The sequence below is a fragment of the Trinickia mobilis genome, assembly GCF_017315705.1.
GTDB classification, from domain to species: domain Bacteria; phylum Pseudomonadota; class Gammaproteobacteria; order Burkholderiales; family Burkholderiaceae; genus Trinickia_A; species Trinickia_A mobilis.
In genome coordinates this window covers 967-44,968 of record NZ_JAFLRF010000043.1, presented here as the reverse complement: position 1 = coordinate 44,968, position 44,002 = coordinate 967, and the positions used below count along the sequence as shown (strand labels likewise).

Genomic DNA, 44,002 nt, shown 5'->3' with positions numbered 1-44,002 from the left:
CCGGTTCGTGCGTCCCGGCGCCGCCGGCGCCCGGCACGGGGGGCACGACCGGCGCGAGGGGCACGACCGGCGCGGGGGGCACGACCGGCGCGCGGGGCACGAGCGTATCGAGCGGCAGGCGCCACGCGTCGGCGTCGGCGGCGAGCCGCCGCAGCAGCGCGACGTACTGGCCGAACATGGCGCGCAGCGTCTCGGGCTCGAACAGCGCTTCGACCGCATCCCAGTTGAAGCGCAACTCCCCTTCCGATTCGTAGACCTGGTGATCGAGCCAGACTTGCGGCGTCTGCGAGATGCCGCTGCGGGGCTTGAGCCATGACGCGTGGGCGAGAAACCGCTCCGTCTCGAAGCCGAGCGCGCTCGTGAAGACGACCGGCATCTCCGTCGACGCCAGGCCGCGCCGCCGGGCCAGTTCGCGCATGACCCAGAGCGCCGACACGTCGCGGTGCGCAAGATCCTGCCAGAGCCGCTGCTGCAGGCGTTGCACGCTGTCGAGCCAGCCTTCGCCCGGTTGCCATGCGACGAGCAGGAGCGAGGTGAAGTCGCCGAGCACGCGCTCGATCTGCGGATGCACGGGCTGGCGGTCGAACAGCGTGAGGTTCAGGCAGAGATTGCGGCGGGTGCTGAAGGCCGAGAGCACGGCGGCATAGGCCGACAGGAGCAGCGCCGACGGTGTCACGTGCGCGGCGGCCGCACGCTCCTTCAGCACGCGCCAAGCCGGCGCCGGCAGGCGGTCGGAGAGCCTGACGAAATGCGGCACGCCCGCTTCGGCGGGCTGGCGAGCGAGCGGCAGCTGCGGCGCGGGGGGCAGGGTGTCCAGGCGGCGGCGCCAGTAGGCGCGCGAGGCCGCGCTCGCTTCGGACGGCGCGGCTTCGCGCGCCTTGGCGGCGTGCTCGGCGTAGTCGCGAAAACCGATCTCGAGCGGCGGCCACGCCGTGCCCGGTTCGAGGTAGCCCTGCTCGAGTTCGGCCAGCAGGATCTGCATGCTGAGGCCGTCGAGCAACAGGTTGTCGAGACACAAGTAAAGGCGTGTGAGCCGGCCGCCGGCGCTTGCCGCCTGCACGTCGAACACCGGCCAGCGCGACGGGTCGAGCACTTGATGCGCGAGGCGCTCGCGCAGCGCATGCGCCCCGGTGCCGTCGAGCTCGGCGAAGCAGTGCAGCGGCAGGACGAAAGCGGGCACCTCGGGCAGGACCTGCTGCAGCCCGTTGCGGACCACGGCGCGCAACATGTCGTGGCGCGCGATCAGCCGGTTGAATGCGGCCTCGAAGCGCGGCACGTCGAGGTCTTCCACCTCGAATTCGACGAAGAAATGCGAGCCGACGCCGCCGAGCGGGAAACCCGGCCGGCGCCCGACCAGATAGGCTTGCTGGACATCCGTGAGCGCGAAGGGCCGGTGCCGGGCCGCCGCGTCGTGCCGCAATGCCGGCGCCGCGGCGCCGGCCGGCCGCGCGCGCAAGGTTGCGGCAAAGGCGGCGAGCGTCGGATAGTCGTACAGGTCGCCGAGCTGCGCGCCATAGCCGGCTCGATTCAGTTCGCCGATCAACCGCGTCGCGAGGAGGCTGTCGCCGCCCAGCTCGAAGAAATGGCTGCGCCGATGCATGGCGGGCGTCTCGAGCAGCTTGCGCCACAGCGCTGCGAGCGTTGCTTCGGCGGCGCCCTCCGGAGTCTCGCGCGCGGCATCGGGCGCGGCCGATTCAGCCGACGCCGCCGCTCGCGCCGCGAGCGCTTTGTGGTCGACTTTGCCGTTGGCGGTGAGCGGCATCGCGTCTAGAAAATAGACACGCTGCGGCAGCATGTAGGACGGCAGCTGCGCGGCGAGCGCGGCCTTGAGCTTGCCCGGATCGGGCCGCCAGGCGCTCGGGGCGGCGCGCAGCACGAACCGCTGCTGCGCGCCGACGATATCGGCGCGCTCGCAGTGGAGGCCCCGGGTCCGGAATGCCGCGAGCCAGCCGGAGGCGTCGCGCAGTCGCCCGGCGCCGCCGCCGCTGTCGTGCGTCAGCAAGTCGGCGGTCACGAGCGCGAGCGCCTGCGGCTGGCGCAGTTCCAGCACGTGCACGAGTGCCGACGGCGCAGCAAGTGCAGCGAGGCTGTCCAGGGCGCGTTCGCCAAGGCGATGCAGCGCATTGTCGGCCCAGACCACGTCGGCGCTGTGCCGCAGCGGGTCGGCGGCGCAGGCATCCCAGCGCCGGACGCTGGCGTGCGGATAAGCGGCGAGCCGTTCGCGGGCGCGCAGCACCCGCTCCTGCGATTCGTCGAGCGCCGTATACGCGAGCGCTTCGGGGCCAAGACGCGCGAGCAGCGCCGCGCCGCCGAGGCCCGTGCGCGCGCCGATCTCGACGACGCGCACGGGGCGGCGCAGCACGCGCGCGAGCGCCGCGACAGCCGCGGCGAACGCGGCAACGGCGGCGCTCGCGCCGTCGCTATGGCGCAACAGGTGCTCTGGGGAAAGACGCGGATGATCAAGCAGCGTTTCAGCCGGGCGCTCGCCACGCAGGATCCCGGCGAGCGCCGCGTGATGTCCGGGCAAGGCCTCGGCGATGGGGGCGAGTGCGTCGCCGGCGGGCGGCGACCATGGAGCGTCGTGGCGCGGGCCGTTCCGATAGCGGCCGTCGCCCGCGTCCTGCAACCGGCCGCTTGCCGCGAGAAGCGCGAGCCAGCGCGCCAATAGCCCGCGCCGGGCGGGCGCGGCGCCGTAACGGGTCAGGACGTCGTCGACGCCGAGCGGCGAGTTGAAGTCGAGTCCCTGCAGCAACAGATGCTCGTAGAGGAAGTCAGCGACGAGGCGTGTTTCGTGTTCGCCGCGCTCGCCGTGCGCGGCGGCGGCGACTCGTGCCTCGCGTTCGTCGTACTCGCGCTTCGCGGGGCCGTTTCCCGCAGCGAAAAGCGCGCCGTAATCGGGCGGCGCCGCAGGATCGGCAAAGAGGGGGGCGGACAGCGCCGGCCCCGCGCCGACGACGAACGCCGCGAGCGATTTCTCGCGCTCGCCGTAGGCAAGCGCGATGCCGCTCTTGATGCCGTCGAGGCGGGCGAGCGCGGCGTCGATCTCGCCGAGCTCGATCCGGTAGCCGCCGATCTTGACCTGCTTGTCGCGCCGGCCGAGAAATTCGAGCGTGCCGCCGGGCCAGTAGCACCCGAGATCGCCGGTGCGATACCAGCGCTCGCCCGCGGCTGCGACAAACTGCTGCGCTGTGCGTGCCGCGTCGTTGAAATAGCCGAGCGCGACGCCGGCGCCGCCGATCCACAATTCGCCCGGCACCCAGTCCGGGCAGTCGCGGCCCTGCTCGTCGACGACACGGTAGCGCTGGTTGGCGAGCGGATGCCCGTACGGGATGGAGCGCCACTCGCGCGGCACCTCGGCGACGTCGCAGACGTTGGACCAGATCGACGCCTCGGTCGCGCCGCCCATGGCGATGAACGCGCCGTCGGGCCGGAACGCGCGATAGCGCGCGGGCAGGTCGAGGCCTATCCAGTCGCCCGAGAGCATCGCCGCGCGCAGCGCCGACGGCGCGCCGAGCGCAAAGCCTTCGGCGTAGGTGAGCAGCATGTCGAAGAGAGCCGGCACGCTGTTCCAGAGCGTGATGCCGTGGCGCTCGATCAGCCGGCACCAGGCCGACGGGTCGCGCCTGCGGCTCTCGTCGAGCAGCACGAGCGCGCCGCCTGCGCTGAGCAAGCCGAAGATGTCGTAGACGGACAAGTCGAAGTGAAGCGCCGAGATGGCGAGCACGCGGTCGGCCGGCCCGACGCCGTAGCGGCGGTTGAGGTCGGCGCAGGTGTTCAGGGCGCCGCGGTGCGAGATCACGACGCCCTTCGGCGTGCCGGTGGAACCGGACGTGTAGATCACGTAGGCGGGCGCGTGAGCGTCGACGGCCGGGGAAGCCGTAAGCGGTTCGGCCCGCACCGCCTCCTGCCAATCGAGATGGCGGGCGCGATCGGCCGCTTGGTCCGCTTGGTCCGCTGCGTCGGCGTCGCTCTCGCGCGCTCCGCGCCCGGCGCGATCCTTGGCGCAGACGAGCACCAGTGCGACGCCGGCGTCGTCGTAGATTTGGCGGCGCCGTGCGAGCGGCTGGTCGAGCGGCACGGGCACGTACACCGCGCCGGCGCAGAGCGCGCCCAGCACCGCGACGATCTGTCCAAGGCCTTTGGACATGCTCACGGCCACCCGTGCGCCGGGGCGTACGCCGCGCGCGGTCAGCGCGCCGGCGCAGCGCCGCGCGAGCGCGGCCAGCTCGGCGTAGCTCAGTTGCGCGTCGTCATGAACGAGTGCGGCCGCTTGCGGCGTGCGCTCAGCCTGGCGGAAAAAGCCGTCGTGCAGCAATCCATCCGGCAGCGGACAAGCCGTGGCGTTGACGCGCGCGCGCACCTCGCGCTGCGCGTTCGGCTGCAGGTCCGGCAGCGGTTCGCGCCAGGCCGCCGCATCGCCGGCAAGCCGCCTCACGAGACCGGCGTAGGCGTCGAAAAGGGCGTCGACGAGCCCCGCAGGAAAGAGCGTGTCGTTGCTGTCCCATTGAAGCCATACCGACGAAGCGTGCTCGAACGCGAGATGGTCGATCCAGACCTGCGGCGTTTGCGAGATGCCCCATCCCGGTTCGCCGAGCGCGTCCGCCGTAGCCTCGCCGTAGAGCGGCCGCCCGAGGTTGCTCGTGAACACGATCGGCGCGCCATGCGGATGCCGCCCTTCCTTGCGCAGCTCGCGCAGCACCTCGACGCCGGACCAGTCGCGATGCTCGTACGCCTCGGCGAAGGCGTCCTGGTTCGCCCGCGCGAGCGAGGCGAACGTGTCGCCCTCGCAGGCGAGGTCGAGCAGCAGGATGCTGGTGAAGTCGGCGATCATCCGCTCGACGGCCGCATCGAGCGGCCGCCGGTCGAACAGCGTGAGATTCAGCAGGAGCCGCGCCTGGCTGCTCCAGCGCGCCAGCACGGCGCCGAAGGCGGTCGCGAGCGCCATCGCCGGCGTGACGCCGCACTCGCCGGCGTGGCCGTGGAACGCGCGCCACGTGTCGGCGTCGAGCTCGGCGCGGCGGCGGCTCACGCGAACCTCCGCGATGCGTTCGGGTTCCTGCGCGAGCGGCAGTTCGGGGGCGGGGGGCAGCGTCGCAAGCCGCCGGCGCCAGTAGCGCTTCGCGCTATCGCGTGCGTCGGCGGTTTGTGCTTCCGACTGGGCGAGGTAGCTGCAGAAGTCGTAATGTCCGGGCGACGGCGGCAGCGGCTTGCCGGCGACCAGCGCGGCAAGCTCTTCGAAGATCAGAGTGAAGCTCGCGGCGTCGAGCACGAGCAGATCGAGGTTGACGTGCAGGCGCTGCCTCCCCTCGGGCAGCAGCGACAATTGGAAGTCGAAAGTCTCGCCGCGCTCGACCGCCAGGACGCGATGCCCAAGCGTCTCGCGCAGTCCGGCCAGGCGTCGCTCGCGTTCGCCTTCGGGCAGTTCGCGCAGGTCGTGGACCGTCAGGCCCGGCCAGGCCGGCTGCTCGCGCCACTGCTGAAGCCCGTCGGCGCAAAATGCCACCTGAAGCATCGGATGGCGCGCGATCAGCGCCGCGACGGCGCCTTCGAGCACCTCGGGCGCAAGCCCCGCGCCGTCGAACTCCTGGTACAGGTGGCAACCGACGCCGCCAAGCGGCTGCTGCGGCGAGCGGCCGACGAAATAGGCGTGCTGCACGGGCGTCGGCACGAACGGGGCGCCGTCGCGCATGGTTGGCCAAGCCGTGTTGGCCGGCGCCCGCGACGGCCGCCCGGCGTGCGGACCCGGCGCGGTGGCCGGGCCGGCTTCGTCGACCCCGGCGCGCGCGACGAGAGCGCTCCAGCCGGCCAGCGTCGGCTCGCGGTACAGCTCGCGCAAGGTCAGCCGGTGCCCGCGCGAACGCAGGCGGTTGAGCCACGCCATCAGGTGCATCGAATCGAGGCCGAGCTGCAGCAGGCTCGCGCGCGGATCGAGATCGCGCGGCGCGATCCCCAGCTCGGCCGCGAGTTCGCGGTGCAGGGCGTCGTCGAAGGGCGCGCCGTCGCCGGCGTCTGCAACCGCTGTGTTATCAGTACTGCGAATGGCATCGGACATGGGCTTTCCGTTTCGAGTCAATGAGGGATCGGCTGTCAGCCGGGCGTGTCTTGGGCCAGGACGGGCCCGGCCCCGTGCGCAGCAAGCCGCCATTCGCGCGAGCGCGTCTGGCGCCGCCAAAGGCGTGCGTAGAGACCGTTCGCCGCGAGCAGGCTGTCGTGCCGCCCCGCTTCGACCAGCCGGCCGGCGTCGAGCACCACGATCTGATCCGCATGCGCGATGCTTTGCAGGCGATGCGCGATCACCACCACGGTGCGGTCGCGCACGAGCGCGCTGAGCGCTTCCTGGATGTCGGCTTCGGCCGAGGGATCCACGCTCGCCGTCGCTTCGTCGAGCAGGAGGATCGGGGCGTTTTTCAAGAGCGCGCGGGCGATCGACAAGCGCTGGCGCTCGCCGCCGGACAGCGCGCCGCCGCCCGCGCCAAGCGGCGTCTCGTAACCTTGCGGCAAGCGTTCGATGAAGTCGTGTGCGCAGGCTCGCCGTGCCGCCTCGATCACCTCGTCGCGCGTGGCCTCGGGGCGGCCGATGCGCAGGTTGTCGAGCACGGTGCCGGAGAACAGCACGACATCCTGGAACACGGTGGCGACGCGGGCCTGCAATGCGTCCGTGCCGATCTCGCGCACATCCGCGCCGCCGATCCGGATCGCGCCGCGCTGAACATCCCAAAGCCGCGCGATCAGATGGACGAGCGTGCTTTTGCCCGCGCCGCTCGGTCCGACGACCGCCGTGATCGCGCGGGCAGGCAGCGTGCAGGACACGCCGTGCAATACCGGCGGCTCGTTCTCGCCGTAGGCGAAGTGGACGTCGTCGAGCACGATGTCGTGGTCCGCGGGCTGCCGCGGCGCGACCGGCTCCGCAAGCGCCGCTTCGTCGAGCAGGGCCTGAATGCGGTTCATCGCGCGCCGTCCGAAGCGCAGGAGCAGCGTGGCGAAGCCGATCTCCTGGAGTTGGCGGTAGACGGGGAGCGACAGCGCGGCGAAGAGCGCCAAGGTGTCGGCGCGCAGGCTGCCGCCGGCGACCCGATAGGTGCCGGCGAGCACCATTAGCACGAAGCCGGTCTCGATCACGAAGCCGAACGCGCCGATCCACGGCGCCGGCTTCAGTTCGAGCCGCACCATGGCGTCGCGCTGCGCGTCGAGCGCGCGGGCGAGGCGCGACAGGGCGGCGCCGAAGCGGCCGTAGCCGCGGATCACGGCAATGCCGTGGACATAGTCGTGCAGTTCCGCTTGCGCGTCGCCCGCTGCGCGCAGCATCGCCTCGCCTTCGCGGTTTGCGAGCTGCTGGCCCCAGGCCATCGCCAGCCCGGCAAGCGGCAGCACGGCGAGCACGGTCAGCGCGAGGCGGGCGTCGAGCCAGCCGAGGAACAGCAGCAGGAAGCCGAGCATCGCGAGGCCCGATGCGCATACCCCGAGAAAATGTGACCAGAGGTGCTCGACGAGCTCGAGGTCGCTCGTGAGCCGAGCCGCGAGCTCGCCGCTGCGCGTTCGCGTGAACCACCCCATCGGCAGACGCTGCAGGTGCTCGGCGATGCGGATGCGGGCCTCGGCCATCATCGCGTAGGCCCCGCTGAAGACGAGCGGCATCGCGCAGCAGCCGGCGGCGATCCGGCCGATCAGGCAGACGACGAGGGCGGCCGCGATCGCCGCGATGAACGGCGCGCGCGCGGTGCCTTCAAAGACGCGCTCGAGCAACACGTAGAGGAGCGGGTAGGGTGCGGCGCTCAACCCGCCCTCGATGACGGCGAAGCCGAGGCCGCGCGTGAGCCGCGAGTCGCGGATGCCGGACAGACGCTGGCCGGCCCAAAGCCATTCGCGGATCATGCCTGCCCTCCCGCCGGCGAGAACGCCCGGGCAGGGCCGCCGCCGAGCCGCCATTCCCGTACGCGCGTGTGATCGCGCCAAAGAAGCAGGTAGGCGGGACAAGACGCGAGCAGCGCGTCATGACGGCCGTCGCCGACGACATGGCCGGCGTCGAGCACGACGATGCGATCCGCGTCGACGACCGTATGCAGGCGGTGCGCGATCATCAACACGGTGCGGCCGCGGCACAGTTCCATCAAGGCCTCCTGGATCAGCGCCTCGTTTTCGCTGTCGGCGTAGGCCGTGGCTTCGTCGAGCACGAGGATGGGCGCGTCCTTGACGAGCGCGCGGGCGATCGACAGCCGTTGGCGCTCGCCGCCCGACAGGCGTGCCCCGCGCTCGCCGAGCACGGTGTCGTAGCCGTGCGGGAGCCGTTCGATGAAAGCGTGGGCGCGGGCCGCCCGAGCGGCGGCCACGACCTCGTCGCGGCTCGCGCCGGGGCGTCCCAGGCGGAGGTTATCGAGCACGGTGCCGTGAAACAGATGCACGTCCTGGAAGACCGTCGCCACGCGTTCGAGCAAGGCGTCGAGCGGCCACTGCCGCACGTCGCGTCCGCCCACTGTGACGCGGCCGGCATCGGCGTCGATCAGGCGTGAAACGAGCCGCGCCACGGTGCTCTTGCCTGCGCCGCTCGCGCCCACCACGGCGGTCAGCTCGCCGGCCCGGGCGGTGAAGCTCACGTCGCGCAGCGCTGCTCGTCCGCCATAGGCATGCGCGACCTGTTCGAACGCGATATCGAGCGGCGCGCGCGGCACGGCGGCGCCGGCGGCGTCGACGAGCGCCGGGGCGCCGAGCACGGCGTTGATGCGCGCGAGCGCTTCGGCACGGCGGCGCTGCTCGCCGAACGCGTAGGTCAGGCGCAGGAACGGCAGCGGCACGGCGGGCGCGACGAGCAGAAACAGCAGATAGGTCGGCAAGTCGAGCGCGCCGCGCAGGTGGAGCCACGCACCGAACGGCGCCACCAAGACGAGGCTGGCCGAAATCAGCGCGGTGAACATCACCCAGCCGGGCGCTTGCGAGCGCACGAGCCCGGCGACCCATGCGGCGGCGGCGCGAATGCTCTCGGCCAATTGGCCGAAGCGGCGCGCTGACAAGCCGAAGCTCTTCACGACATGGACGCCGCGCACGTACTCGCTGACGTGATCGGCAATGCGGTGCTGGATCTCGCTCCATTCGCGCAGGCGCGTCGCGCCGCCGCGCATCGCGAGCCGCTGTGCAACGAGCGCGAGCGGCAGCGGCAGCAGCGCGGCGAGCGCGAGGCGCCAGTCCGCCGCGAAGAGCAGCGCGAACGCGGCGAGCGGCATGGCCGCCGCCGATACGGCGTCGGGCAGCATGTGCGCAAAGAAGCCTTCGAGCGAGGCCACGTCGTCGCCGAGCGTGCGGCGCAGCGAACCCGTGCCGCGCGTGGCGAAGAACGACAGCGGGACTTCGCCCAGCTTGCGCGCGAGCGTAAGGCGCAGGCGGTGCAGCAAGCGGAAGGCGCCCAGATGGGCGGTGACGTGGCTGAAGACCATGGTCACGATGCGCAGCGCCACCGCGGCCAGCGCGAGCACGGCGAACCCTAGCGCGTTCCCCGTGTCGGGCACGGGGGCGAGCAGGGCGGCCACGATTCGATACGCGCACCAGAGCGGCGCCAGGCTCAGCGCCGCCGACAGCACGGCCAGCCCGATGGCGGCGCCCAACGGGGCCGGCGCGAGCCGCAACAGTGCCGCAAACGTGAGCGGCGGCTCGGGATGCGCGGGGAAGCGGCTGGGGGAGAGGGTGTTGGCGCTATCGCTCATGCGTGCCTCACAGGATGTCGAGCCGGACGTTGACGCCGACCGTGCGCCCGGCGTTGATCTGCGCGAACGCTTCGCCCGAGGCGCTCGTGAAGGCGTAGGTGCGATAGAGGCGGTTGGTCACGTTCAGCGCATAGACCGTCAATTCCACTTGCGAATTGGGTTGCCAGCCGAGCCTCAGGTCCGCCGTCGCATAAAACGGCTGGCGCAGCGTGTTGGCGACGTCGAGCGCTTGGGGGCCGGCGATGCGGATGTCGATGCCGGGCCGCAAGGCGCCATAGGCGGTGCCGATACGCCCGTGCAGATGCGCGCCGGCGCTGTAGCGCGGGATGTAGGGCAGGCGCTTGCCGGCATAGCTGAGCGCGGGGGCGGCGTCGAAGCGGCTGAATTGCGCCGACACGGCGGTGGCGTCGACGCCCGCCGACCAGCCGGGCAGAAGACGCCAGTCGAGCGCGACTTCGGCGCCGTTCGCGTACGCGCTGCCGGCGTTCGCGATGGACTGCCCGCCGACCGGGCCGACAAAGAGCTGCATGTTCCGGGTGTCGGTGTGGAACAGGGCGGCCGCTACGCTGACTCGCTGGTCGTCGTAGCGGGTTCCCAATTCGTAGTTCACCGAAGTTTGTGCGCCATACGGCGTGGCGTCCGCCGGACTCGACGGCGTGAGGTTGAAGCCGACCGGCTCGTAGCCTTGCGCGATGCGCGCGTAGACGCGCCAATCGGGCGTGAGCCGGAAGCCGGCGGACACCTGGCCGAGCGCGTGAGTGCGATGGGTGCGCCCGGTGGCCTCGAACTGGGTCGCGCCGAGGGAGTCGTTTTGGATGCTCGTCTTGGCGGAATCGCGAGAAAGGCGCACGCCCGCGCCGAGATCGAACGACGAAGTGACGTGCCAGGTGCCGTCCGCATAGGCGGCAAGCGTCTGGCTATCGCTCCCCGAGACCGTGACGGGCGACGGCACCGCGACCGGCGCGAACGGATAGGTCGTCGACAGGCGGTGCTGCTGGACATCCTGCCGGTACAGGCCGAACACGGCGTCCCACGGACGGCCCTTGCCTTGCGTCGCGAGCCGTATCTCCTGCGTGTTCTGCCGCCAGCGCTCGGGCTGCTCGGAGACGTAAGCGCCGAACGGAAAGGCGCGCGCGTAATGGACGTTCTGCCATGCGGCGACTGCCGTCATCAGCCAGTCGCCCGCGCGGTAGCTGCCGCCGAGCGACTCGCTGTTGCCGTAGCGGCGCAGATACGGGTCGGGCGTGCCGGGGCCGGGGCTCGACAGCGTTTTCGCGTCGACGTTGTAGAAGGGGAGGTAGACGTCCTGGGAGGCGCGGCTGTATTCGCCGCTCAGAGCGAGATCGACCTCCCACGGCTGACCCTCGGGCGCGAGGCGCAGCCGTGCGGCGCCGGCCTCGCCGCGGGTGCTGCCGAGGTTGCCGCTGCCGGTCGCGGGATTGCTCAGGTCGCCCGGCTGCGCCTGCGAGACGGCCGTCAGGGAGCCGTACAACAGGCCCGGGAGAAGCGTGCCGCTCACGTTGCCCTTCGTGACGTAGCCGTGGCGGCTGGCGGCGCCGGCCTCGACGGAGGCCACGGCTTGGGCATCGGGCTTGGGCGTGACGATGTCGATGACGCCGCCCTCGGCGCTCTTGCCGTAGAGCGTGCCTTGCGGGCCGCGCAGCAGTTCGACGCGCTCGACATCGGTCAGCATCTGGTAGGCGAAAACCGGCAATTGCGGCACGCCGTCGATATAGACGGTCAAGGCGGGATTGTAGAAATTCTGTGCCGAGGTCACGCCGCGCGCGGAGACGATCGGGAACAGCTCGCTGCCGCTTTGGCTCATTTGCACGCCCGGCAGGACACGCGCCAGATCGCCCGTGCCGCGGATCTCGGCGTCGTCGAGCGCCTGCGCGGACACCGTGGCGACGCTCGCGTCGAGGTCGCGCGCGGACTGCTCGCGCTTGCTGGCGGAAACGACTACCGGCGCCAGCGAGGGCGAGCTTTCGACGGGTTGGGCTTGCGCATGGGCGGCGACGGGCAACGCCAGGCCGACAGCGTACGCGAGGGGGCCGCATGGGCGGCGCGCATGTGAATTGAGTGAGTTCCGGTACAGCGGCATGGGAAGGCAGGGCAACGAAAGAGAGGTGAAAGGTCTGAATTGACGAAGACTAATGACGAATGCCGCCGAGAAGTCGCACGATCGGTTGCAAAGCAACACAATCGGTAATGCGAATGATTTGCATTCACTTGTTCGGCTATTGAAATTCCCGTACGATTTGCCGACCTCATTTCCACACAGCACCGGCTTTACATGCGACTCCAGGCGACCGACTCTCGAGCGAACTCCTGCGCGGAACGGCAAACCGAGCCGGTGCCGGGCCTCAAGTGGGGACAGGTGAATGCGAGCCTGCGCGTCGGCCTCGTGAACGGGCTGCCGCGCACGGACATAAGAAGGCCCGGCGAGGCGGGGCGGCACGTTTCGCTGGTGCTGATGCTCGAGGGCAGCGGCCATTACCTGATGGACGGAGCGCGTCAGGCGTGCCTCTTTACCCGGGGTTTCTGCTACCTGAGCTGCGCCCACGAGCGTTTCGGCGGCGCCGATTACTTTCCCGCCGGCCATCTCCTCAAACTGGCGATTTTTCAATACCGCACCGAATGGCTCGATCTGCTGACGCCGCTCCTTCTAGAGCGTCGAGCCGGCGCCGAGCTCTACCCCCATCCGACGCGCCGCGCCTGGGTGTTGCGCATGCCGATGCCGCCCGAACTTCGCCAGCTGGCGCAGGAACTGCTCGACGACGGCATCCCGGAGCACCCGCTCGATGTGCTGAAGGTGGAGGGCCGGGCGCTGTCGGCGCTGTGGCGGGTCGCCCATGACTTAAGCTTCGGTTCGGGCGCGCGCGCGGGGGAGCCCGGCTGCGAGCCTGGTTGTGAGCCTCGTCGTGAGCCTGATTCCCGGCGGGCTCGCGCGCACCCGTTGACGGGCAGGGAGCGCCGTTTGCTGCTCGATGCGCGCGCACACATCGACAAGCATTGCCTGGAGCCGCTCGAAGTGGCCGGGATCGGACGCGTCGTCGGGCTTGGGCTTCACGCACTCCAGCAGGGGTTTCAGCAACTGTTCGGCAAGAGCGTGTACGGCTACGTGCTCGAGCGCCGGCTCGAGCACGCGGTGCAGCTCATCGACGAAAGCGCATTGCCGATCAAGGAAATCGCCTGGCGCTGCGGCTTCGCCCATGCGAGCCACCTCGCGCGCCAGTTCCGGCGGCGCTACGGGGTGTCGCCGCGGGCTTATCGCTGCCGCTGAATCGTGTGAGCGCCGGTTTCTCTCAGACGGTGAAGAGGCGCCCGAACTGCGGCAGCGCGTCGGCGACGCCCGCGAGCCGCAGCGCGTGCCAGGCCATCGCGTGATTGCTCGACGTCACCGGCTTGCCGAGTTCCGCCTCGATCCCGGTGACGGTGTCTGCGAGCCGCAGGCTCGTGCATGAGACGAAGACCGCTTCGACATCGGCGCGCTCGCCGAGCGCGAGGATCGCGCGCCGGATCGACCCGGCATCGATTCGCGCGACCTCGTTGTCGTCGCTGTGCTCGAACGATCCCATCCGCACGACGTCGAGGCCGCGCGCCTGGAGATAGTCGCGCATCGCGTCGTTGATCCGGCGCAGGTACGGCGTGAGGAGCGCGATGCGGCGCGTGCCGAGCGCTTCGAGCCCGGCGCGCGCCGCGGTGATCGGCGTCGTGCACGCCGCGCCGGGCCGCACTTCGCGGATGCGCGCAAATACCGTTTCCTCGCCGAGCACCATCGACGCCGACGTGCAGCCGAACGCCACCACGTCGAGCCGCTGCCCCGGGCGGATGACTTCGGTGCCGGGGCCGATGCGCGTTTCCATCTCGACGAGCGTCTCGGGCGTGATCTGCGCCGGGCTCGCGACGCGGCTTTCATAGAGCGCGACGCCGTCGAGCGCGAGCAGCTTGCGCCACTCGTACTCGATCGTGTTGTCCGTCGCGAGGACGATCAGGCCGATCGCCGCGCGGCGCGCCGTCCCTTCATCGAGCGTGAAAGCCAGGCGCAGGTAGTCGTCGGAAACGTCTGCGGTATTCTTGTCAGTACGCGCCGGGCCGCCCCAAGCGTACTGACCAGCCCCCTTGGGGGGCAGCGAACGAAGTGAGCGTGGGGGGAGTTTCATTTAAGCGTGAGTCCCGTGATGTCCAGCTCCGGAGTGCGGCCTTGCATGATGTCGGCGAGCACGCGCGCGGTGCCGCACGACATCGTCCAGCCCATGTGCCCGTGGCCGGTGTTGATGAAGAGGTTGCGGTGCCGGGTCGCGCCGATGATCGGCGTGCCCTCGGGCGTCATCGGCCTCAAGCCCGCCCAGTACGACGGGCGGCTGTAGTCCGCGCCGTTCGGAAAGAGCCCGCGCGCGGTCTGCAGCATGTGCGTGAAATCGGCCGGCTTGTGCCGCGTGTCGTAGCCCGCGAATTCCGCCGTCGCGGTAAAGCGCAGACGGTTGCCGAAGCGCGCCCAGGCGACGAGGTTCTTCTCGTCGACGCCGCCGATATCGGGCGGCGTGTGACCGCTCTCGATGGGCAGCGTGACCGAGTAGCCCTTCACCGGATACACCGGTATCCGGTAGCCGAGCTTGCGTCCGAGAAACGGTGAATAGGACCCGAGCGCCAGCACGTAGCGGTCGCCTTTGACCGGGCCGCGCGAGGTCTCGATCTGCTCGATGCGCTCGGCGCTCGCCCTCGCGCGCTGGATCTCGGTGTCGAACTGGAACGTCACGCCGAGCGCCACGCACCGTTCGTAGAGCGCCTTCGTGAAGAGGTGCGCGTCCCCGCTTTCGTCGGTCGGGCAGTAGATCGCGCCGGCCAGCTCGTTGCGGGCGGCGGCGAGCGCGGGCTCCTTCGTGATCGCGTCCTGTGGGGTGAGAGTTTCGAGCGGCAGGCCGTTCTCGGTCAGGATCGACATGTGCGCGATGCCGCTCGCGAACGCGGCCTCGTCGCGATAGAGATAAAGCAGACCGCGGCTGATGCGTTCGTAATCCAACTGTTCGGCGGCGGTAAGCGCCTGCAATTGCGCTTGCGAATAGCGGCACAGCCGCACCTTGCGCGACGTGTTGAGGCGCGAGCGCTCCTCCGTGCAGTTTTGCAGGAAGAGCCAGCACCAGGCCCACATGTGCCAGTCGGCCGTGAGCTTCAGGCGCAGCGCCTGCCCCTCCTGGAACAGCGACTTGAGCATGATCATCGGCGCGCGCGGCGACGCCCAGGTATACGAATGGCCGGGCGCGACGAGGCCCGCATTGGCGAAGCTCGTTTCGAGCGCGACGCCCGCGCGCCGGTCGACGACCGTGACTTCGTCGCCCGCTTTCGCCAGGAAATAGGCGGACGTGACTCCGACGATTCCTCCGCCCATCACGATCGTCTTCATGATGCCTCCCGCCGGGCCGCCCCAAGGGGCGTAGCAGGGAATTCGCGGAGCACCGCTCCGCGCCTGCGCAGCCGGCCGGCTTTGCAAAGCCGGCCGTGGACGGCATCCGCCCCCTCGGGGGGAGCTTTGCATGGGACCGGAGTAAGCGCTAAAGCGCTAACTCCGGCCGACAGCGAACGATAGTGAGCGTGGGGGTTGTTCATGACAGCCTCCCCATGCCGGCTTCAGCGAACAGTGACGCTTGTCGTTGTCATCGAAAAAACCGGCTTGATCACAGGATAGTACGGAACGCGCCGTCGTTCATGCGCCCGGTCCGGGCGAGCCGCGGGCATGGCAGCGGCGCGGCGAGGAGAACTGACGAATCGCGAGAGTAGGCACTTGCTCCTGACGCTCTGTGGGATCGCGCACGGTGAAGGCTCCGAAAAAACCGCAGGCTCGCCGAGCATGAAGCGCTGCGCTCGCGCGTGCCGTACGTGTTTCCACTTCCTTCATATCAGGGGGAACGAGGCCTATCATGAAGCGAGCGCTTTCGGGGCAGCAACCCGACGAACCCGATGGCCGGCCCCCGAATCCCCTTGCGCGATGGCGCCGATCATTCTTAAAAGAAGGAGAAACGAAATGACCACAGGAAACGATGGCGCGCGTCGCGCGAAGAAACTGGTGTTGCGGCCGCTGGCGCTCGTGCCGCTCGTCGCCATGGCGGCGGCGGCCGGCCTCGCGCCGGGCGTCGCGCAAAGCCAGGGCGACACGATCAAGATCGGCGTGCCGGTGCCGCTCTCGGGCAGCTCGGCGAACGCCGGCCAGGATATCGTGAACGGCGCCAAGCTCGCCGCCGCGAAGATCAACGCGGCGGGCGGCGTGCTCGGCAAGCAGATCGAACTGGTTCCCGAAGACGATGCCTGCGACGCGCAGACGGCCGTGCAGGCGGCGCAAAAACTCGTCGACGCGGGCGTCGTCGCGGTGGCGGGCGGCTATTGCTCGAGCGCCGCGCTGCCGGAGCTGACTGCATTTCACCGCTCGGGAATTCCCTATGTGCTCGACGCGTCGACCAATCCTCAGTTGACTGAGATGGGCTGGGACAACGTGTTCCGCACGATCGGCCGCGACGACGAGCAAGGGCCGTTCGCCGCCGGCTTCATGAAGAACTTCTTGCACGCGAAGAAAGTGGCCGTGATCGACGACAACACGACCTACTCGAAGGGCCTCGCGCAGAACACGGTGTCGGCGCTGAAGAGCCAAGGGGTCGAGGTGGTCTACGCGAACTCGATCACGCCGGGGCAGATGGACTATTCGCCGACGCTCACGCGCGTCAACTCGCTGAACCCCGACGTCATCTACTACACCGGCTATTTCGCGGAAGCCGGGCTGATGGTGAAGGAAGCGCGGCAGCTCGGCAATAAGGCGACCTTCATGGGCGGCGACGCGACCAACGACCCGACGCTCTTCAAGACCGCCGGCCCCGCGGCCGAGGGCATGATCATCACGACCGCGCCGCTCGCGCAGTTCCTGTCCACGGCGCACGGCTACGTCGACGAATACACGAAGACGTACGGACAAGGGCCGGGACCGTACTCGGTCTACGAGTACGATGCCGTCGGCGTGACCGCGAAGGCGATCGCGGACGCGAAATCGACGTCGCCTGCCGCGATCACCGCTGCGTTGCACAAGATCACCGACTACAAGGGCGTGACCGGCTCGATCGGCTTCAACCCGAAGGGCGACCGCAGCCGCGCGGTGTACGTCACGGTGATCGTCAAGAACGATGCGTTCGTGCCGTATCAGTCGTTGAGCGCAAGCGGGAAGTGGATGGCGATGAAGTAGGGCGCATGAGCACCTTCTTCCAGTACGTCGTCGAGGGGCTGACGATCGGCTCGTTCTACGCGCTCGTCGCCCTCGGCTACACGATGGTCTACGGGATCATCCGTCTGATCAACTTCGCGCACGGCGACTTGTTCATGGTCGGCGCGTTCATCGGCTGGACCGCGTTGTCGGCGCTCGCGGCCTCGCATATGCCGTGGGTGCTGGCGCTCGCCGTCGCGCTCGTCGCGGCGATGCTGGCGACCGGCCTGCTCGGTCTCGGGATCGAGCGGCTCGCGTATCAGCCGCTCCTGCGCGCGCCGCGGCTGTCGATCCTGATCACGGCGCTCGGGGTCTCGCTCGCGCTCGAGAACGGCGTGCTCCTGATGTACGGCGCGGGATTCAAGACCTATCCGCATCTGCTCACGCAGACCGGCTTCTTCCTCGACGGCGTGCAGATCACCTACGCGCAGGTCGGCATCGTCGTGGCGAGCTTCGCGCTGATGCTGGCGCTCTATTTCTTCGTTCACCACACGTTCATCGGCACCGCGATGCGCGCGCTCGCAATCGATCAGGACGCCGCGCGCCTGATGGGCGTCGACGTCGAGCGGCTGATTCAACTGACGTTCTTTCTCGGCTCGATGCTGGCGGCAGTGGCCGGCGTGATGGAAGGGCTCTACTACACGCAGATCAACTTCTTCATGGGCTTCGTGCTGGGCCTGCGCGCGTTCACGGCGGCGGTGCTCGGCGGCATCGGCAACATTCCCGGCGCGATGGCGGGCGGCATCCTGATCGGCCTGCTCGAAGCGTTCGGCGCGGGCTACGTGTCGTCGCAATGGACCGACGTGTTCGTGTTCGGCGTCTTGATCGCCGTGCTTGTCGTGAAGCCGACGGGGCTCTTCGGCGAGCGCGTCGTCGAGAGAATGTAGGCCATGAGTTCCGACGCGGCTTCCTCGCTTCAGCGCCGTTCGATCGGCGTGGTGCTGTTCGCCGCGGCAGCCGCGCTGCCTGCGATTGCCAGCAACTACATCGTCGATGTCGGCCTCACGATTCTCACGTATTCGATCCTCGGGCTCGGGCTGAACATCGTCGTCGGCTACGCCGGGCTGCTGGACCTCGGCTATGCCGCGTTCTTCGCGATCGGCGCGTACACCACGGCGCTGATGGAAACGCTGCTGCACTTCTCGTTCTGGGAGACGCTGCCGTTTTCTCTCGTGTTCGCGGGCGCGTCGGGGATCGTCATCGGCTATCCGACGCTGCGCCTGCGCAGCGACTATCTTGCGATCGTCACGCTGGGCTTCGGCGAGATCGTGCGCATCATCGCGACCAACCTCGACATCACCGGCGGCCCGAACGGCATCTATGGCATCGCGAGCCCGAACTTTTTCGGCTACGAGATCGCGTCGCCGCGCGCCGTCTACGAACTCGGGATCGTGTTCGTCGCGTGCGTGCTCGTGTTTGCGATCCGGCTCGGGCAATCGCGCCTTGGGCGGGCGTGGACCAGTATCCGCGAGGACGAATCGGCGGCCGAAGCGGTCGGCGTGCCGACGCTGCGCACCAAGCTGCTCGCGTACGTGATGGGCGCGCTGATCGGCGGCTTGGGCGGCAGCCTCTTCGCCGCGCGCTTCGGCACCATCGATCCGACGGGGTTCACTTATCTGCAGTCCGTCACGATCCTGATCATCGTCGTGCTCGGCGGGCGGGGCAGCATTCCTGGCGTGCTGGTCGGCGCCGTCATCGTCGCGGGGCTTCCCGAGATGCTGCGGTTTCTTTCCTTGTGGCGGATCTTCGGCTTTGCGATCGGGCTCGTGATCCTGATGTTGCTGCGGCCGCAAGGGCTGTGGCCGGCCGCGTTGCGCCGCGTCGCGCCGCCTAGGAAGGCGGCGCTCGGCGAGGCGAGCGCCGCGCCGGCGCCGCGCGAGATCGCCGCCGGCGAGACCCTCCTTGACGTGCGCGACATGACGAAGCGGTTCGGCGGCGTGCTGGCGGTGGGCGGCGTGAGCTTCACCGTGAAGAGCGGCGAAATCCTCAGCGTCATCGGGCCAAACGGGGCCGGCAAGACGACCGTGTTCAACTGCCTCACCGGCGTGATCCGCCTGACGAGCGGGCAGGTGCTCTGGCGCGGGGCGCCGCTCGCGGGCGGCGCGCCGCACCGGATCGTTCACCGCGGCATCGCGCGCACGTTCCAGGGCATCCGTCTGTTCGGCAACATGACCGCGTTCGAGAACGTGCTGGTCGGCATGGATCACCGCTTCAAGGCGCCGATCATCGCGGAGCTGGCGGCGCTCCCGTTCGCGCGCGCCGAGGCGGCCGATCACGCCGAGGACGGTCTCGTCTGGCTCGATTTCGTCGGCCTGCGCGCGCGCGCAGGCGAGCGGGCGGCGGACCTGCCTTACGGCGACCAGCGTCGCCTCGAGATCGCCCGCGCGCTCGCGAGCCGCCCGCACCTTCTGCTGCTCGACGAGCCGGCCGCCGGGATGAATCCGACCGAGAAGCAGGCGTTGATGGAACTGATCCGCCGGATTCGCGACCACGGCGTGACGGTCCTTCTGATCGAGCACGACATGATGCTCGTGATGGGCGTGTCCGACCGCATCATCGTGATGGACCACGGCGTGATCATCGCTCAGGGTCAGCCCGCCGAGATCCAGGCCGACCCGCGCGTGATCGACGCCTATCTCGGCACCGCGGAAAAAGACGAGACGGCCGACGACGGCAAAGCCGGGGAGGCGTCGCTGTGGGACTCCTAGAGATCCGCGATCTGCACGTGAGTTACGGCAAGGTCGAGGTGCTGCACGGCATCTCGCTCGAGGTGGCCGCGGGCGAGATCGTCGCGCTGCTCGGCAGCAACGGGGCCGGCAAGACCACGACGCTGCGGGCGATTTCGGGGCTTGTCCGCCCGCGCGCCGGACAGATCACGATGGACGGACAGTCGCTCACCGACTTGCCCGCGCACCGGATCGTCGCGCTGGGGCTAGGGCACGTGCCGGAGGGGCGGCGCATGTTCAGCGCGCTGACGGTCGAGGAGAATCTGCGGCTCGGCGGTTATTTGATCCGGCGCGACGCGGGCTCGATCGACGCGCGGATGGCAAAGCTGTTCGAGACGTTTCCGCGGCTTCGCGAGCGGCGCGATCAGCTCTCCGGGACATTGAGCGGCGGCGAGCAGCAGATGCTCGCGATTGCGCGCGCGCTGATGTTGAAGCCGCGGCTCGTGGTGCTCGACGAGCCGTCGATGGGGCTCGCGCCGAAGCTCGTGCGCGCGATCTTCGCGATGATCGCGCAGATCCAGAGCGAGGGGACGGCGATTCTCGTCGTCGAGCAGAACGCGCGGCAGGCGCTCAGGATTGCGTCGCGCGCCTATGTGCTGGAAAGCGGGCGGATTGCGCTATCCGGGCCGTCGCAGGAGCTGGCGCAGGACAGCCGGGTGAGGGCGGCGTATTTGGGGGGAAGTGCGGCAGCGGGGTGAGGCGTACGACACAGCCCGCCGAAGCGGGCTTTCACATGAGCCGCTTTGACGTTGCGTTTACTTCGCCGCCACCACCGGAATCCCCCGCAACGTCCCCGCGCCTTTCGCTTCGTCGAGCGCTTTTTGCACGTCGCGGCTCGTCGCTGCATCGACGTTGAGCTTCACGGCAAGATCGCGCTCGCTGCGCTTCACGCCTGAGAGATTCGCCAGCTTCACATGCCCATACCCGCGCACGCGCGCATGCAGTTCGGCGAGCTTCGCGACATCGTCGGCATTCGCCGCATTCAACACCGCAAACGCCCGCTCCATCGTCGTCTCGTAGTCGTCAGCGAGCGCGCGCTCCATGCGCCGCTCGACCGTGCGGCCGAACGGATCGAGCGCCGTGCCGCGCAGGCCGCGCCATTTCGCGAGCGTGCCGAGCACCGGCCACAGCCATTGGCCGAACACCATCTTGCGCGGCGGGCCGCCATGCTCGGGCTTCGCGAGCGCCGGCGGCGCGAGGTTGAACTTCACGGTGAAGTCCTTGCCCGCCGTGCCTTCGAATTGCGCTTCCAGCGCCTCGCGGAATGCGGTGTCCGTGTGCAGGCGCGCGACTTCGTATTCGTCCTTCACGGCAAGCAGCCGGTAGAACGTCGTCGCGACGGCGCGTGCGATGCGCTCGTCTCCGGCGTTCGCGGCCGCCCGCCGCGCCGCGTCGACGAGCGCGCGATAGCGCGTGACGTAACGCGCGCCGCCATACGCAGCGAGACGCGCTTCGCGATCGGCGGCCAGCGCATCGAGCGATTCGACCGCCGCCGTTGCCGTTGCGGGCTTTGCCGCATGACGTGCCGCCCACAGCGCATCTAGCGCAGCCGGATCGCCCGCGGCGAGCCGTCCCACCGCGAACGCGAGCTGGTTCATCGGCACCGCGACGTTGTTCAGCTCGATCGCGCGCATCAGCGCCGCGTGCGACACCGGCACGAGCCCGAGCTGCCACGCAAAGCCGAGCATCAGGATGTTCGCGCCGATCGTATCGCCGAGGAACTTTGTCGCGAGCTTCTGCGCGTCGCAGGCCGACATGAAGTCCTCGCCGGCCGCGTGGCGCATCTTGTCGATGAGCGCGTCGGCGTGCAGGCTCGCATCGGGGTTCTGCACGAACGACGCGTTCGGAATCGCGTGCGTGTTGACGACGATCCGCGTGCGGCCATGCCGTACCGATTGCAGCGCCTCGGCGCTCGCGCCGACCACCATGTCGCACGCGAGCAGCACGTCGGCCTGCTGGGTATCGATGCGCACCTGGTTCAGCCACTCGTCGCGCGCGGCGAAGCGCACGAACGACAGCACCGAGCCGCCTTTCTGCGCGAAGCCCATGAAGTCGAGCACCGAAGCGCTCTTGCCTTCGAGGTGCGCGGCCATGCTGATCAGCGCGCCGACCGTCACGACGCCGGTGCCGCCCACGCCGGTGACGAGGATGTCGTACGGCGCGGCGTCGAGATGGGTGGCCGGAACCGGCAGTGCATCGACGCGCGCGCCAAGCGCCGCTTCATCGAACGCGACGCCCGCGGCCTTCTTCAGCTTGCCGCCTGCGATCGTCACGAAGCTCGGGCAGAAGCCGTTCACGCAGGAGTAGTCCTTGTTGCACGACGATTGATCGATGCGGCGCTTGCGGCCAAGCGGCGTCTCGACGGGCTCGACCGACAAGCAGTTCGACTGCACGCCGCAATCGCCGCAGCCTTCGCAAACCTCTTCGTTGATGAAGAGGCGCTTGTCCGGATCGGGGAATTCGCCTTTCTTGCGGCGGCGGCGCTTTTCGGCGGCGCAGGTCTGGTCGTAGATCAGCACGGTGACGCCCTCGGTCTCGCGCAGTTCGCGCTGCACGGTATCGAGTTCGCTGCGGTGGTGGAACGTCGTGCCGTTCGGGAAGACGCCGTGATGGCCGTCGTATTTCTCGGGCTCGTCGCTCACCACCACGAAGCGCGAGACGCCTTCGGCCTCGACCTGCCGCGCGATCTGCGGCACGGAGATGCTGCCGTCGACGGGCTGCCCGCCCGTCATCGCGACCGCGTCGTTGTAGAGGATCTTGTAGGTGATGTTCGTGCGCGCCGCGACCGCCTGGCGAATCGCGAGGATGCCCGAGTGGAAATAGGTGCCGTCGCCGAGATTCTGAAAGACGTGGCGCGTTTTCGTAAACATCGAGTGCGAGGCCCAGTCGACGCCTTCGCCGCCCATCTGGATCAGGCCCGTCGTATCGCGCTCCATCCACGACGCCATGAAATGGCAGCCGATGCCCGCTTGCGCGATCGAGCCCTCCGGCACCTTCGTCGACGTGTTGTGCGGGCAGCCCGAGCAGAAGTAGGGCGTGCGCTTCACGGCGTCGGCGGCGTTCGAGAGGATCTGCGGCGCGACGAGATCGACCACGCGCTCGCGCCTGTCGAGCGCGGGCTTGTGGCGCGCGAGCCAGTTCGCGAACACCGGCAGGATGCGCGACGGACGCAGCTCGCCGAGGTCCGACAGGAGCGGCGCGCCGTTCGCGTCGTGCTTGCCGATCACCGCGGGGCGCGCGAGCGCGCTGCGGTTGTACAGATAGTCCTTGATCTGCTGCTCGATGACCGGGCCCTTCTCTTCGATCACGAGCACTTCGCTCAAGCCTTCGACGAACGTATCGAGGCGCGTCGTCTCGAGCGGGAACGACAGGCCCACCTTGTAAATCCTCACGCCGGCCGCGTCGAGATCGGCGACGCTCAGGTCGAGTCGCCGCAGCGCTTCCATCAGGTCGAGGTGCGCCTTGCCGCACGTCACGATGCCGACGTTCGCCTGCGAGCTCGGCGCGATCCATTTGTCGATGCTGTTGGTGCGCGCAAAGCGCCGCACGGCGTCGAGCTTCGCAGAGAGACGCGCTTCGATCGTGAGGCTCGGCAGATCGGGCCAGCGGTTGTGCAGGCCGCCCGCGGGCGCCTGGAAGTCGCCGGGATCGGTCCAGTCGGTCTTCAGCGCGTCGAGATCGACGGTCGAGCCGGACTCGACCGTCTCCGAAATCGCCTTGTACCCGACCCACGCGCCCGAGAAGCGCGACAGCGCCCAGCCGTAGAGTCCGAACTCGAGCATGTCCGCGACGTTCGACGGGTTCACGACCGGCATATGCCACGACATCATCGTGAAGTCGCTCTGATGCGGCATCGACGACGACACGCAGCCGTGATCGTCGCCCGCCACCACGAGCACGCCGCCGTGCGGCGACGAGCCGTAGGCATTGCCGTGCTTGAGCGCGTCGCCGGCGCGGTCGACACCCGGGCCTTTGCCGTACCACATCGCAAAGACGCCATCGACCGTCTTCTCGCTGTCCGATTCGACCCGTTGCGTGCCGAGCACGGCCGTGCCGCCGAGCTCTTCGTTGATCGCGGGCAGGAAGCGCACGTTGCTCGCGTCGAGCAGCTTCGCCGCCTTCCACATTTGCTGATCGACCATGCCGAGCGGCGAGCCGCGATAGCCGGATACGAAGCCGGCCGTGTTCAGGCCGCGCGATTGATCGAGCGCGCGCTGCGAGAGCATCAGGCGCACGAGCGCCTGGGTGCCGGTAATGAAGATGCGGCCGCGGGTGGCGGTGAGGTTATCGGTGAGGCGGTAGTCCGACAGGGCAGGCGTGTCGAGCGACGGCGGACGGGCGGTCATGGGGAGCGTCTCCGGTTCTTATGCCATCCGCGGCGAGCGGGGAAACCAAGCGGATCGGGCGGATGGGGCGGACGCGCAAGGGGGCGCGTCTGTGGAGACTCTATTCTTCAGCGGCAATAAGGGAAGATTTTTGCTATCTCGCTATCGCGGCGCTTTTGTTGAGCAATTTTTTCTCGGGTTGGCTCTGGATGCGAAAAAAAGCCCCGATTGCTCGGGGCCGCCCGCTAGCTGCTCGACGAGATCGGCGCGCCGCTCCGCGACCCGCATCGCTAAGGCCGCGTAGCCTCGTGCACAGTCTCTAGCCGCGACTCCTTTTCGGCCGGCTCGATCGGCACGACCTTGTCGAACTTCGAGTAGTCGATGTGCGTGATGCCGTCTTCGTCGTCGTGCAGCAGATCGGCGAAACGGTGCTGCCAGAGGACATCCTTGTGCGACCACTCGTAGCGGGCCTGCATCGTCTGCGCGGTGGTCTCGTCGGAGCCTTCGATCATCACCATGAACGACGCGTCGGAATGCGCGAGCGTTTCCGCCGTTTCGCCGAAGAGCGGGCTCGTATCGTCGATCACATGCACGAGCAGCCAGCCGAGCAGGAAGACCGGATGCTGGTCGCGCACGAGATCGAGATCGCGGATGCGCCATAGCGTGTCGCCTTCCGGCGTCGTTTCGCGGCGCAACAGGCGCAGCTTCGCCTTCGCTTCCGCGATCACGTTCTGCCGCGCGTTGGCGGCGCGGATCATCAGCGTCTGACGGCCGTCGTACGGCCGCACCACGGCGTGGCGCGCAAAGATGATCTTCGCGCGCGGCCGCGAAAAGCGCGCGAACACGAGGCCGGTTGCGAGCGCGATGCCCGACATCCCGGTGAAGATTTCCAGCGTGGCGACCACGTGCGCGTAGACGGTCTGCGGATGCATGTCGCCGTAGCCGACCGTGGCGAGCGTCTCGACGCTGAAGAAGAACGCGCCCGTGAAGCCTTTCGGCGACTGATTCGCGATCGGCTCGGTGCCGAGCATGTAAAGGCTCGCGAAGACCGTGTTCAAGATCAGGAACATCGCGGCGAGCGAGGCGAAGAAACACGGCCAGTTCAGGTTCAGCGCGCGATGGTAGAGATCGAACCACGCGCGCGCCGGCATGCCGTGCGCGATCACGGTGCCCGAGCTCGTGGTGATCTTGCGGCCGCGGGGGACGTGCTGCTCGCGCTCGGGCTTGGTGTCGGTCGTCCAGGGAGATCGGATTGTCATCAGCGGAAACGCGCGGGCTTTTATCGCTTGCAGCGTAGCACGCCGCTTAAGCTTTTTTCCGCGCAGTGCTGTGCAAGGCGGTTCGCGGCCCGGCTTGAGCCGCTTCGCCGATCGACCTGCTTACCGGATTATTGGCGGCGCCGCTACCGGCACGCGCTGCCTCAGAGAGGTTGCGCGCCTGCCGCGCCGCTCAAGGAAACGAGCGCGGCTTCGGCACGCCGGCGCCGTGATCGATATCGGCGACGGCTTGGCGGTGCGCGGCTTCGACCGCCGCCGCTTCGTCCGCGTAGCCGCTGTCGCCGCCGACCGTCGTCCACTTCTGCACCGGGTGGTCGCGGTGACGGATTTCGTATTCGGCATCCCAGCGCGCGCCTTGCAGTTCAAGCGCGCGCACGTGGATCGAATACACCCCATAGAGAAAGAGTTGCTCGGCCATCGTCGTCTCCCGCTGCCCTCGATCGATCGGGCTTGTCGTTCTTTTAGAACCGTGCAGAACGGCTACAGTTCGAGCTCGCCGAGAATGCGGTGCGCAAGCGCCTTCGCTTCATCGAGCGCCTCCTGTTCGCTTGCGCTCGTCGCCTCCACTTCGTAGGCGGTCGATTCGGGGTCGTCGGGGTCGTCGCGTGACAGCGTCACCACGCCCTGGAATTGCCCGCCGTCCAGCGGACGCGCTGTTGCCGTGGCCGTGTAGATTCCCTTGGTGTAGGTGACGTCGTCCATGATGCCGCTCCGCTCGACAGGGATAATTCATCCTAGCACGCGCTTTGCGAACTTACTGTGTCGGTTCCCGCACGGTCAGCCAGCTCGGCGGGGCGAAGCGGCCTTAATCCGTGAGGAGCGAGACCACCTCGTCGAGCGTCGGGGAATGGGCGCCCGAATGGCGGCACGCCGCCGCGCCGGCGGCCAGCGCGAACGCCAGGTGCTCGGCGTAGCTGCGCTGCGGCGATTGCATCAGGCTGAAGAGGAAACCGCCGATCGACGCGTCGCCCGCGCCCACCGTATCGGCGACTTCGACGCGCGGCGGCTTCGCTTCGAACGTTTCGCCGCCGGCGAAAAGCGTCGCCATGTCCGAGCCGCGCGTCACGAGCACCAGCGCTTGCGGATTCATCGCGCGCAGTTCGGCGAGCGCTGCGGCCTCGTCGGTCTTGAAGATGAGGCGCAAGTCTTCATCGGAGACTTTGATGAGGTCGGCGAGCGCGGCCATCGTTTCGAGCGTCGGGCGGTAGCCCGTTTCCATCAGGTTGCGGTAGTTCGGATCGAAGCTGATCTTGACGCCGTGCGCGCGCAGCTCGACAGCGAGCGTCGCGAGCGTGGCGCCGAGCGGCTGGCGCACGAGGCTGATGCAGCCGAAATGCACCCACTGCGCCGCTTTCATCCAGCCTTGCGGCAGCAGCTCGGGGTCGAACGCGAGATCCGCGCCGTTTTCGCCCATGAAGAAGTAAGTCGGCGGATGTGTCTCGTGGACGATCGCCAACAGCGGGGGACGGTTGACGCGCTGCAGGAAGCGCATGTCCAGACCGGCGGCGACGCTCGCGTTCCAGAGTTCGTCGGAGAAGTAGTCGGTGCCGAGCGAGCCGGCGCTCGCCGTCGGAATGCCGAGCCGCGCGACCGCGCGCGCGACGTTCCAGCCCGCGCCGCCCGGGCGCGACAGCCAGTGCGAATCGCCGGTGCGCACGAGGTCGGTCAGGATGTCCCCGGCGGAGACGAAGAGCGGGAAATCGGGCGTGGCGGTCATGATGCCTCCCGTCCCCCAAGGAAGGCATTCGCCCCCTCGGGGGGCAGCGAACGAACGTGAGCGTGGGGGCAGTTCATGTTGCCTCCCGCCGGGCCGCCCCAAGGGAGGCAACCGCCCCCTCGGGGGGCAGCGAACGAACGTGAGCGTGGGGGCAGTTCATGACGCTTCTCGCGGCTTGCTGTGGCTGTTGGGTTTCGGCGCGCGCTTGGGGGCGTGCTTAGTCTCGTGTTTCGCCGCCTGTGCGGTGGCGTGCTCGGCCGCGTGTTTGGACGATTCTGCGGCGCGTTCGAGCGCGGCGGCAGCGGTGACGTCCGCCGCGACGCCCCCCGAATTCGCTGCGCCCCGCACGAGCGGCGACAGCGCGTTCAGCGCTTCGTAGCACGCGCCCATCGTGTGATAGTCGGTCTTGCCGGCGGGGCTCTTTTCGTCGCTGTACTTGCGGTTGTCGCACGTGAGGATGCGATACCAGGCGCCGTAGCGATGGTCGACGAAATGCGCCCAGCTATAGCGCCAGATCTCCTCGTACCAGTCCCAGAAGCGCTCGCTGCCGGTGCGCTCTCCGAGCAGCGCGGCGGCGGCCAAGGTCTCGGCCTGCACCCAGAAATACTTGTCGTGATCGCACACCATGCCGTCCGGGCCGAAGCCGTAGAAGAGGCCGCCGTGATCGTCGTCCCAGGCGTGGGTGAGCGCGGCGTCGAACAGTTCGATGGCGCGCGGCAGGAGCCACGGCAGCGCGCGGTGGCGCTCGAGGATCAGGAGCAGCTTCGCCCATTCCGTCTGGTGCCCGGGCTGAAAGCCCCACGGGCGGAAAATGTTCGAGCTGTCCTCTTCGTTGTAGTGCCAGTCGACCGACCAGTCCGCGTGGAAGTGCTCCCAGACGAGACCGTGCGAGAGCTGCGCCTGGCGCATCGTGATGTTCGTCGCGACGCGTTCCGCGCGATCGAGATAGACGAGATGGCCCGTCGCTTCGTACGCGGCGAGAAGCGCCTCGGTCGTGTGCATGTTCGCGTTCTGGCCGCGGTAGCCGGACACGTGCCAGTCGGGCGTCGCTTCGTCGGCGTAGAGGCCGGCGGCGCGGTCCCAGAACCGGTGCTCCATCAGTTCGAACGTTTGGGCGACCAGCGGCCGCGCCTCCTCGATGCCCGCCATCACGGCATGCGAGGCGGCAAGCAGCACGAACGCGAGGCCGTAGCAGTGGCGCGTGCCGTCGAGCGTGCGCTTCTTGCCGTCGCGCCATTCGATTTCCCAGTCGTAGCCTTGGTGGTCGGCGTCCCAGTGCGCGTCGCGCAGGAACTCGAGGCCGTGGCGCGCGTAGTCGAGGTGCTGCGCGTCGCCGAAATGGCGGTACGCCATCGCGTAGTTGAAGACGAAGCGGCAGCTGCTGACGAGGTGGCGCGTCGTGCGGTCGTAGATCGAGCCGTCGTCCTTGAAGAAATGGAAGAAGCCGCCGGACGGATCGAATACCGCCGGCGCGTAGAAGCGCAAGGTGCCCGCGACGTGCGAGAGCAGGAACGCGCGGTCGCGGAAGTCGTCGATGGGCGGCACGGCCTCGTTCGTATGCACGGCGGCGAGAACGGCGCGGGCTTGCGATTTGGACTGGTTAGGCAGCTTCGTCATGGCGTGATTCCCAAGAGGGTGCTGGCGGTACTGAACGTGTCGAGCGGGGCGGCGGTGCTGGCGCGCGGGACGAGATGCACGGGCAGCCGCACTTCGAGCTGGGCCGGCGTTTCCTCGAGCAGCAGCTCGACGCCGCGTGCGCCGAGCGTTTCCTTGTCGACGGCGATCGTGGTGAGCGGCGGCACGGCATGCGCGGCGGCAGGGATGTCGTCGAAGCCGACGATCGCGATGTCGTGCGGCACGCGCAGGCCGCGCGCGAGGCACACCCGCAGCGCGGCGAGCGCCGCTGCGTCGTTGTAGGCGAAGAGCGCATCGGGCGCGGGGCCGGGCGCGTCGAGAATGCGCTGCATCGCGCGCGCGGCGCCGGCATCGGGATCGAGCCCGGCGTCGATCGTGACTTCGAGCGAGGGGTCGAACAACAGGCCGGCTTCGAAGAACGCGCGGCGGTAGCCGAGTGCGCGCTGCGCGATGCTGTAGTGCGCGAGCGACCCGCCGATGAACGCGACGCGCCTGCGCTTCAATTCGAACAGGTGCTTCATCGCGAGCGCGGCGCCCGCGGCGTTGTCGAGATTCACGGAGCGCAGGTTCGGCGCCCACAGGTCGATCAGGACGAGCGGGCGCTGCAGCGCGACGAGCGCCGCGAGCGTTTCGGGCTCGATGAAACCCGCCACCGCGATGGCATCGGGCGCATGCAACCGCAACTGGTCGACGATGTCGTCGGTCGGGCCTGCCGTGAGCAGCGACGGCACGATGCCCCGCTCGCGGCACGCGTGCTCGACGCCGTGCAGCACGTGCGAAAAGAACGGGCTTGCCGCGACGTTGTTGTGCTGGCGATGCAGCAGGAAGGTCAGCCGCCGGATGCGCGGGCGCAATTGCGCCGGGTCATAGCCCAGGCGCCGCGCGGCCTCGACGACGCGCAGGCGCGTCGCCTCCGACAAGCCCGGCTGGTTTTTCAGCGCCCGCGATACGGTGCCGATCGATACGCTCGCCGCCCGTGCGACGTCGCGAATGGTTGTCGCCATCGTCTCCGATTCTGTCGATTCTGGTTCGGCCGATTGTATAGTAAAAATCGACGCAAACTGCCGGAAAACGCGTGCCGGGACACGCGGAAATACCCGTAGAATCAGGAGAAAACGAACATTCGTTTGTTTAGTAAAACCAGCTAAACACGCGCGCTAAACCGCGATCCTCTCGCCGCGCAGACGGATGCCGAGACGCACGATCAAGATCACCGCGTCCGACAGGATGCGCATATCGAAGGGCATCCGGCGGCGGCGAACGTCGAGCAGCAGCACGATGCGGACCTGGTCGCTCGCGTTCAGCACTTCATGCTCGAAGGTGTCGTCCCATAGCATGAATTCGCCTTCGTGGAGGCCGTGGGCATGGCCGTCGACGGTCAGTGTGGCGGCGGGCACGCCCTTCGCGTCGAGCGGCATCGACAGCACGAGATAGCCGCGCAGGATGCCGCGAAACGGCCCGTGGTGCGGCGGAATGTGCTTGCCCGGCGCGAGGAACGAGAACGACGCGGAGAGCACGTCCGGCGATTGCGCGATGATCGACGCCAGCGTCGGGCAGCGCTTCAGGTTGCGCTCGAACGCCACGCCGTACGCCTTCATGATGTACATGCGCCAGTCGCGCGCATCGTTGGCCGAGATGTCGGCTTGCTCGCGCATGATGTCGTGAAAGCGCGGGATGTTGCGCAGATTCTCGGCGACGTCGAGCGCCTCGGCGCGAATCGCCTGCCAGTTCGCGACGAAGCGGGCCGCGTCGGGGAAGTGGCGGGCCGCGTCGAGCACGGGGGCGTCGTCGATGCGACTGTCGAATATGCGGCGCATCAGCCGCACGCTGCTGTCGTACAACCCAACCATCCCGATCCTCGTTGCCGCGATTGATGTCCGCGCTTAGGCGCCGCGTGCAGTTTAGACTGGGACAGCCGACGGAGTTCGGCGGCGCGCTCCCCATGCGCGCGTTTATCCGCGCGCGACGGTTATGGGAGATTACAAGGCGTCAGCGCGGTGTAGTCGGCGGGAAGGCAACCGCAAGATTGGGCCGCTTCGGCGCAACCGCGGCCGCCATGGTCGAGCTTGCCTGCTTAGTTGAGCGTGCGCGCCTCGGTCTCCGGTTGCGGCGGCGTGGCGGCCATGTGCATCATCGATTCGCCTTCCTCGACGTCGATCAGGAAGAAGCCCGCCGACTCGTGCTTCGCGCGGCGCTTGGCGAGCGCCGCCGCCGACGCGATCATCTCGCTGCTGTAGACGTGGCTCTGGCCGGGCTGCGGCTTGACGCGCACGCAGCCGATCGCCATCGTCACGAAGCCGAAGAAGGTCGGGTTGCCGCGCCGGTCTTCGCCGTGGATGCCGCCCGCGGCGCGGTCCGCATCCGCGTAGAAGCGCTGCGCGCCCTCGTTGAACGTCGCGATCGCGTTCTTGGCGCGCGCCTGCCAGTCCTCGCTTTGAAAGAGGATCAGGAAGTCGTCGCCGCCGACGTGGCCGAGAAAGTCGCGCGTCGGATCGCAGATGTCGGCGAGCACGGCGGCCGCGAACTTCAGCACTTCGTCGCCTTGCCAGTAGCCGTACTGGTCGTTGAACGGCTTGAAGTGATTCAAGTCGACGTAGCACGCGAAGAACTCGGCGTCGTGGCCGAGCAGGCGCGCGATGTGCGAGCTGATCGGGATGTTGCCCGGCAGGAACGTGAGCGGGTTCGCGTAGCGCGCCGCTTCGATCCGCACTTCGGTCACCGCGCGCACGAGGTTTTCGCCGGTGCCGAGGCCGAGGTACTGGCCGTTGTCGGTGATCACGAAGCCGTCGGCGAGGTAGCGCTGGTCGTCGCTCGCGAGCAGCTTCGCCATTTGCTCGACCGTCATCGACTTCTCGATGATGACCGGCGACGCGTTCGCAAACTGCAGGCACGGACGCTTGCCGAACAGCTCGCGGTGATAGGGCAGCGCATAGCGGTCCATGAAGGCGCGGCGATTGATGAGCGCGACCGGCTCGTCGTTTTCGACGACGGCGACCGCGTGCAGATTCGGCATCCGGTTGAACAGATCTAGGACGTCGTTGTTGGTCGCCTTGCGCGGCAGCGCGGGGGCGGCCACCAGCATCTTCGCCGCCGCGACGCCGCCCGAAGGCGACGCGGACACGCTGCGGGTCTGGCCGGGAAACACGGCGATGTGCTCGGCGCGGATCGCCTGCTTCGCGGCGTCGGCGATGCCTCTCGCGGGCGCCGCGTTCGGGCGGCCGAAGAAATAGCCCTGGCCGCAGCCGATGCCCATGTCGCGGATCACGATCAGGTCCGCTTCGTTTTCGATGCCTTCGGCGACGAGCCGCGCGCTGCTCGAATTCGCAAAGTGCTGCATCGCGCGGACCGCTTCGAATTTGAGCGGATCGCTCGCGATGTTGTGGATGAAGAAGCGGTCGATCTTCACGACGTCCGGCTGCAGGCGCACCCACAGGTTCATGCTCGCGTTCGCGGTGCCGTAGTCGTCGAGCGCGAACTGCGCGCCGGTTTCGCGCAGCCCCGCGACGATCGGCATGAAGCCGGCGAAGTCGGCGATCGCGCATTGCTCGGTCAGCTCCACCACGAGCCGCTCGACCGGCAGGCCGAGGCGCCGGAGCCACGCGAGCGTGGCGTCGCGCGACTGTTCGAGCTTCAGGATCGCTTCCGCGCTGAAGTTCAGGAACAGCTTGCCTTCGCAGCCGAGCTTCACGAACGCGTGGATGCAGGTGCGCGCGGCGGCGTGCTCGAGCTCGGTCAACACCCCCTCGAGCACGGCGCGCGAAAAGAGCGCGCCCGGCGATTCGAGCGGCGAGCCCGCCGGACCGCGGATCAACCCTTCATAACCGAGAATCGTGCCGCCGTCGAAATCGACGATCGGCTGAAAGACCGCGGAAAGCGCACGCTGCGCGATCAGATCGGCGATCCTCGGGGCAGAGGCGGCCGATGACGAACGAAGTGACATGACTGAACGGCTGACGCGCCGACGTTTGACAGGACGATCGGGTTATCGACGTCGAGCCGGCAGAGTTGAATGAATTTTTTGTGAATCCGCGCACCTTTGCGGTGCGAGGATTCCATTGAGGTCTCACGGTTCAGTCCGGCAGCCACTCGCGCGAAAACGGCTCGGCGTTCGATTCGTGCGCCGATTTGCCGTGCGTGCCGGGGGCGGCTTGGGACCCGGCTTGGGACCCGGGTTGGGACCCTTGAGTCACTTGTGTCCCTTGCGCCGCTTGCGCGGGCGCGGCGTCGTCGCCCGCGGGACGACCGGCGATCACCACCCGGTTGCGGCCGCTGCCCTTCGCATCGAGAAGCGCTCCGTCGGCGCGGCGGATCACGCGGTCGATCTGCTCGCCGCGCACGTGTTGCGCGACGCCGATGCTGATCGTCAGCGTGACTTCGAACTGGCGGATGTCCTCGATGCGCTTTCTGAGCCGCTCGGCGACGCGCGCGGCGTCGATCTGGTCTGTGCCAGGCAGAAGCGCCACGAACTCCTCGCCGCCGAAGCGCCCCGCGACGTCGGATGAGCGCATGCTGGCCTGGATGTGGTGGGCGATGAGGCGCAGCGCGCGATCGCCGGCGTCGTGGCCGAAACGGTCGTTGACCGACTTGAAGTGATCGGCGTCGATGTAGAGCACCGAGAACGGCTGCCCCGCGCGCTCCGAGCGCTGCAGGACGCGGCGGCCGAGTTCGAACACGCGGCGGCGGCGCGGCAGTTGCGTGAGCTCGTCGATGTCCGCGAACGCGCGCAACTGGTGTTCGAGCCGGAAGCTCTTCTGCTTCGCGCGCCGCGCAGAGAAGTTCGTGACGAAACTCGCGGCGAGCGCGACGAACATCGACAGCACGATGCCGATCTGCGCGTCGGCCGGCTGCCGGCGGAGCGCGAGAAGCGCCAGTGGGCCTGCGAGCGCGAGCCCCGCGGCGAGCGGGAAGTCCCAGCCGCGCTGCAGGACCGGACTGAACATCAACGGAATCAGCACGAAGGCCGGCAGGACGATAAGCGCGCCGCGCTGCCAGTGCAGGCCGTGCAGCACGAGGCCCGTTTCGAGCGCGCCGATGAAGACGAGCGCGGCGAGGCTCGGACGCACGCCGCTGTCATTGCGCCACGCCAAGGCGAGCGCTGCCGCCATCGGCAACACGGGCGCCGCGCAGACGAGCGTCGCGAGCGCGAGCAGCTCGCCGCGCAGCCAGGCGACGCCCGCGAACATGACGGTGTAGGCGGCGAGCGCCGTCGCCAATTGCGCGCAAAGAAACGACCCCAGCCGGTCGGCTGCGTAGTCTTCGAAAGACAGGTTGTCTTCAGGCACTTCGGCGGTTTTGATCCGGCGCCCCCGCGAACGCCTTTTCGACCGCCGGATGCCTGCTACCTCGTGACGATCCTCGTGGGACCGGTCTTGGCTGCTCATTTTTATTCTCTCTTTGGCATGCGAATCCGGGGTACATCTGAAGCACGGTCTCTCAGTTCCGTGGCGTCATTCTAATAGCGCCAAATACCGCAGGCGCTGATTTTAAAGAGATTTGAAGTTTCTGCGAGGCATTATCGCGGACGCCTGCGTCTTTTGGAATGGACCGGGGGCTTTCGAAGGCGCCGCTCCAGCGGCTTCGGACATAACCAAGGCGGGCAATCCGTGTCTTGTCCCTGGGCTTGGAGATAATCGCCGAAAGGCAAACGTTTGCTGTGCCGCTTTATTTAATTCGGGCACCCGAATTAAGTGAAAGGAGTCGAGCCTGCCGATTTTGTAGGATTAAATTGTCCGCCCCCGGCGCTTTATTTCCGAAAATTACAGACGGGCTCGAAAAGCGTTGGTTCGATTAACTACGGGATTGCCCGGCCGCTGCGCCGGCGCTCGCCGCTTGTTTGGCGAGGCCAAACGGCGCTCCTCCCTCCTTGCACTGCGCCCCGCAGGAAGTCCCCTTGGGGGACAGCCGGCAAGGCACGTTCGCAAGCCTGTTATTAGGTTGAACAGGCCCTAATGCGGCGCCTTATGACTTTCGGCCGACGCGACGCGCCCGCCCCGCTCGCGTCAAATGGCAAAAACGCCGCGTGAGGCGGCGTTTCGTGTCTGACAGGCTTGGAGGGAAGATCGTGGCCCGTTCCTTTGTATTGCCGCGCGAAGCCGCGGACTCAGCGGCGCGCCCCGGCGGGCGCCGCCGCCCTGCGCGAGGCGGCGGCGCGGCGTTCGCGGCTCATCTCGCGCGCGCCCCAGCGCTGCGCGAGCGCGGCGCAGACCATGAGCTGAATCTGGTGGAACAGCATCAGCGGCAGCACGACCGCGCCGGCGTGCGAAGCGAAGATCACTTTCGCCATCGGAATGCCTGCGGCAAGACTCTTCTTCGAGCCGCAGAAAATGATCGTGATCTGGTCCTCACGGCTAAAGCCCAGGCGCTTACTGCTGAATGCCGTGAGGCCGAGCGCCACGGCCAGCAGCACCGCATTCACAACCACGAGTCCAACCAGCGCCATCGGCGGAATGTGGTGCCAAAGGCCCTCGTTCACGGCTTCGCTGAACGCGGAATAGACGACGAGCAGAATCGAGCCCTGGTCGACGATCTTGAGCACGCCGCGGTTGCGGTCGAGCCACTTGCCGATCACCGGCCGCAGCAATTGCCCGGCGACGAACGGCACGAGCAGTTGCAGCACGATGTTGCCGACCGTGTGCCAGGCCGAGCCCGAGCCGGCCGCCTGATTGGCGAGCGTCACGCTGACGAGCGCGGGCGTGATGAAGATGCCGAGCAGGCTGGACGCGGACGCGCTGCACACGGCGGCGGGCACGTTGCCCTTGGCCATCGACGTGAACGCGATCGACGACTGAACGGTGGACGGCAGCGTGCAGAGGAACAGGACGCCGGTATACAGCGCGGGCGTGACAAGCGGCGAAAGCAGCGGCTTGAGCGCGAAGCCGAGCAGCGGAAACATGACGAACGTGCTGAGGAGCACGACCGCATGGAGGCGCCAATGCGTCGCGCCCGCCACGATCGCTTCGCGAGACAGTTTCGCGCCATGCAGGAAGAACAGCAGGCCGATCGCGATGTTCGTGATCCAGTTGAACGCGACCGCCGTTTCGCCTCGGCACGGCAGCACGCTCGCAACGATGACGGTGCCGACCAGCATTAGCGTGAAGTTATCGGGGAGAAATTTCGGGCGGGCCATCTTGACTCTCAATGCGGCTATTGCAGTAAAGGATTGTGTTGTGGGCAGCGGCTTCGCGCCCAGGGGCATTGACGCTATTCATTGACGCTATTGTCAGCCTCAGCTATTGAAAATACAAATTCATTTAAATTGTTGATTGATGATCTGGGCGCATGAGCCGGCGACGATGGCGGAGCGTGGCTTGTGTCCCGTGCGGCGTGCCTCTTCGTGGGGCGCGTAGACGCGAATGCGTCGCTTGCAAGCAACAAGCATAACCGCGTCGGCAGCTCTCGCCAGACGTCCTGACATCGACCTTGCTTGCACGAAATCCGAGCGCGCAAAAGGCGCGTCGATATAGGGAAAACACGGCAATTTCGGCGCAGTAACAAGGCGTTACAACGATGCCCCAGGTCTAACACTTTTTACCTCGACACCTTTTCGAGCGACCCATAAATTACTGCTGAAAAGCTCTTCGAAGCACAGCTGTGTGAGTAATACGAGTCGGTACGACGCGTGTTTTCCGGTGCTGTGCACCCTGCTTGGGCAGGCGTTTCAGGAAGGGTTTGCACGCAAATCGATCATGGTGGAATTGGGTACTCGAAACTTGGGACGTTGGGCGGTGGGTGCGTTTTGCGCGGCCATGCTGTCCTTCGCCCATGCGCAGCCGCCACGAATGGATCACGGCGAGGGCGGCCACTACGGCGGCGCCACGCGCGCCTACGGCGGGCAAGCCATGCGTGCGTCCCGGGCCGATTCCCGCGGTTACGCCGCGCCGCGCCGCGTTGCAGGTCCCGGTCAGAATCCGCGTGTGGCCGCCGGCGGCGCGCCGTGGATGGGGCCGGCCGGCGGCCCGAGCGGCCGCGACCCGGTGTACGGCACGCCGATTCACCCTGTCAGTGAGGTCACGCGGCCGTTTCAGCGCCAGGATCCCAACCCTCCGTATGTGAGATCGGGCTCGATTCGCGCCGACATCACCCGCTACAACGAGGAACGCGATTCGTCGCACTTCGTGCCGCGTCCGCCTAGCGAAGTCCCGCATCCTCCCGCGCCTTCCCCCTACCGCAACTGACTGCAGCGCACCGCGCGCAGTCGGCGGTTGCAGCGCCAAGCGTCCCACCTTCCAGCAAGCCGCGATCCGGCAACCAAAGTGACGTAATCACGCCACACTTTTCGAGCTCGCAGGCGCTTCTGTGCCTTTGATCGGGCCTCGGTTTTCAAAATTAATTTGCGACCCCGCCGCTTTCAGCGACGATAGCGCTGTGTCCGCATGTCGGCCAGAACAGCCGCTGACATGGCATTGCGGGCCATTGCCTTCGTTGTTCTTCGGACACCGCGCTCGATAAGCAAGACGTATCAATGGGCAATTAATGGGACAGCTATACCAGCAATAAGCGAACCCATTTTTGTCCGGAAAAATGGTCCGTGAAGATGATCTTCGCCCACAACCGGATCGACGATCGAACGGCCAACTAAACAGTTCGCGCGAACCGCCCCCAGCGCCCGTCAACGCTTACCTTTGAAAAAGACAGGAGATCATATGAAAGCAATCGTCAGCCGTACGCTGAAAACAAACGTCAAACGTGCAGCCGTGGCCGGCTTGCTCGCCGCGGGCACCGCGGCGCATGCGCAGTCGAGCGTGCAGTTGTACGGCCAGGTCGATACGTGGGTCGGGGACCAGAAATTCCCCGGCCAGAAGAGCGCGTGGCAGGTCGCCGGCGGCGGCATGTCGACGTCGTACTGGGGCTTGAAGGGCTCGGAAGACTTGGGCGGCGGCTATAAGGCCATCTTCACCTTGGAAGACTTCTTCCTGCCGCAGAACGGCAACTTCGGCCGCTTCACCGGCGACTCGTTCTTCTCGCGCAACGCGTATGTCGGCATCGAGTCGCCGTACGGTACCGTCACCGCGGGCCGCCTGACGACGCAGCTGTTCGTCTCGACGATTCTCTTCAATCCGTTCATCGACTCGTACGAGTTCTCGCCGATGGTGTGGCACACCTTCCTCGGCAACACGGCGATACCGACCGGCGCGACCTATACGACGGATACCGGCGTGGTCGGCGATTCGGGCTGGAACAACGCGGTGCAGTACGCGTCGCCCGACTTCAACGGCCTGTCGGGCAGCGTGATGTATGGGCTCGGCAATACCGCCGGCGACAACGGCGCGAAGAAGTGGAGCGCTCAGTTCCTCTACTTCCACGGACCGTTCGCCGCGACCGGCGTTTTCCAGTACGTGAACTTCAACAACGCGCCGGGCGACTTGCTGAACCCGCCGCCGGTGTCGTTCGGCGGCAGCGTGGTGCCGTTCAAGAGCCAGTATGTCGGCCAGCTCGGCGCGAGCTACGACCTCAAGTTCGTGAAGTTCTACGGACAGTACATGTACACGCATAACGACCAGACCGTCGGCAGCTGGCACGTCAACACCGGCCAGGGCGGCGTGACGGTGCCGGTGGGTCCCGGCACGGTCATGGCCTCGTTCGCCTATTCGCGCGATGCGGGCGGCCTCGACCAGACCCGCAAGACCTGGGCGCTCGGCTACGACTATCCGCTGTCCAAGCGCACCGATGTCTACGCGGCCTATATGAACGACCGCTTGAGCGGCCTGTCGGACGGCAACACCTTCGGGGCGGGCATTCGCGCGAAGTTCTAGGCGCTCGCGGGCTGCTTCGAGGAGAAACGGCGCTTCGGCGCCGTTTTTCTTGCCTTCCGCCGGGCCGCCCCAAGGAAAGCATCAGCCCCCTCGCGCCCCGCAGGAAGTCCCCGGCCCCGCAGGAAGTCCCCCTGGGGGATTGGGGGAGCGGGCAGCGAACGAATGTGAGCGTGGGGGGCAGTTCAATTGCCTACGTGACTTTGATAAAGTGCGGGCAAACCGGCCGATTCATTCTTACTGCGAGCGATTGCCATGGATACCCTCGTCAGCATGAAAGTGTTCCGCTATGTCGTCGAGGTGGGCAGCTTTGTCGGCGCGGCCGAGCGCATGCAAATGTCCGCGGCGATGGCGAGCAAGCACGTGATGCATCTCGAGCAGCAGCTCGGCGCGCGGCTCCTGAACCGGACCACGCGGCGCGTCGCGCCGACCGAGGCCGGCCGCGAATACTACGAACGGCTCGCGCAAGTGCTCGCCGAGCTCGACGAGGCCGAGCAGGCCGTCAGCGCCGCGAGCATCGTGCCGCAAGGGCGGCTCAGGGTGTCGTCGCTGTCGGCGTTCGGCCTGCGCTACGTGATGGCCGCGGTTTCCGACTACGCCGCGACGCATCCGCAGGTGACGACCGAAGTGGCGCTCTCCGATCGCATCGTCGAGTTGATCGAGGAGGGCTTCGACATCGCGATCCGCGCGTCGCCATTCGGGCTGAAGTCGTCGTCGCTGATCGCGCGGCAGCTCGCGACCGCGCATATCGTGCTGTGCGCGTCGCCGGAGTATTTGAGCCGCCACGGCACGCCGCGAAAAATCGAAGATCTCGCGAAGCACAACTTCATCCAGTACACGAACTTGCCGAACTTCGACTGGCTGCCAAGCGGGCCCGACGCGCCGCGCGTCGTGCTGGCGGGCAATCTCGTGGTCGGCGATCTGGAAGCGCAGCGCGTCGTCGTGCTCTCGGGCGTGGGCATTGCGCGGCTCGGTACCGAAGTGATCGGCCAAGACATCGCGCAAGGGCGCATCGTGCCGATCCTCGTCGACGCGCTGCCGCCGCGCGAACTGCCGATCCATGCCGTGTACGCGAGCCGGCGCCACGTGTCGGCGAAAGTGCGCTCGTTCGTCGACTTCATGGCGGAGCGGTTTTCGGACCGGCCGCTGTGGCCGTCGCTCGAGGAGATTCGCGCGGCGGCGCGCTGAAGCGGCGGGCTTGATCGGCCTGCGTTCGTCTTGACGCGAACGTCAATCTCCCCAGGCGTTTGCCTATACTGCGAAAAACACCCGCTTGATTTGCCGATCCGGAGTTAGTGCTTTAGCACTTACTCCGGTCCCATGCAGAGCTGCCGATCCGGGGGAGACATGACCGATCTTTCGATGCCGCAGCGCACGAGCGGCCACACGCCGCCGTCCGCGCCGCGCCTGCGTTTCGTGACGGCCGCCGCGTTGTTCGACGGCCACGACGCGTCGATCAACATCATGCGCCGCATTCTTCAGGCGAGCGGCGTCGAGGTGATCCACCTCGGCCACAACCGCTCGGTGGCCGACGTCGCGAACGCCGCGCTCGAAGAGGACGCCGACGGCGTCGCCGTGTCGAGCTACCAGGGCGGTCACGTCGAATATTTCGAGTACCTCGTCGACATGCTGCGCGAGCGCGGCGGCGGGCGTATCAAAGTGTTCGGCGGCGGCGGCGGCGTGATCGTCGCCGACGAGATCGACGAGCTGCAGCGCTACGGCGTCGAGCGCATCTACTCGCCGCAGGACGGCCAGCGGCTCGGCCTGCAAGGGATGATCGACGACATGATCGCGCGCGCGTCGAAGTCGCCGCGCGCCGCGTTGGGCGCGGATGCAGTCGCGCAGTTGGGGCGCGGCGGCAGCGACGGTTTCCGCCCGCTTGCCCAGCTCATCACCGCACTCGAAAGCGGACAGGCCGACGCCGCCACGCGCGCAGCGCTCGCGGCACGCGCGGCGGCCGTGCACGTGCCGGTGCTCGGCGTCACGGGGACGGGCGGCGCGGGCAAATCGTCGCTGACCGATGAGCTCGTGCGGCGCTTTCGCCTCGACTACGACGACACGCTGACGATCGCGGTGCTCGCGATCGACCCGTCGCGCCGCAAGTCCGGCGGCGCGCTGCTCGGCGACCGCATCCGCATGAACGCGATCGGCGACTGGGGCCGCGGGCCGCGCGTCTTCATGCGCTCGTTCGCGACGCGCGGCGCGGCGGCGGAGATCGCGGAGGCGCTGCCCGACGCGATCGCCGCGTGCAAGGCGGCGGGCGTCGACCTGATCGTCGTCGAGACCTCGGGCATCGGCCAGGGCGCTGCGGGGATCGTGCCGTACGCCGACCAGTCGCTCTACGTGATGACGCCCGAGTTCGGCGCCGCGAGCCAGCTCGAGAAGATCGACATGCTCGACTTCGCCGATTTCGTCGCGATCAACAAGTTCGACCGCAAGGGCGCCGCCGACGCGCTGCGCGACGTCGCGAAGCAGGTCCAGCGCAATCGCGACGCGTGGGGCACGCCGCCCGACGCGATGCCGGTGTTCGGCACGATCGCGTCGCACTTCAACGACGACGGCGTGACGGCGCTTTATCAGCATGTCGCGGCGTCGCTCGCCGCACACGGCTTGCGCGACGGCGGCGCGCGGCTCCCGAAGACGGACGTGCGCTATTCGAGCGAGCGTCGCGCGATCGTGCCGCCGGCGCGCGTGCGCTATCTGTCGGAGGTGGCCGAGACGGTACGGGTTTATCGCACGCGGGCTGAGACGCAGGCGCGCGTGGCCCGCGAGCGCTGGCAGTTGAGCGAAGCGCGGAGGATGTTGGAGGAAGAGACGGGAGCGGCGAACGGAGCAAACGGACCGGAGGCGGCCGGAGCGGCGGAAGCGGCTGCGGCATCGGTTGCCACGGCCGCGATCGGCGGTGTAGATGAATCGAGCGCCGCGGGCCCGCAAGCCGTCACCGCCCTTGACACTTTGATCGCCGCGCGCGAATCCCGGCTCGGCGAACGCGAGAAGGCGCTGCTCGCTGCATGGCCGAAGACGGCCGCCGCCTATGCCGGCGACGAGCACGTCGTGACAATCCGCGACCGCGAGATCCGCACCTCGCTTTCGGTCACGACGCTCTCCGGCACGTCGATCCGAAAAGTATCGCTGCCGAAGTTCGCCGACCCCGGCGAACTGCTGCGCTGGCTCTCGCTAGAGAATCTGCCCGGCTATTTCCCGTTCACGGCGGGCGTGTTTCCGTTCAAGCGCGAGAACGAGGACCCGACGCGGATGTTCGCCGGCGAAGGCGACCCGCTGCGCACCAACCGGCGTTTCAAGCTGCTGTCCGAAGGGCTGCCGGCAAAACGCCTTTCCACCGCGTTCGATTCGGTGACGCTCTACGGCGAGGAGCCGCACGAACGCCCCGACATCTACGGCAAGGTCGGCAACTCGGGCGTATCGGTGGCGACGCTCGACGACCTGAAGGCGCTCTACGACGGCTTCGATTTGTGCTCGCCGGAAACGTCGGTGTCGATGACGATCAACGGTCCCGCGCCGACGATCCTCGCAATGTTCTTCAACGCCGCGATCGATCAGCAAGTCGAACGCCTGGAGACCCGCTGCGCAGCAAAAGGGCGGAAACCCACGGCGGACGAAATCGCCGCCGCCCGCGCCCACGCGCTGCAAAACGTGCGCGGCACCGTGCAGGCCGACATCCTGAAAGAAGACCAAGGACAGAACACGTGCATCTTCTCGACCGAGTTCAGCCTGAAGGTGATGGGCGACATCCAGGCGTACTTCGTCGAGCACGGCGTGCGCAATTTCTACTCGGTGTCGATCTCCGGCTATCACATCGCCGAGGCCGGCGCGAACCCGATCTCGCAGCTCGCCTACACGCTCGCCAACGGCTTCACGTACGTGGAGGCGTATCTCGCGCGCGGCATGCACATCGACGATTTCGCCCCGAACCTGTCGTTCTTCTTCTCGAACGGCATGGAGCCGGAATACACGGTGCTCGGCCGCGTCGCGCGCCGCATCTGGGCGGTCGCGATGCGTGACAAGTACGGCGCGAACGAGCGCAGCCAGAAGCTCAAATATCACGTGCAGACTTCGGGCCGCAGCCTGCACGCGCAGGAAATCGACTTCAACGACATCCGCACGACGCTGCAGGCGCTGATCGCGATCTACGACAATTGCAACTCGCTGCACACGAACGCGTTCGACGAAGCGATCACGACGCCGACCGAAGACTCGGTGCGCCGTGCGATGGCGATCCAGTTGATCATCAACCGCGAATGGGGGCTCGCGAAGAACCAGAATCCGAATCAGGGCAGCTTCATCGTCGAGGAACTGACGGATCTCGTCGAAGCGGCGGTGCTCGCCGAATTCGACCGGCTGACCGAGCGCGGCGGGGTGCTGGGTGCGATGGAGACCGGCTACCAGCGCGGGCGCATTCAGGACGAATCGATGCTGTACGAACACCGCAAGCACGACGGCTCGTATCCGATCGTCGGCGTGAATACGTTCTTGTCCGCGCACCCGCACGAGGCCCCGCCGCCGATCGCGCTGCAACGCTCGACGCAGGCGGAAAAGCAGAGCCAGCTCGCGCGCCTGCGCGCATTCCAGGCACGGCATCAGGGCGAATCGGCGGAGATGCTGCAACGCCTGCAGCGCGCGGTGATCGACGACGAGAACGTGTTTGCGGTGCTGATGGACGCGGTGCGCGTCGCTTCGCTCGGGCAGATCACGCACGCGCTGTTCGAGGTGGGGGGGCAGTATCGGCGGAATATGTGAGCGTGTGCGTCGTAATAGCGGCCGGCAGAGGCGGCGCTTAAAAGGCCGCATCACCGATCGATATCACGGTCGTCTGGTCGGCTCGACCGTCTCATGCGATTCGCCTGCCTTTGCTTTAACGCTTTTCCGCATTTCGGACCATTCCTATATCCCGCCAATCATCGGGCTGGTTATGTTGCGTTCTCTCAACGATCAGAACATGGAGAACGAGACATGACCACGTCGCGCAACGCCACCGCGCAAACATCACCTCGATTCACGATTCGCCTCGTTATCGCTAACGCTCAACGTTGGCAGCGCGATGAAGACGCTCTGCGTCGCATCCGATGAGCGGGGGGATCATGTCAGACCGACACCGCTCCCCGGAGGCCCGCCGACGCCTCGCGCGCCCAATCGGCGGCCGCGCCCACCTGTTGCCCATGCGAGACCTGACGCCCGAGCAAGCGTGCTGGGTCATCCCACCATTGCTTGCGTGGTCCGCCATTGCGCCGGCAGCCCATGCGCGATTGTCGGGCATGGACCGCTATGGCCTGCTCGAAAGTGATGTCAACCCAAGCGAGCTTGAACAGTTCATCGACGATATGTTCGTCGACCCAAGCTGGCGCCGATGGGGTGCCCTCCAGGGCGAGATTTTGCATAACAACCTGCAGCGATTGGCGGATCGGATACATAACGGCGATTGGGTCGTACTGAAAGAGATATCGGCAAGTTCGGCGCTGGTCGATTGGATCGACGCTCCGGAGGCGCCGGACGGCGGGTATTGGCAGGTCAATCGCGCCGGGCTGAACTTGTGGATGGGCAGCAGCCTGCAGTGGCAATTGAACCAGGCGTATCGGCAGAGGAGGGCGATGGCACAGTGCCCGCCTCCCATCCCATTGCC

27 protein-coding genes are annotated in these 44,002 nt (G+C 67.6%); 10 read left to right on the top strand and 17 right to left on the bottom strand.

Features of this window, described 5'->3' with window-relative positions; translation table 11 throughout:
* The 4 genes from J3489_RS31790 to J3489_RS31775 form a co-directional block, all read right to left on the bottom strand.
* On the bottom strand, positions 1–6,052 hold a 6,052-nt coding region (locus J3489_RS31790; protein ID WP_207004795.1), incomplete at its 3' end, for a non-ribosomal peptide synthetase.
* Positions 6,053–6,087: 35 nt separating this feature from the next.
* Entirely contained in the window at positions 6,088–7,872 is a 1,785-nt protein-coding gene (locus J3489_RS31785) for an ABC transporter ATP-binding protein (protein ID WP_207004794.1), read from the bottom strand.
* Complete coding sequence (locus J3489_RS31780; RefSeq protein ID WP_207004793.1) at positions 7,869–9,692, bottom strand: ABC transporter ATP-binding protein; 1,824 nt, start codon at positions 9,690–9,692, stop codon at positions 7,869–7,871. The genes J3489_RS31785 and J3489_RS31780 overlap by 4 nt, the downstream gene beginning before the upstream one ends.
* A gap of 7 nt (positions 9,693–9,699) precedes the next feature.
* The gene (locus J3489_RS31775) at positions 9,700–11,793 is read right to left on the bottom strand and encodes a TonB-dependent receptor (protein ID WP_207004792.1); all 2,094 of its coding nucleotides are present in this window, start codon (positions 11,791–11,793) and stop codon (positions 9,700–9,702) included.
* A 276-nt stretch (positions 11,794–12,069) separates the two neighbouring features.
* On the opposite strand from J3489_RS31775, the gene J3489_RS38655 reads away from it, so the two are divergent.
* The gene (locus J3489_RS38655; RefSeq protein ID WP_207004791.1) at positions 12,070–12,975 is read left to right on the top strand and encodes a helix-turn-helix transcriptional regulator; all 906 of its coding nucleotides are present in this window, start codon (positions 12,070–12,072) and stop codon (positions 12,973–12,975) included.
* Positions 12,976–12,997: 22 nt separating this feature from the next.
* On the opposite strand, the gene J3489_RS31765 is transcribed toward J3489_RS38655, so the two are convergent.
* Positions 12,998–13,855 carry a maleate cis-trans isomerase family protein gene (locus J3489_RS31765; RefSeq protein ID WP_207004790.1) on the bottom strand — a complete coding sequence of 286 codons (858 nt, stop codon included), beginning with the start codon at positions 13,853–13,855 and terminating at the stop codon, positions 12,998–13,000.
* Complete coding sequence (locus tag J3489_RS31760) at positions 13,852–15,096, bottom strand: D-amino acid dehydrogenase (protein ID WP_207004789.1); 1,245 nt, start codon at positions 15,094–15,096, stop codon at positions 13,852–13,854. Before J3489_RS31760 ends, J3489_RS31765 begins: the two co-directional genes overlap by 4 nt.
* Positions 15,097–15,714: 618 nt before the next feature.
* On the opposite strand from J3489_RS31760, the gene J3489_RS31755 reads away from it, so the two are divergent.
* Genes J3489_RS31755 through J3489_RS31740 form a run of 4 tightly spaced genes read left to right on the top strand, consistent with a single transcriptional unit; the run spans position 15,715 to position 20,359 of the window.
* Complete coding sequence (locus J3489_RS31755; RefSeq protein ID WP_207004788.1) at positions 15,715–16,917, top strand: branched-chain amino acid ABC transporter substrate-binding protein; 1,203 nt, start codon at positions 15,715–15,717, stop codon at positions 16,915–16,917.
* 5 nt (positions 16,918–16,922) lie between these two features.
* Positions 16,923–17,822 (top strand): branched-chain amino acid ABC transporter permease, encoded by a 900-nt coding sequence (locus tag J3489_RS31750; RefSeq protein WP_207004787.1) that lies wholly within the window; start codon positions 16,923–16,925, stop codon positions 17,820–17,822.
* A 3-nt stretch (positions 17,823–17,825) separates the two neighbouring features.
* Entirely contained in the window at positions 17,826–19,643 is a 1,818-nt protein-coding gene (locus J3489_RS31745) for a branched-chain amino acid ABC transporter ATP-binding protein/permease (RefSeq protein ID WP_207004786.1), read from the top strand.
* Positions 19,631–20,359, top strand: a complete 729-nt coding sequence (locus tag J3489_RS31740) for an ABC transporter ATP-binding protein (protein WP_207004785.1) — start codon at positions 19,631–19,633, stop codon at positions 20,357–20,359. The genes J3489_RS31745 and J3489_RS31740 overlap by 13 nt, the downstream gene beginning before the upstream one ends.
* 57 nt (positions 20,360–20,416) lie before the next feature.
* Here J3489_RS31740 and J3489_RS31735 read toward each other — a convergent pair whose 3' ends face one another.
* From J3489_RS31735 to J3489_RS31685, 11 genes are all read right to left on the bottom strand, one after another.
* A complete protein-coding gene (locus J3489_RS31735) occupies positions 20,417–24,007 on the bottom strand; it encodes an indolepyruvate ferredoxin oxidoreductase family protein (protein ID WP_207004784.1) in 3,591 nt (1,196 codons plus the stop codon).
* Positions 24,008–24,276: 269 nt separating this feature from the next.
* Positions 24,277–25,245 (bottom strand): ion channel, encoded by a 969-nt coding sequence (locus tag J3489_RS31730; protein WP_207004783.1) that lies wholly within the window; start codon positions 25,243–25,245, stop codon positions 24,277–24,279.
* A 190-nt stretch (positions 25,246–25,435) separates the two neighbouring features.
* On the bottom strand, positions 25,436–25,681 hold the full coding sequence (locus J3489_RS31725; protein ID WP_207004782.1) for a hypothetical protein: 246 nt from the start codon (positions 25,679–25,681) through the stop codon (positions 25,436–25,438).
* A gap of 62 nt (positions 25,682–25,743) precedes the next feature.
* A complete protein-coding gene (locus J3489_RS31720) occupies positions 25,744–25,965 on the bottom strand; it encodes a hypothetical protein (protein WP_207004781.1) in 222 nt (73 codons plus the stop codon).
* Positions 25,966–26,068: 103 nt separating this feature from the next.
* Positions 26,069–26,980: a carbohydrate kinase family protein gene (locus J3489_RS31715; protein WP_207004780.1), complete on the bottom strand. Its 912-nt coding sequence runs from the start codon at positions 26,978–26,980 to the stop codon at positions 26,069–26,071.
* A 156-nt stretch (positions 26,981–27,136) separates the two neighbouring features.
* Positions 27,137–28,597 carry an AGE family epimerase/isomerase gene (locus J3489_RS31710; protein WP_242540464.1) on the bottom strand — a complete coding sequence of 487 codons (1,461 nt, stop codon included), beginning with the start codon at positions 28,595–28,597 and terminating at the stop codon, positions 27,137–27,139.
* Positions 28,594–29,619: a LacI family DNA-binding transcriptional regulator gene (locus tag J3489_RS31705; protein WP_207004779.1), complete on the bottom strand. Its 1,026-nt coding sequence runs from the start codon at positions 29,617–29,619 to the stop codon at positions 28,594–28,596. The genes J3489_RS31710 and J3489_RS31705 overlap by 4 nt, the downstream gene beginning before the upstream one ends.
* Before the next feature lie 153 nt (positions 29,620–29,772).
* Complete coding sequence (locus tag J3489_RS31700) at positions 29,773–30,465, bottom strand: aspartyl/asparaginyl beta-hydroxylase domain-containing protein (protein ID WP_207004778.1); 693 nt, start codon at positions 30,463–30,465, stop codon at positions 29,773–29,775.
* A 224-nt stretch (positions 30,466–30,689) separates the two neighbouring features.
* Positions 30,690–32,555, bottom strand: a complete 1,866-nt coding sequence (locus J3489_RS31695) for an EAL domain-containing protein (protein ID WP_207004777.1) — start codon at positions 32,553–32,555, stop codon at positions 30,690–30,692.
* A 130-nt stretch (positions 32,556–32,685) separates the two neighbouring features.
* Positions 32,686–33,996 (bottom strand): GGDEF domain-containing protein, encoded by a 1,311-nt coding sequence (locus J3489_RS31690; protein ID WP_207004776.1) that lies wholly within the window; start codon positions 33,994–33,996, stop codon positions 32,686–32,688.
* A 719-nt stretch (positions 33,997–34,715) separates the two neighbouring features.
* A complete protein-coding gene (locus J3489_RS31685; RefSeq protein ID WP_207004775.1) occupies positions 34,716–35,741 on the bottom strand; it encodes a bile acid:sodium symporter family protein in 1,026 nt (341 codons plus the stop codon).
* Positions 35,742–36,207: 466 nt separating this feature from the next.
* On the opposite strand from J3489_RS31685, the gene J3489_RS31680 reads away from it, so the two are divergent.
* The 5 genes from J3489_RS31680 to J3489_RS31660 form a co-directional block, all read left to right on the top strand.
* On the top strand, positions 36,208–36,789 hold the full coding sequence (locus J3489_RS31680; protein WP_207004774.1) for a peptide-binding protein: 582 nt from the start codon (positions 36,208–36,210) through the stop codon (positions 36,787–36,789).
* A 468-nt stretch (positions 36,790–37,257) separates the two neighbouring features.
* Positions 37,258–38,367 (top strand): porin, encoded by a 1,110-nt coding sequence (locus J3489_RS31675; protein ID WP_207004773.1) that lies wholly within the window; start codon positions 37,258–37,260, stop codon positions 38,365–38,367.
* 252 nt (positions 38,368–38,619) lie between these two features.
* Entirely contained in the window at positions 38,620–39,552 is a 933-nt protein-coding gene (locus J3489_RS31670) for a LysR family transcriptional regulator (protein WP_207004772.1), read from the top strand.
* A 159-nt stretch (positions 39,553–39,711) separates the two neighbouring features.
* The gene (locus J3489_RS31665) at positions 39,712–43,122 is read left to right on the top strand and encodes a methylmalonyl-CoA mutase family protein (RefSeq protein WP_207004771.1); all 3,411 of its coding nucleotides are present in this window, start codon (positions 39,712–39,714) and stop codon (positions 43,120–43,122) included.
* A 515-nt stretch (positions 43,123–43,637) separates the two neighbouring features.
* Positions 43,638–44,002, top strand: a 365-nt coding sequence (locus J3489_RS31660) for a hypothetical protein (RefSeq protein WP_207004770.1), incomplete at its 3' end; no start/stop codon positions are given.

Coding starts and splice junctions, on each gene's coding strand:
- J3489_RS31785 (WP_207004794.1), bottom strand. CDS start 7,872: ATGATCCGCGAATGGCTTTGGGCCGGCCAGCGTCTGTCCGGCATCCGC.
- J3489_RS31780 (WP_207004793.1), bottom strand. CDS start 9,692: ATGAGCGATAGCGCCAACACCCTCTCCCCCAGCCGCTTCCCCGCGCAT.
- J3489_RS31775 (WP_207004792.1), bottom strand. CDS start 11,793: ATGCCGCTGTACCGGAACTCACTCAATTCACATGCGCGCCGCCCATGC.
- J3489_RS31765 (WP_207004790.1), bottom strand. CDS start 13,855: ATGAAACTCCCCCCACGCTCACTTCGTTCGCTGCCCCCCAAGGGGGCT.
- J3489_RS31760 (WP_207004789.1), bottom strand. CDS start 15,096: ATGAAGACGATCGTGATGGGCGGAGGAATCGTCGGAGTCACGTCCGCC.
- J3489_RS31755 (WP_207004788.1), top strand. CDS start 15,715: ATGACCACAGGAAACGATGGCGCGCGTCGCGCGAAGAAACTGGTGTTG.
- J3489_RS31750 (WP_207004787.1), top strand. CDS start 16,923: ATGAGCACCTTCTTCCAGTACGTCGTCGAGGGGCTGACGATCGGCTCG.
- J3489_RS31745 (WP_207004786.1), top strand. CDS start 17,826: ATGAGTTCCGACGCGGCTTCCTCGCTTCAGCGCCGTTCGATCGGCGTG.
- J3489_RS31735 (WP_207004784.1), bottom strand. CDS start 24,007: ATGACCGCCCGTCCGCCGTCGCTCGACACGCCTGCCCTGTCGGACTAC.
- J3489_RS31730 (WP_207004783.1), bottom strand. CDS start 25,245: ATGACAATCCGATCTCCCTGGACGACCGACACCAAGCCCGAGCGCGAG.
- J3489_RS31725 (WP_207004782.1), bottom strand. CDS start 25,681: ATGGCCGAGCAACTCTTTCTCTATGGGGTGTATTCGATCCACGTGCGC.
- J3489_RS31720 (WP_207004781.1), bottom strand. CDS start 25,965: ATGGACGACGTCACCTACACCAAGGGAATCTACACGGCCACGGCAACA.
- J3489_RS31715 (WP_207004780.1), bottom strand. CDS start 26,980: ATGACCGCCACGCCCGATTTCCCGCTCTTCGTCTCCGCCGGGGACATC.
- J3489_RS31710 (WP_242540464.1), bottom strand. CDS start 28,597: ATGACGAAGCTGCCTAACCAGTCCAAATCGCAAGCCCGCGCCGTTCTC.
- J3489_RS31705 (WP_207004779.1), bottom strand. CDS start 29,619: ATGGCGACAACCATTCGCGACGTCGCACGGGCGGCGAGCGTATCGATC.
- J3489_RS31700 (WP_207004778.1), bottom strand. CDS start 30,465: ATGGTTGGGTTGTACGACAGCAGCGTGCGGCTGATGCGCCGCATATTC.
- J3489_RS31695 (WP_207004777.1), bottom strand. CDS start 32,555: ATGTCACTTCGTTCGTCATCGGCCGCCTCTGCCCCGAGGATCGCCGAT.
- J3489_RS31690 (WP_207004776.1), bottom strand. CDS start 33,996: ATGAGCAGCCAAGACCGGTCCCACGAGGATCGTCACGAGGTAGCAGGC.
- J3489_RS31685 (WP_207004775.1), bottom strand. CDS start 35,741: ATGGCCCGCCCGAAATTTCTCCCCGATAACTTCACGCTAATGCTGGTC.
- J3489_RS31675 (WP_207004773.1), top strand. CDS start 37,258: ATGAAAGCAATCGTCAGCCGTACGCTGAAAACAAACGTCAAACGTGCA.
- J3489_RS31670 (WP_207004772.1), top strand. CDS start 38,620: ATGGATACCCTCGTCAGCATGAAAGTGTTCCGCTATGTCGTCGAGGTG.
- J3489_RS31665 (WP_207004771.1), top strand. CDS start 39,712: ATGACCGATCTTTCGATGCCGCAGCGCACGAGCGGCCACACGCCGCCG.